Origin of the sequence: Streptomyces sp. NPDC059875 (assembly GCF_042731085.1) — a bacterium.
In the GTDB taxonomy this organism is placed as follows: domain Bacteria; phylum Actinomycetota; class Actinomycetes; order Streptomycetales; family Streptomycetaceae; genus Streptomyces.
The window spans coordinates 1-57671 of the sequence record NZ_JBHWJZ010000044.1 but is presented as its reverse complement, the minus strand read 5'-3'; the positions used below and the strand labels follow the sequence as shown (position 1 = coordinate 57671).

The 57671-nt window shown below is 72.6% G+C and carries 41 protein-coding genes, 1 tRNA gene and 1 pseudogene (1 of these 43 running past the window's edge); 28 read left to right on the top strand and 15 right to left on the bottom strand.

Features of this window, described 5'->3' with window-relative positions; translation table 11 throughout:
- A protein-coding gene (gene malQ, locus ACFV9D_RS34595) for a 4-alpha-glucanotransferase (RefSeq protein WP_385155444.1) crosses the window boundary here: on the bottom strand, window positions 1–973 show its 5' end (the start). It extends 1139 nt beyond the left edge of the window; only the first 973 of its 2112 coding nucleotides appear in the window; it begins with the start codon at window positions 971–973; its stop codon lies beyond the left edge, outside the window.
- Window position 974: 1 nt separating this feature from the next.
- Window positions 975–1211 carry a hypothetical protein gene (locus ACFV9D_RS34590; RefSeq protein WP_385155441.1) on the bottom strand — a complete coding sequence of 79 codons (237 nt, stop codon included), beginning with the start codon at window positions 1209–1211 and terminating at the stop codon, window positions 975–977.
- A 166-nt stretch (window positions 1212–1377) separates the two neighbouring features.
- Here ACFV9D_RS34590 and ACFV9D_RS34585 point away from each other — a divergent pair, with 166 nt between their 5' ends.
- Complete coding sequence (locus ACFV9D_RS34585) at window positions 1378–4365, top strand: beta-N-acetylglucosaminidase domain-containing protein (RefSeq protein WP_385155438.1); 2988 nt, start codon at window positions 1378–1380, stop codon at window positions 4363–4365.
- A gap of 51 nt (window positions 4366–4416) precedes the next feature.
- On the opposite strand, the gene ACFV9D_RS34580 is transcribed toward ACFV9D_RS34585, so the two are convergent.
- The gene (locus ACFV9D_RS34580) at window positions 4417–4980 is read right to left on the bottom strand and encodes an HNH endonuclease (RefSeq protein ID WP_361851884.1); all 564 of its coding nucleotides are present in this window, start codon (window positions 4978–4980) and stop codon (window positions 4417–4419) included.
- A gap of 245 nt (window positions 4981–5225) precedes the next feature.
- Between ACFV9D_RS34580 and ACFV9D_RS34575 the strand changes: the two genes are divergently transcribed.
- The 14 genes from ACFV9D_RS34575 to ACFV9D_RS34510 all read left to right on the top strand — a co-directional run bounded on the left by ACFV9D_RS34575 (window position 5226) and on the right by ACFV9D_RS34510 (window position 24250).
- Window positions 5226–6287 (top strand): mechanosensitive ion channel family protein, encoded by a 1062-nt coding sequence (locus ACFV9D_RS34575; protein WP_385155434.1) that lies wholly within the window; start codon window positions 5226–5228, stop codon window positions 6285–6287.
- A 215-nt stretch (window positions 6288–6502) separates the two neighbouring features.
- Window positions 6503–7717 carry an ROK family protein gene (locus tag ACFV9D_RS34570; RefSeq protein WP_385155432.1) on the top strand — a complete coding sequence of 405 codons (1215 nt, stop codon included), beginning with the start codon at window positions 6503–6505 and terminating at the stop codon, window positions 7715–7717.
- Between the two features lie 69 nt (window positions 7718–7786).
- Entirely contained in the window at window positions 7787–9124 is a 1338-nt protein-coding gene (locus ACFV9D_RS34565; protein WP_385155429.1) for an ABC transporter substrate-binding protein, read from the top strand.
- A gap of 18 nt (window positions 9125–9142) precedes the next feature.
- A complete protein-coding gene (locus ACFV9D_RS34560; RefSeq protein WP_385155426.1) occupies window positions 9143–10105 on the top strand; it encodes a carbohydrate ABC transporter permease in 963 nt (320 codons plus the stop codon).
- A gap of 2 nt (window positions 10106–10107) precedes the next feature.
- Entirely contained in the window at window positions 10108–11007 is a 900-nt protein-coding gene (locus ACFV9D_RS34555) for a carbohydrate ABC transporter permease (RefSeq protein ID WP_385155423.1), read from the top strand.
- Between the two features lie 6 nt (window positions 11008–11013).
- The gene (locus ACFV9D_RS34550; RefSeq protein ID WP_385155420.1) at window positions 11014–12321 is read left to right on the top strand and encodes a 6-phospho-beta-glucosidase; all 1308 of its coding nucleotides are present in this window, start codon (window positions 11014–11016) and stop codon (window positions 12319–12321) included.
- Window positions 12312–13286 (top strand): N-acetylglucosamine kinase, encoded by a 975-nt coding sequence (locus tag ACFV9D_RS34545; RefSeq protein ID WP_385155417.1) that lies wholly within the window; start codon window positions 12312–12314, stop codon window positions 13284–13286. The genes ACFV9D_RS34550 and ACFV9D_RS34545 overlap by 10 nt, the downstream gene beginning before the upstream one ends.
- 242 nt (window positions 13287–13528) lie before the next feature.
- The gene (locus tag ACFV9D_RS34540; RefSeq protein WP_385155415.1) at window positions 13529–14965 is read left to right on the top strand and encodes a hypothetical protein; all 1437 of its coding nucleotides are present in this window, start codon (window positions 13529–13531) and stop codon (window positions 14963–14965) included.
- A gap of 11 nt (window positions 14966–14976) precedes the next feature.
- Window positions 14977–16032, top strand: a complete 1056-nt coding sequence (locus ACFV9D_RS34535) for a glutamate ABC transporter substrate-binding protein (RefSeq protein ID WP_385155412.1) — start codon at window positions 14977–14979, stop codon at window positions 16030–16032.
- A gap of 15 nt (window positions 16033–16047) precedes the next feature.
- Complete coding sequence (locus tag ACFV9D_RS34530) at window positions 16048–17325, top strand: hypothetical protein (protein WP_385155409.1); 1278 nt, start codon at window positions 16048–16050, stop codon at window positions 17323–17325.
- Between the two features lie 41 nt (window positions 17326–17366).
- Window positions 17367–19838 carry a tetratricopeptide repeat protein gene (locus ACFV9D_RS34525; RefSeq protein WP_385155453.1) on the top strand — a complete coding sequence of 824 codons (2472 nt, stop codon included), beginning with the start codon at window positions 17367–17369 and terminating at the stop codon, window positions 19836–19838.
- 2 nt (window positions 19839–19840) lie between these two features.
- Window positions 19841–21523 (top strand): protein phosphatase 2C domain-containing protein, encoded by a 1683-nt coding sequence (locus tag ACFV9D_RS34520; protein WP_385155406.1) that lies wholly within the window; start codon window positions 19841–19843, stop codon window positions 21521–21523.
- Window positions 21524–21583: 60 nt separating this feature from the next.
- Window positions 21584–22918, top strand: a complete 1335-nt coding sequence (locus ACFV9D_RS34515; protein ID WP_385155403.1) for a VWA domain-containing protein — start codon at window positions 21584–21586, stop codon at window positions 22916–22918.
- A gap of 42 nt (window positions 22919–22960) precedes the next feature.
- Window positions 22961–24250 carry an FHA domain-containing protein gene (locus tag ACFV9D_RS34510; RefSeq protein ID WP_385155400.1) on the top strand — a complete coding sequence of 430 codons (1290 nt, stop codon included), beginning with the start codon at window positions 22961–22963 and terminating at the stop codon, window positions 24248–24250.
- 27 nt (window positions 24251–24277) lie between these two features.
- Here the strand turns inward: ACFV9D_RS34510 and ACFV9D_RS34505 are convergent, their stop codons facing one another.
- Entirely contained in the window at window positions 24278–25252 is a 975-nt protein-coding gene (locus ACFV9D_RS34505; RefSeq protein WP_385155397.1) for a methyltransferase domain-containing protein, read from the bottom strand.
- A gap of 85 nt (window positions 25253–25337) precedes the next feature.
- Here ACFV9D_RS34505 and ACFV9D_RS34500 point away from each other — a divergent pair, with 85 nt between their 5' ends.
- The 4 genes from ACFV9D_RS34500 to ACFV9D_RS34485 all read left to right on the top strand — a co-directional run bounded on the left by ACFV9D_RS34500 (window position 25338) and on the right by ACFV9D_RS34485 (window position 33126).
- The gene (locus ACFV9D_RS34500; protein ID WP_385155394.1) at window positions 25338–25742 is read left to right on the top strand and encodes a globin; all 405 of its coding nucleotides are present in this window, start codon (window positions 25338–25340) and stop codon (window positions 25740–25742) included.
- 174 nt (window positions 25743–25916) lie between these two features.
- Window positions 25917–29249 (top strand): FtsX-like permease family protein, encoded by a 3333-nt coding sequence (locus ACFV9D_RS34495; protein WP_385155391.1) that lies wholly within the window; start codon window positions 25917–25919, stop codon window positions 29247–29249.
- Between the two features lie 152 nt (window positions 29250–29401).
- On the top strand, window positions 29402–32182 hold the full coding sequence (locus tag ACFV9D_RS34490; protein ID WP_385155450.1) for an FtsX-like permease family protein: 2781 nt from the start codon (window positions 29402–29404) through the stop codon (window positions 32180–32182).
- Window positions 32179–33126: an ABC transporter ATP-binding protein gene (locus tag ACFV9D_RS34485; RefSeq protein WP_385155388.1), complete on the top strand. Its 948-nt coding sequence runs from the start codon at window positions 32179–32181 to the stop codon at window positions 33124–33126. Before ACFV9D_RS34490 ends, ACFV9D_RS34485 begins: the two co-directional genes overlap by 4 nt.
- Before the next feature lie 49 nt (window positions 33127–33175).
- Here the strand turns inward: ACFV9D_RS34485 and ACFV9D_RS34480 are convergent, their stop codons facing one another.
- The 7 genes from ACFV9D_RS34480 to ACFV9D_RS34450 form a co-directional block, all read right to left on the bottom strand.
- Complete coding sequence (locus ACFV9D_RS34480) at window positions 33176–33829, bottom strand: hypothetical protein (protein WP_385155385.1); 654 nt, start codon at window positions 33827–33829, stop codon at window positions 33176–33178.
- Complete coding sequence (locus tag ACFV9D_RS34475) at window positions 33826–34248, bottom strand: acyl-CoA thioesterase (RefSeq protein ID WP_385155383.1); 423 nt, start codon at window positions 34246–34248, stop codon at window positions 33826–33828. The genes ACFV9D_RS34480 and ACFV9D_RS34475 overlap by 4 nt, the downstream gene beginning before the upstream one ends.
- A 2-nt stretch (window positions 34249–34250) precedes the next feature.
- On the bottom strand, window positions 34251–35915 hold the full coding sequence (gene ettA / locus ACFV9D_RS34470; RefSeq protein ID WP_385155380.1) for an energy-dependent translational throttle protein EttA: 1665 nt from the start codon (window positions 35913–35915) through the stop codon (window positions 34251–34253).
- A gap of 244 nt (window positions 35916–36159) precedes the next feature.
- Window positions 36160–37563 carry a Cys-Gln thioester bond-forming surface protein gene (locus ACFV9D_RS34465; RefSeq protein WP_385155377.1) on the bottom strand — a complete coding sequence of 468 codons (1404 nt, stop codon included), beginning with the start codon at window positions 37561–37563 and terminating at the stop codon, window positions 36160–36162.
- Window positions 37564–37830: 267 nt separating this feature from the next.
- On the bottom strand, window positions 37831–38301 hold the full coding sequence (locus tag ACFV9D_RS34460; protein ID WP_385155374.1) for a single-stranded DNA-binding protein: 471 nt from the start codon (window positions 38299–38301) through the stop codon (window positions 37831–37833).
- Window positions 38302–38411: 110 nt separating this feature from the next.
- Complete coding sequence (locus ACFV9D_RS34455) at window positions 38412–40247, bottom strand: GTPase (protein WP_385155447.1); 1836 nt, start codon at window positions 40245–40247, stop codon at window positions 38412–38414.
- Between the two features lie 81 nt (window positions 40248–40328).
- Window positions 40329–41936 (bottom strand): dynamin family protein, encoded by a 1608-nt coding sequence (locus ACFV9D_RS34450; RefSeq protein WP_385155370.1) that lies wholly within the window; start codon window positions 41934–41936, stop codon window positions 40329–40331.
- Window positions 41937–42239: 303 nt separating this feature from the next.
- Here ACFV9D_RS34450 and ACFV9D_RS34445 point away from each other — a divergent pair.
- Window positions 42240–42312, top strand: a tRNA-Arg gene (locus ACFV9D_RS34445).
- A 278-nt stretch (window positions 42313–42590) separates the two neighbouring features.
- On the opposite strand, the gene ACFV9D_RS34440 is transcribed toward ACFV9D_RS34445, so the two are convergent.
- Genes ACFV9D_RS34440 through ACFV9D_RS34430 form a run of 3 tightly spaced genes read right to left on the bottom strand, consistent with a single transcriptional unit; the run spans window position 42591 to window position 44859 of the window.
- A complete protein-coding gene (locus tag ACFV9D_RS34440) occupies window positions 42591–43466 on the bottom strand; it encodes a macro domain-containing protein (protein WP_385155367.1) in 876 nt (291 codons plus the stop codon).
- Window positions 43463–44596 carry a hypothetical protein gene (locus ACFV9D_RS34435; RefSeq protein ID WP_385155364.1) on the bottom strand — a complete coding sequence of 378 codons (1134 nt, stop codon included), beginning with the start codon at window positions 44594–44596 and terminating at the stop codon, window positions 43463–43465. The genes ACFV9D_RS34440 and ACFV9D_RS34435 overlap by 4 nt, the downstream gene beginning before the upstream one ends.
- Window positions 44593–44859 (bottom strand): CU044_2847 family protein, encoded by a 267-nt coding sequence (locus tag ACFV9D_RS34430; RefSeq protein WP_385155361.1) that lies wholly within the window; start codon window positions 44857–44859, stop codon window positions 44593–44595. Before ACFV9D_RS34430 ends, ACFV9D_RS34435 begins: the two co-directional genes overlap by 4 nt.
- A gap of 396 nt (window positions 44860–45255) precedes the next feature.
- Between ACFV9D_RS34430 and ACFV9D_RS34425 the strand changes: the two genes are divergently transcribed.
- Both ACFV9D_RS34425 and ACFV9D_RS34420 read left to right on the top strand, forming a co-directional pair.
- Window positions 45256–45675 (top strand): molybdopterin-binding protein, encoded by a 420-nt coding sequence (locus tag ACFV9D_RS34425; RefSeq protein ID WP_385155358.1) that lies wholly within the window; start codon window positions 45256–45258, stop codon window positions 45673–45675.
- A 100-nt stretch (window positions 45676–45775) separates the two neighbouring features.
- On the top strand, window positions 45776–46174 hold the full coding sequence (locus ACFV9D_RS34420) for a molybdopterin-binding protein (protein ID WP_385155355.1): 399 nt from the start codon (window positions 45776–45778) through the stop codon (window positions 46172–46174).
- Between the two features lie 27 nt (window positions 46175–46201).
- Here the strand turns inward: ACFV9D_RS34420 and ACFV9D_RS34415 are convergent, their stop codons facing one another.
- On the bottom strand, window positions 46202–47758 hold the full coding sequence (locus tag ACFV9D_RS34415) for a helix-turn-helix domain-containing protein (protein WP_385155352.1): 1557 nt from the start codon (window positions 47756–47758) through the stop codon (window positions 46202–46204).
- Between the two features lie 258 nt (window positions 47759–48016).
- Here ACFV9D_RS34415 and ACFV9D_RS34410 point away from each other — a divergent pair, with 258 nt between their 5' ends.
- From ACFV9D_RS34410 to ACFV9D_RS34385, 6 genes and pseudogenes are all read left to right on the top strand, one after another.
- Complete coding sequence (locus tag ACFV9D_RS34410; RefSeq protein ID WP_385155349.1) at window positions 48017–48862, top strand: FAD binding domain-containing protein; 846 nt, start codon at window positions 48017–48019, stop codon at window positions 48860–48862.
- Window positions 48859–51671 (top strand): annotated as a pseudogene (locus ACFV9D_RS34405) (molybdopterin-dependent oxidoreductase). The gene ACFV9D_RS34410 and the pseudogene ACFV9D_RS34405 overlap by 4 nt, the downstream one beginning before the upstream one ends.
- Window positions 51672–51780: 109 nt before the next feature.
- Window positions 51781–52176 carry a molybdopterin-binding protein gene (locus tag ACFV9D_RS34400; protein ID WP_385155346.1) on the top strand — a complete coding sequence of 132 codons (396 nt, stop codon included), beginning with the start codon at window positions 51781–51783 and terminating at the stop codon, window positions 52174–52176.
- Window positions 52177–52265: 89 nt separating this feature from the next.
- Window positions 52266–53078 carry a molybdate ABC transporter substrate-binding protein gene (gene modA / locus ACFV9D_RS34395; protein WP_385155343.1) on the top strand — a complete coding sequence of 271 codons (813 nt, stop codon included), beginning with the start codon at window positions 52266–52268 and terminating at the stop codon, window positions 53076–53078.
- A gap of 95 nt (window positions 53079–53173) precedes the next feature.
- On the top strand, window positions 53174–55123 hold the full coding sequence (locus ACFV9D_RS34390; protein WP_385155340.1) for an ABC transporter permease: 1950 nt from the start codon (window positions 53174–53176) through the stop codon (window positions 55121–55123).
- A gap of 113 nt (window positions 55124–55236) precedes the next feature.
- Window positions 55237–57630 carry an ATP-binding cassette domain-containing protein gene (locus tag ACFV9D_RS34385; protein ID WP_385155337.1) on the top strand — a complete coding sequence of 798 codons (2394 nt, stop codon included), beginning with the start codon at window positions 55237–55239 and terminating at the stop codon, window positions 57628–57630.
- Window positions 57631–57671 lie beyond the last annotated feature (41 nt).

The following is a 57671-nucleotide window of genomic DNA, read 5'->3' as shown; positions in this document are numbered from 1 at the left end:
CCTCGGGCCAGGAGCGCCAGTGGTGCCCGTACCGCTCGGCGAGGGCGCAGTAGGTGGCGTGGTCCTCCAGGGCGCGGCCGCGCTCGGCGAGGAAGTCGCGGTACTCCGCACGTCTCCCGGGGCCGAGCTCCACCGTCCGTACGAGCTCCAGGGCGCGCCGCTTGACTTCCCACACGGCGTCCCGGTCGATCAACGCGCCCTTGCGCAGGACCCGTTCGCGCAGCTCGGCGGCGTCGCCGAGGACCGCGTCCAGTGCGTCGCGGTACGCGGGGCCCACGGAGCCGTACTCGGGGACGTCCTCGATCCGCAGATGGATGGGGTCGGGGAAGCGGCGCGAGGAGGGGCGGTACGGAGAGGGGTCGGTGGGCGCTCCGGGCACGGCCGCGTGCAGCGGGTTGACCTGGACGAAGCCGGCGCCGTGCGTCCGGCCCGCCCAGGCCGCGAGCTCGCGCAGGTCGCCGAGGTCGCCCATGCCCCAGGAGCGGCTGGAGAGCACCGAGTACAACTGGGCGAGCAGGCCGAACACCCGTCCCTCGGGCCGGGGCACGCGCGCGGGGGCGACGATCAGCGTGCTGTCGCCGGCGCGCCCCTCGGGGGCCAGGGCCTCGACGCGGTGGATGCCGAGCGGGAGCCGGTCCCAGCCCGTGCCCTCCACCACCTCGCCCGACTCGGTCGTGACGCGCAGCCGGGTGCCCGGCGGCAGGCCCTGGGGCGGGCGCACCGGGCCATCGCCGTCGCCTGCACCGTTGCCGTCGTCCTGCCAGCGCACCAGCGTGGGCGGCAGCAACCGCTCGTCGTCGGCCCGTCGCGCCGCCAGGAGGGCGGCGTCCACCGCCTCGGGCGTGGTGGCGTCCACGTCGAGGGCGCCGAGCACGGCCACGACCGTCGCGTCGGGCACGTGGACGGTGACGCCCTCGGACGGCTCGTACGCGGTGGCGACGCCGTGGAGTTCGGCGAGACGGGCGAGGGTCACTTCACACTCCGGGGGACTCCGTGCCGCCCGCGGTGCCGGGGGCGGTGGGTTCGCTGGTGAGGGGGGCCGCCTGGGTCAGGGGCGGCTCGCTGGTGAGCGGTGCGGCGTCGGCGAGGGGCGGCTCGCTCGTGAGCGGGCCCTGTTTCGGCACGCGTATGGCTGTGATGAGGGGGGTGGTCGCGGTCACGGGGGTCTCCCGGTTCGTCTCGACAGGTGGGGCTTCGAGAGCCCTACCCACCGCACCCCGTTTTACCGGCGGAACTTGGCGAAGCGACGCCACCTCGCCGAAAGACCGCCCGGCAAACCAGACACATCGACCACCTGCATTGACACCCCAGCCGGGCGGGTGGTGGGCTCGTAACCGACTCGTGACCACAGGAGTCGCACAGGAGAGAGGAGTCCCCATGCACCTCGGACGCAGACGGCGGACCGCGTCGGCCGTCGCAGCCGCGGTGATCGGCGGACTTCTCGGCGGTGGCATGCCCGGCCTCGCCCAGGCCGCTCCCGTCTCCCCCGTCACGACGCCCGAGGCCACACCGGACGCGCGGCTGTCGGCCGGGACGTCGGTCTGGCCGCGCCCGCAGTCCCAGCGGGCCACCGGCCCGTCGGTGCCGCTCGGCGACGAGGTGACGCTGCTCACGGACGCCGACGCCGATCCGTACGCCGTGGCCGCGCTGCGCGAGGTGCTGCGGGCGGCGGGGGTACGGACCGTCCACACCTCCCTGCCGGGTGGCGGGACCGTGATCCGCGCGGGCGCCGCCGCCTCCGGCGAGGCCCTGCGGGCGCTGCGCGTGCCCGAGCGGGCCGACCTGCCGCGCGGCGGGTACCGACTGGCCACCGGCCGGGTCCAGGGCCGTGACACGGTCGCCCTGGACGGCGTCGGCGAGGACGGTCTGTTCCACGGCGTACAGACCCTGCGCCAGCTGATCGGCGGCCCCGAGAACGAGCGGACGATCCCCGGTGTCGTCGTCCGCGACTGGCCCGGCACCGCCGTGCGCGGCCTGACCGAAGGCTTCTACGGCCGCCCCTGGAGCCGGGAACAGCGCCTGGCCCAGCTCGACTTCATGGGCCGCACCAAGCAGAACCGCTACCTCTACGCGCCCGGTGACGACCCGTACCGCCAGACCCAGTGGCGCGACCCCTACCCCGCCGAGCAGCGTGCCGACTTCCGCGCGCTCGCCGAGCGGGCGCGCGCCAACCATGTGACCCTCGCCTGGGCCGTGGCACCCGCACAGTCCATGTGCCTGGCGTCGGACGACGACGTGAAGGCGCTCACCCGCAAGCTCGACGCCATGTGGGCGCTGGGGGTGCGCTCCTTCCAGCTCCAGTTCCAGGACGTCAGCTACAGCGAGTGGCACTGTTCGAAGGACGCGGACACCTTCGGCCGCGGGCCCGAGGCGGCCGCCGCCGCCCACGCGCGCGTGGCGAGCGAGGTGGCCCGGCACCTGGCCGCCCGGTACCCGGACGCGGAACCGCTGACCCTGATGCCGACGGAGTACTACCAGGACGGCGCGACGACCTACCGCACCGCGCTCGCCGCCGCGCTCGACGACCGGGTGCAGATCGCCTGGACGGGCGTCGGGGCCGTCCCCCGCACCATCACCGGACGGGAGCTGGCCGGCGCGCGGGACGCGCTGCGCCACCCGCTGGTCACCATGGACAACTACCCGGTCAACGACTACGCCCAGGACCGGCTCTTCCTCGGCCCGTCCACGGGCCGCGAGCCGGCGGTGGCGGCCGGTTCGGCCGCGTTCCTCGCCAACGCCATGGAGCAGGCGGCGATCTCCCGCATACCGCTCTTCACCGCCGCGGACTACGCCTGGAACCCGAAGGGTTACCGGCCCCAGGAGTCCTGGCGGGCCGCCGTGGACGAGCTGGCCGGGCCGGACCCGGCGGCCCGCGAGGCGCTGCGGGCCCTGGCCGGCAACGACGCCTCGTCGATCCTCGACCCGGCGGGCGAGTCGGCCTACCTCAAGCCGCTGATGACCGCGTTCTGGCGCAGCCGCACGGCCACGGACCCGGCGGGGCGGGAGAAGGCGGCACGCGAACTGCGGGCCGCGTTCACCGTGATGCGCGAGGCACCCGAGCGCCTGGCGGCGACCGCCGAGGGCACCCTGGACGACGAGGTACGGCCGTGGCTGGAGCAGCTGTCCCGCTACGGGCTCGCCGGCGAGACGGCCGTCGACATGCTGCTGGCCCAAGCCCGCGGCGACGGCGCGGCGGCCTGGCAGGCCCAGTTGCGTCTCGAGCCGCTGCGGCAGGCGCTGAAGGCGAGCGAGGTGACCGTCGGCACGGGCGTCCTCGATCCCTTCCTCACACGCGCGGTGACCGAGTCGGCGGCCTGGACCGGCGCGGACCGTGAGCAGCCCGCGGGGCGGCGGGCGGACCGCGAGCCGTCGGCGTACACCGTCCGGCTGGAGCGTTCGCGGCCCGTCGAGACGGTGACGGTGATGACGGAGCCGGGCGCGGGAGACTCCGCGCGCGTGGAGGCGTACGTCCCCGGCGAGGGCTGGCGGTCGCTGGGCCCGGTGTCCCCATCCGGCTGGACGCAGGCGGACGTGAAGGGCCTGCGCGCGGACGCGCTGCGCATCGTGTGGGACGGCACGGACCCTCAGGTGCGCTCCCTGGTGCCGTGGTTCGCCGACGAGCCGCACGCCGAGCTGGAGCTCGCCCGGGGCGAGACGGACGCCGAGATCGGCGGCCCCGCGCAGCGGGTGGACGTCCGGCTGGCGGGCCGGCGCGCCGACGAGGTGCGCGGGGAGCTGGCGGCGCGGGCGCCGAAGGGGATCACGGTGCGGCTCCCCAAGGAGATCGGGGTGCCGCGCGGCACGCGCGCGACCGTCCCGCTCGAGGTGTCGGTGGCGCCGGACGCGCCGGCGGGCTCGTACCGGGTGCCGGTGTCGTTCGCGGGCGAGGAGCGCGTCCTGACGGTGCGGGCCTTCCCCCGCACGGCGGGGCCCGACCTGGCGCGCGCAGCGACGGCCTCCTCCTCGGGCGACGAGACGCCCGACTTCCCCGCCGTCGCGGCGCTCGACGGCGATCCCGCCACCCGCTGGTCCTCGGTCCTCGAGGACGGCGCCTGGTGGCAGCTGGAGCTCCCGCAGCCGGCCCGGATAGGTCAGGTGGTCCTCCACTGGCAGGACGCGTACGCCTCCCGCTACCGCATCCAGGTCTCCGCCGACGGCCGGACCTGGCGGACCGCGGCGACGGTCGCCGAGGGGCGCGGCGGCCGCGAGAGCATCCGCATGGACGCGGCGGACACCCGCTTCCTGCGGGTCCAGGGCGACGCGCGGGCGACGGAGTACGGCTACTCGCTCTGGTCGGTGGAAACATACGCCGTTGCCCCGCCGGCCCGGTCCGAGCAGCCGGAACAGCCCGAGCAGCCGGAGTAGGGACGCCTCCACGAGGCGCCCCTACGGAGGCGGGTACGACAAAGGCCCGGCTCAGCCCGTCTTCACGGCCCCCGCAGGGGTGGTGGAGACGGCGTCGATCCGGGCCATCACATCGTCCGCGCCGTACGGCTGCAGATAGGGCAGCCACCGTGGGTCCCGGTGTCCGGTCCCGATGATCCGCCAGGCCAGGCCGGTGGGCGGGGCGGGCTGGTGCCGCAGCCGCCAGCCCAGCTCGCGCAGGTGCCGGTCGGCCTTGACGTGGTTGCAGCGGCGGCAGGCCGCCACGACGTTCTCCCAGGCATGCGTACCCCCGCGGCTGCGCGGAATGACGTGGTCGACGCTGGTTGCGACGCCACCGCAGTACATGCAACGCCCGCCGTCGCGGGCGAAGAGGGCTCTGCGGGTCAGAGGAACGGGCCCCCGGTAGGGGACCCGCACGAACCGCTTCAGCCGGACCACACTGGGTGCGGGGATGACGCGGGTCTCGCTGTGCAGGAAGGCGCCGGACTCCTCGAGGCAGAGTGCCTTGTTCTCGAGGACGAGGACGAGCGCGCGGCGGAGCGGTACGACGCCGAGGGGCTCGTACGACGCGTTGAGGACCAGGACATGCGGCACGGATGCCTCCTAATACGCCGGCGGCGCGTGGCTCGCGCCGGGACGAACTGCTCTCAGTCTCTCCTCATGCCTGGTCGGAGCGCCACCACGTACCGGTAACGGGCTTGAGGTGTTCTCGACCACAGGCATCGTCACCCGGATCATCCCCGCGTGAGGTCGGTCTCTCCCTCGAACGGGGCAACGGGAGCACACCCGATGCCCCGTTAGTGTGGATGTTCTGCGTACACCACGCCTGGAGGTTCTACGTGTCCTGGTCAGCCCTGCCGACCGCCGACGATCCGCAGAAGGTGCCCGTCACCCTCGACGAGGCCGCGGAGAAGGCGACGAACGCCGCGGGCTGGGTGGAGGAGAACTGGTCCACCTGGCTGAACACAGGTCTACGGATCCTCCTCATCCTGATCGTCGCCCTGCTGCTGCGGATGGCCATCCGCCGGGCCCTGACGAAGCTGATAGAGCGGATGAACCGCTCCGCCTCGGCGGTGGAGGGGACGGCGCTCGGCGGTCTCCTCGTCAACGCCGAGCGGCGGCGGCAGCGCTCGGAGGCGATCGGCTCGGTGCTCCGCTCGGTCGCGTCGTTCCTGATCCTGGGCACGGCGGGGCTGATGATCCTCGGCGCCTTCAAGATCGACCTGGCGCCGCTGCTCGCCTCCGCGGGTGTCGCGGGTGTGGCGATCGGTTTCGGCGCCCGGAACCTGGTCACGGACTTCCTGTCCGGTGTCTTCATGATCCTCGAGGACCAGTACGGCGTCGGTGACTCGGTCGACGCGGGCGTGGCCTCCGGCGAGGTCATAGAGGTCGGACTGCGGGTGACGAAGCTGCGCGGCGACAACGGCGAGATCTGGTACGTCCGCAACGGCGAGATCAAGCGGATCGGCAACCTCAGCCAGGGCTGGGCGACGGCGGCGGTGGACGTCACGGTGCGCCCGACGGAGGACCTGGACCGGGTGCAGTCGGTGATCAACGAGGCCACGGCGTCGATGGCGAAGGACGAGCCCTGGAACGAGCGGCTGTGGGGTCCGGTGGAGATCCTCGGCCTCACCGAGGTGCTCCTCGACTCCATGACCGTCCGGGTCTCGGCGAAGACGATGCCGGGCAAGGCCCTCGGCGTCGAGCGCGAGCTGCGGTGGCGGATCAAGCGCGCGCTGGACGCGGCCGGCATCCGTATCGTCGGCGGGATCCCGGCGCAGACGGAGGAGTCCGCGGCTGACCCGACGGCGGCCATGTCGGCTCCCTCGGCCTTCGCCTCGCCGACGTCCCCGCAGGGCGCGGCGGCGTCCCCGCTGCCGAAACCGGACCTCAGCAAGTAACGCCCCGAACAAGAAGCGCCGCACGGTCGACGCCCCCGCAGGTAACGCTTTGGTTGCCTTCGGGGGCGTCGTGCGTGCTCGGGTATTGACGCCCAGGTGACGCCCGTCCTACGGTCCTCCCACCGAATAGGAAACTTTCCTAACAGTGATGTTGGGGGAGCGGGCGACGGGGCAGCAGAATGGCCCCATCAGAACCGAAGGGCAGGTGCGGCGCCATGGCCGGTACGACCCCGGGTACCCCCGGCACCCCGCGCGTGCTGCGGGCCATGAACGACCGTGCCGCCCTCGACCTGCTCCTGGAGCACGGGACCCTCTCGCGGACCCGGATCGGCAAGCTCACCGGCCTCTCCAAGCCGACCGCCTCCCAGCTCCTCGCCCGCCTCGAAGCCGCCGGGCTCGTCGTCGCCACCGGCACCACCGCGGGCCGGCCCGGACCCAGCGCCCAGCTGTACGCGGTCAACGCCCGGGCCGCCTTCGCCGCCGGACTCGATGTGACCCCGCACCGGATCCGCGCCGCCGTCGCCGACATCACCGGCGAGGTCGTCGGCGAGTTCGAGCTCCGCACCCCGGGCCGCGCGGCCGACGGTGTCGTACGGCAGGTCACCACCGCCCTCGACGGCGCCGTCAAGGACGCCGGGATCACCCGGGCCGAGGTGCACCGGCTCGTCATCGGCACCCCCGGCGCCTTCGACCCGGCCACCGGGCGACTGCGGTACGCCTCCCACCTGCCCGGCTGGCACTCCCCCACGCTCCTGGAGGAGCTCGCGGCGGTGCTCCCGATGCCGTTCGAGTACGAGAACGACGTCAACCTGGCCGCCGTCGCCGAGCAGCGCCTGGGCGCCGCCCGCGGCCACGAGGACTTCGTCCTGCTGTGGAACGAGGAGGGCCTCGGCGCCGCCCTCGTCCTCGGCGGCCGGCTCCACCGCGGCTTCACCGGCGGCGCCGGCGAGGTCGGCTTCCTGCCCGTGCCCGGCACCCCGCTCGTACGGCAGGTCACCAAGGCCAACTCCGGCGGCTTCCAGGAGCTCGCCGGAGTCCAGTCCGTGCCCCGGATCGCCCGGGCGCTCGGCATCGAGACCCCCGAGCAGCCCTATGTGGCCACCGCGACCCGGCTGCTCACCCACGCCGCCGCCCACCACGGCGACGACCCCCGGTACGCGGCGCTCCTCGACCAGTACGCCGAGCGCCTCGCCACCGGTCTCGCCTCCCTCGTCGCCGTACTCGACCCCGAACTCCTCGTCCTGTCCGGCGATGTGACCGTCGCCGGCGGGGAACCCCTGCGCGAGCGCGTCCAGTCCGAACTGGCCGAACTCGCCGCCTCCCGGCCCCGGCTCGTCCTCGGGGACGTGGACCGGCACCCCGTCCTGCGCGGGGCTCTGGAAAGCGCCCTCGCCACCACCCGCGACGAGGTCTTCGACACGTCCCGGTAGGCCACGCACTCCGTACCGACCAGCAGTTCCCCTTCCCCCGAACCTCGCCCGCCACAGGGAGACTTCGTCATGCCCGTACGCCCGCGCAGAGCCGCCGTCGCGCTCGCCGCCACCGCCTCGATCGCCCTTCTCGCCTCCGCCTGTACCGGCTCCACCGAGAACAAGGCGTCCGACGACCCGAACGCCAAGACGACGATCACCTTCTGGCACGGCTGGTCGGCGCCCTCCGAGGCCAAGGCGATCCAGGACAACGTCGCCCGCTTCGAGAAGGCCCACCCGAACATCAAGGTGAAGGTCATCGGCAACATCAACGACGACAAGCTGAGCCAGGCGCTGCGCGCGGGCGGTTCGAACGGCCCGGACGTGGCCGCCTCCTTCACCACGTCCAACGTCGGCAAGTTCTGCCACTCCGGCGCGTTCGCGGACCTCAAGCCCTTCCTGGAGAAGGACAAGGTGGACCTGGACAAGACCTTCTCGAAGGTCCTGCAGGACTACACCCAGTTCGAGGGCAAGCGCTGCTCGCTGCCGCTGCTCTCCGACGCGTACGGGCTCTACTACAACAAGGACGCCTTCAAGGCGGCCGGCATCACCGGACCGCCGAAGACCTGGTCGGAGTTCTCGCAGGTGGCGAAGAAGCTGACCAAGGAGAAGGGCGACAGCTACGAGCAGCTCGGCTTCATGCCGAACTACCTCGGCTACGAGACCGTCCCCAGCCACTACATGTCGCAGTGGGACCACACGTACTTCGACCAGAACGGCAAGTCGAACCTCGCCAAGGACCCGGGCTTCGCCGAGATGCTGACCTACCAGAAGTCGCTGGTCGACGGCCTGGGCGGATTCGCGAAGCTGGACAAGTACCGCACCACCTTCGGTGACGAGTGGGGCGCCAAGCACCCCTTCCACACCGGCCAGGTCGCCATGCAGCTGGACGGCGAATGGCGGCTGAACTTCATCAAGGACGCCAAGGTCGGCTTCGAGGTCGGCGTCGCGCCGCTGCCGGTCGCCGACGACGAGGTGGCCGAGTACGGCAAGGGCTACCTCTCCGGCACGATCATCGGCATCGCGCCGCAGAGCAAGAAGCAGAACGCGGCCTGGGAGCTGGTCAAGTACATGACCATGGACACCGACGCGGTGGTGGAGTTCGCCAACGGCATCGGCAACGTCCCCTCCACGCTGGAGGCGCTGAAGTCCCCGAAGCTGAAGGTCGACGAGCGCTTCAAGGTCTTCCTGGACATCGCCCAGCACCCCGAGTCCTCCACCTCCGACGGCGCGGTGAACGGCTCCACGTACCAGGACACCTTCCAGGACTTCGCCCAGAAGTACGAGAAGGGCCAGGTCCCGGACCTGAAGAAGGGTCTCGAGGACACGGCCGCCCAGATCGACCGCGACATCGCCCAGGCGAAGTAAGACCAGGACCGGTACCTCATGTCCACCGACACCCTCGAAGGGCGTCAGGCGGCCCTGCGGTCGAAGCGCGTGCGCAGCGCGCTTCGCACCGCGGCGTTCATGTCGCCCTGGCTGATCGGCTTCAGCGTCTTCTTCGCGTACCCGCTCGTCTCGACCGTCTACTTCTCGCTGATGAAGTACGACGGGCTCAACCCGCCGACCTGGCGGGGCCTGGACAACTGGACGTACGTCTTCTCCGACCTGCCGAAGTTCTGGCCGGCGATGCAGAACACCCTCTGGCTTGCGGTCGTCATGGTCGCCTGCCGGGTGGTGTTCGGCCTCGGCATCGGCCTCCTCATCACCAAGATCAAGACGGGTGCCGGAGTCTTCCGTACCCTCTTCTACCTGCCGTACCTGGCCCCGCCGGTCGCCGCGACGCTGGCCTTCGTCTTCCTGCTCAACCCGGGCACAGGACCGGTCAACTCGCTCCTGGAGGCCGTCGGGATCCCCGCGCCCTCCTGGTTCAACGACACCGCGTGGGCCAAACCGGCCCTGACCGTCCTCGCCGTGTGGGGCGTCGGGGACCTCATGGTCATCTTCATGGCCGCGCTGCTCGACGTACCGAAGGAGCAGTACGAGGCGGCGGAGCTGGACGGCGCCTCGGCCTGGCAGCGGTTCCGCTACGTCACCCTGCCGAACATCGCGCCGATCGTGCTCTTCGCGGTCGTCACCGGGATCATCGGCGCGATGCAGTACTACACCCAGCCGATCGTGGCGGCGAAGGTCGCCTCGGGTGTGATGGGCGGCTCCGGCCAGACCTTCGAGCCGGGCTATCCGGACGACTCCACGCTGACCCTGCCGCAGCTGGTCTACAACCTCGGCTTCGGCCGCTTCGACTACGGCGCGGCCTGCGTCGTGGCCCTCGTCCTGTTCGCCCTCTCCATGGCCTTCACCGCGCTGCTGATGCGCCGGCGGGGCGGCCTGATCGGCTCGGGTGACTGATCATGACCTCCTCCGTATCCACGCTCGACCGCCCCGTGGGCAAGACGCCCGCCGGGGCCGCCGAGAGGACCGCCCGGCGGAAGGCCCTGCTGCACTGGATCGCCGTGCACTCCCTCGGGATCGCCGCGGCCCTGTTCTTCGTGCTGCCGTTCGTCTTCGTCTTCCTGACCTCGCTGATGAGCGACCAGCAGGCGCTGACCCGCGACCTCACGCCGAACACCTGGCACTGGGACAACTACATCCGGGTCTTCAACACCCCGGGCTTCCTGGACTGGTGGAAGAACTCCCTGCTGTACGCCGGGCTCGGCACCGCGCTCGTGGTGGTGTCCTCGATCCCGGTGGCGTACGCGCTCGCCAAGTTCCGCTTCCGGGGCCGACATCTGTCGCTGCTGCTCGTCATCTCGATGATGATGCTGCCGCCGCAGGTGATCATCATTCCGATGTACCTGTTCTGGGCGAAGCAGATGGACCTCTCCGGCACCCTGTGGCCGCTGATCGTCCCGATGGCGTTCGGTGACGCCTTCGCGATCTTCCTGCTGCGCCAGTTCCTGCTGACGATCCCGAACGAGTACATCGAGGCCGCGAAGATCGACGGGTGCGGCGAATTCCGCACCCTCCTCAGGATCGTGCTCCCGATGGCCAAGCCAGGCATCGCCGCCGTGGCACTGTTCCAGTTCTTCTACTGCTGGAACGACTACTTCGGACCGCAGATCTACACCTCGGAGAACCCGGCGGCGTACACGCTGAGTTACGGCCTGGAGTCCTTCAAGGGCGCGCACCACACCGACTGGAACCTGACCATGGCCGCGACCGTACTGGTCATGGCCCCTGTGATCCTCGTCTTCTTCTTCGCCCAGAAGGCGTTCGTCGAGGGAGTCACACTGACCGGAGTGAAGGGCTGAAACGACATGCTGCAATCAATCGGGGGACAACCCCCGCACCCCCGGGCGTCAAAGATTGCTGTCGTGGGGGGCGGCTCCACCTACACCCCCGAACTGATCGACGGATTCGCGCGGTTGCGCGACACCCTGCCCATCACCGAACTCGTCCTCGTCGACCCGGCCGCCGACCGCCTGGAGCTGGTCGGCGGGCTCGCCCGGCGGATCTTCGCCAAGCAGGGCCACGAAGGGAAGATCGTCACCACCTCCGACGTCGACGCCGGGGTGGAGGGCGCCGACGCCGTCCTGCTCCAGCTGCGGGTCGGCGGCCAGGCCGCCCGGAACCAGGACGAGACATGGCCGCTGGAGTGCGGCTGCGTCGGCCAGGAGACCACCGGCGCCGGCGGTCTCGCCAAGGCGCTGCGGACCGTCCCGGTGGTCCTGGACATCGCCGAGCGGGTCCGGCGGGCCAACCCGGACGCCTGGATCATCGACTTCACCAACCCCGTCGGCATCGTCACGCGCGCGCTGCTCCAGGCCGGGCACAAGGCCGTCGGTCTGTGCAACGTGGCCATCGGCTTCCAGCGCAAGTTCGCGAAGCTGCTCGACGTGACCCCGGCCGAGGTCCACCTGGACCACGTCGGGCTCAACCACCTCACCTGGGAGACGGCCGTCCGCCTCGGCGGGCCGGAGGGCGAGAACGTCCTGCCCCGGCTGCTCGCCGAGCACGGCGAGACCATCGCGGACGACCTGCGCATGCCGCCCGAGATCGTGGACCGGCTCGGCGTCGTCCCCTCGTACTACCTGCGCTACTTCTACGCGCACGACGAGGTCGTGCGGGAGCTCGGCACCAAGCCCTCACGGGCCGCCGAGGTCGCCGCGATGGAGAAGGAGCTCCTGGAGATGTACGGGGACCCGGCGCTCGACGAGAAGCCCGCGCTGCTCGCCAAGCGCGGCGGCGCCTTCTACTCGGAGGCCGCCGTGGACCTCGCTGCCTCGCTGCTCGGCGGCGGGGGATCGCCGTACCAGGTGGTGAACACGTACAACAACGGCACGCTGCCCTTCCTGCCGGACGACGCCGTGATCGAGGTGCAGGCGGCGGTGGGGTCTCAGGGAGCCTCGCCCCTGCCGGTCGCCCCGCTCGACCCGCTGTACGCCGGGCTCATCGCCCACGTGACCGCGTACGAGGACCTGGCCCTGGAGGCGGCGCTGCGCGGCGGCCGCGAGCAGGTGTTCAGGGCGCTGCTCGCGCACCCCCTGGTGGGGCAGTACGCGTACGCCGACGGGCTCACCGACCGGCTGATCGCCCACAACCGGGAGCACCTCGCGTGGGCGTGAACGACGTGCTCCTCGCGATCGACGCGGGCAACAGCAAGACCGACGTGGCGGTGGTCGGGACGGACGGACGGGTGCTCGGCGCGGCGCGCGGCGGTGGCTTCCAGCCGCCCGTGGTGGGGGTCGAGGCGGCCCTGGACGGTCTGGCGGAGGCGGTGGGACGTGCGGTCTCCCAGGCCGGTCTCCCGCCGGAGTTCGCCCATGTCTCCGCCTGTCTCGCCAATGCCGATCTCCCGGTGGAGGAGGCGGAGCTGACGTCCGCGCTGGCGGACCGGGGCTGGAGCCGGAGCGTCCGGGTCTACAACGACACCTTCGCCATCCTGCGCGCCGGGCTCGACGAGCCGCGCGGCGTCGCCGTGGTGTGCGGCGCCGGCATCAACTGCGTCGGGATGCTGCCGGACGGCCGTACCGCCCGCTTCCCCGCCATCGGGAAGATCTCCGGCGACTGGGGCGGCGGCAGCGGACTCGCCGAGGAGGCGCTGTGGTTCGCGGCCCGTGCGGAGGACGGCCGCGGCGAGCCGACCGAGCTCGCGCACACCCTGCCCGGGCACTTCGGGCTGCCGACCATGTACGCGCTGATCGAGGCGCTGCACCTGGGCCGTATCCCGTTCGAGCGGCGGCACGAGCTGACGCCCGTGCTGTTCCGTACGAGCGCGGAGGGCGACGCCGTCGCGCGGTCGCTGGTGCACCGGCTCGCGGCGGAGGTCGTCGCCATGTCGACGGTCGCCCTCGCGCGGCTCGGCCTGCTCGACGAGGAGGCGCCGGTGATGCTGGGCGGCAGCGTGCTCGCCGCGCGCCATCCCGAACTGGACGCCAGGATCACGGAACTGCTGGCCGTGAAGGCGCCGAAGGCCGTGGTCGGCGTCGTGACCTCGCCGCCGGTCCTGGGTGCGGCGCTGCTCGCGCTCGACGAGGTGGCCGCGGGGCCCGAGGCCGCCGCCCGGCTGCGCGAGCACTACGGCGCCTGAGGCGCACACGACGGCGGGGCGTCCCCCAGGGACGCCCCGTCGTCGTGTTCACCCGTACGTGGCAGTCGATCGTGGAACCGATTCCGGCCGAGCGGCGTATTCATAGCAGGGGGTTCGCCTACGGGGGTGGCGCGAGCATGGGGCACGATAGGAACAAGATCGAGTCATTTCTGGTGTGCGGGTGGGGCCCCTGAGGCCATACTGCCCTCCGGGCACTACGTCGGACCGAGGGGGAGGCCACGTTGACATACCCGCCGAATGCGCCCGCCGCCTCGGCGTCGGGCACCGCGCCGACCCAGCCGGGGGGCGGCGTACCCGCGCAGCCGTCGTCGCCGCCCGCGGCGACACCGCCCTCCGCGACACCGCCCGCCGGCCGCGGGGCCTGGGACGAGGCACGGGTACGGCTGCGCCGCGCCGCCACGACCGAGCCCGGACGGCTGCAGATCCTCGGTGCCGTACTGGCCCTGCTGGTCGTCGCGTTCGGGGGCGTCACCGCCTTCGAGGTCGCCGACCGGGCCTCCTCCGCCGACGACGTGGTGAGCCGCAGCCAGCCGCTGAGCGCCGACGCCGCGAACATCTACCGCTCGCTCGCCGACGCCGACACCGCCGCGGCGAGCGCCTTCCTGGCCGGTGCGCAGGAGCCCCCGGACGTCCAGAAGCGGTACGCCGACGACATCAGGACCGCCTCCCGTCTCCTGGTCAAGGCCGCGGCGAGCACGGAGGGTTCGACCGAGTCGGCCCGCGAGATCGCCACGCTCAACGAACAGCTCCCCCGCTACACCGGCCTGATCGAGCGGGCCCGCGCCGCCAACCGGCAGGGCCTGCCGCTCGGCGGCGCCTATCTGCGGTACGCCAACCGGCAGATGACCAGCGAGCTGCTGCCCGCCGCCGAGCGCCTGTACGAGGCGGAGACCGCACGGCTCCAGCAGGACGACGAGGACGCCCGCGGCTGGCCGTACCTCTCCCTCGGCCTGGGGATCCTCGCCCTCGCCGTCCTGGTCTGGGCCCAGCGGCGCAACTACGCCCTGACGAACCGGGTGTTCAACCACGGGCTGCTGGCCGCCACCGCCGCCTCCGTGGTCGTGCTGCTCTGGCTCGCCGCCGCGCACACGCTCGCGCGTACCGAGCTGAACAACGCCCGTGAGCACGGGCAGAGTTCGCTCCAGGTGCTCACCACCGCCCGGATCAGCTCCCTCAAGGCCCGGGCGAACGAGAACCTGGCGGTGGTCTCGCGCGGCGCGGTCCTCACCGACGACGGCAAGAACGACAAGTACGAGACGGACTACGCCGGCAGCATGGAGGCGCTGACGACCGCGCTCGCCGAGGCGCGGGAGCTGGCGGACGACGACGCCGGGCGCGACCCGTTGAGCACGGCGGCGGAGCGCACGGCCGAGTGGAAGCAGCGTCACAAGGTCGCGCGGGCCGCGGACGACTCGGGCGACTACGAAGGCGCGCTGACCCGGATCATCGGCTCGAAGGAGTCCACCGGACAGTCCTTCGACCAGGTCGACGCGGCCCTGAAGCGGGCCCTGGACCACGAGCAGGCCGAGTTCACCCGCGCCGCCGAGGACGGCAGGGGCGCGCTGAGCGCCCTCCCGCTGGGCGCGGCCGTCCTCGGGATACTGGGCGCCGCGGGCGCCGTCATGGGCATCAACCGCAGGCTGTCGGAGTACCGGTGAGAGGGGGCGGGATGCGGAACGGCGTCGACGGCGCGAGGACGAGCGGCCCGGCCCGGCTCCTCGGCCGGCGTCCCCTGGCGCGACTGCGCGGCTGGGGCGGTGTCGGGGCGATGGCCGTGGCCTGCGGGCTGACGGCGTCGCTGACCCTGCTGCCGCTGGCCCACGGTGGGACCGGCGCGCCCGCCGCCCCCCTCGTGACCGGGCCCGGAGTCGGTACGGGAGTGCAGGTCAAGGCGGACAGCTGCCGTGACCCCGAGGCCTCGCTCACCCCGTCCACCGCCGACGGCCCGGCGGTGGCGGCGATCAAGGCCCGCGGCAAGCTCGTCGTCGGTGTCGACCAGAACAGCTTCAACTGGGGGTACTACAACCCCGAGCGCAGGGAGCTGGAAGGCTTCGACATCACGCTGGCCAAGGCGATCGCCAAGGATCTGCTGGGCAGCGAGGACGCGATCATCTTCCGCACGATCCCCACCAACCAGCGGATCGCGGCCCTGGACAGCGGCAAGGTCGACCTCGTCGTCCGCACGATGACGATCAACTGCAAGCGGATCCAGCAGGTCGCCTTCTCCACGGCCTACTTCCAGGCCGGCCAGCAGGTCCTCGCGCCCGAGGGCTCCACGATCACCGGGTACGACTCCTCGCTCAGCGGCAAGCGGGTCTGCACGGCGGAGGGTTCCACGGCCTACGAGGCCCTGGAGAACAACTCCTTCGGGGCCACGTTCAAGGACGAGGCCGACGGCACCAAGAACGACAAGGACCTGTTGACCGTCCCGAACCAGCTGGACTGTCTGGCGCGGCTCCAGCTGGGCGAGGTCGACGCCGTCGTCACGGACAACGCGCTGGCGGCCGGCCAGGCCGCCCAGGACCCGGCGGTCGAGCTCAAGGGCAAGCCGTTCACCACCGAGTACTACGGAGTCGCCGCCAAGCTCGGCAACGACGACCTGGTCCGCCGGGTCAACCAGGTCCTCGTGCAGTACAGGCAGCACGCCTGGAAGGCGGCGTACGACGAGTGGCTGAAGGCGGACCTGCCCGGGATATCCGGGCCGCCCGCACCCAAGTACAAGTAGAGCGAGAGGTGATCGATGGGCGTCGCGGGCACCCCCGGGCCGGTGATGGACCGGGACGAGGTGGACCGTGCGCTGGCGCGGCTCGGCGCGGAGCACAAGGCGATCGAGGACTCGCTCCTCGCTCTCCAGGACCACGCGGGCCGCAGGCTGCTGGAAGGCGCCGAGCTGACCGGCACGACCCGGGACCGCTGGCAGTCCACCGAGCGGACGATCACCCTGCTCTGGACGTACTTCGACGCCTACGCCGGCGCGCTGAGCGAAGCCCGTGAGCTGCGGGCGCGGCGGCGCTGGTCCAGTCGGGAGGACCTGGAGGAGCTGACCGAGCGGCTGCGCGGCGAGAGCGTCCTCGTCTCGGGCGGGGCGCAGGAGCAGGCCCGGCTCTCCGAGCGGTTCACGCTGGAGCGGCTGGTGGACCGGATGAACGAGCTGTACGCGTCCTCGCTCGACATGGTCGTGACCGCCGACGCCGTCTGGTCCGCGCTGCCCGCCCGGATAGATCTGCTCGCCGCCGAACTGGGGCGTACGCGCTCGCTCGCGCACTCGGTCGGCGTGCGGCCCGGGGAGCACCCGGCCGGCGACGAACTGGAGTCGATCACGGCCGAGCTGACGGCGCTGCGCTCGCAGGTCGTCACCGATCCGCTGTCCTTCTGGCGTCCCGCGGCGGGCAGTTCGGCGCCCGGCGGCGGGCGCCCCGACACCGAGCGGTACGACCGGGCGGCGCGCGCCCTGGAGGACATCCGGCGGGAGATCGAGGCGGTCCTCGCGGTCCGGCAGGACTCCGAGGAGCGGCTGCTGCGGCTGCGGGACGTGCTCTCGCGGGCCGACCGGACGCTCTCCGAGGCCCGGGCGGCGCGCGGCGAGGTCCTCGCCAAGATCGCCGCCTCCGAGGTACCGGCCGTCAGCGGCCCGCCGACGGTCCTGCAGGAGCGGCTCTCGATGGCCGCCGAGTACCGCAGGCACGCCCAGTGGCACCGGCTCTCCCCGCTCCTGGAGTCCCTGGAGCGGGAGGCCGAGGACGAGCTGATGCGGGCCCGCGAGTCCCTGACCGCCGTCACCGCGCCGCTCGCCGTCCGCGCCGAACTGCGCGGCCGGCTCGACGCGTACAAGGCGAAAGTCGCCCGTCTCGGCGCGGCCGAGGACCCGCTGCTGATCGAGCGGTACGACGCGGCGCGCCGGATGCTGTGGAGCGCGCCGTGCGACCTGCGGGTGGCGGAGCAGGCCGTGCTGCGGTACCAGCAGGCCGCGGCAGAGGTTCTGTCCGGTCCGAGAGATGCCAGAGGGAGTCAGTGGTGAGCACCTGTCAGCGTCCCTCGTGTGAGGGCTCGTACGAGGACATGGGCGGCGGCGAGCTGTACTGCGACACGTGCGGGCTCGCTCCCGTCGTCGCGCCCGGCGGTCAGCTCCAGTCCAACCCGACGGGGATGGCCGTGCCCGGCAAGGGCGGCTCGGGGTCCGGCTCGTCCCGGTCGAGCTCGCGCGCCTCGGCCCGCAGCTCCTCGCGCTCCTCCCGTTCCTCGACGTCGCGCCGCTCGGTCTCCGGCCGGCTCTCGCGCTCGCTGTCGGGCAGGAGCACCAGCCGTTCGGTCTCGGTGCGCAGCTCCGGCTCCTCGACCGCGCAGTCCGGACGGAACCGGCTGGGCGCCGGCCTGGTGGCCATTCCGGAGGTGCCGCGCCCGGACCCGCGGGCCGCGGTGATGGAGAACCCCGAGGTCCCCGAGCGGAAGCGATTCTGCTCGCGCTCGGACTGCGGCGCCCCGGTGGGCCGTTCGCGTGGTGACCGGCCGGGCCGCACGGAGGGCTTCTGCACCAAGTGCGGCCACCCGTACTCCTTCGTGCCCAAGCTGCGCGGCGGCGACATCGTGCACGGGCAGTACGAGGTCGCGGGCTGTCTCGCGCACGGCGGGCTCGGCTGGATCTACCTCGCCGTCGACCGGGCGGTCTCCGACCGCTGGGTGGTGCTCAAGGGCCTGCTGGACACGGGCGACCAGGACGCGATGGCGGCGGCGATCTCCGAGCGCCGCTTCCTCGCCGAGATCGAGCACTCCAACATCGTCCGGATCTACAACTTCGTCGAGCACCTCGACCAGCGCACCGGCTCCCTGGACGGCTACATCGTCATGGAGTACGTCGGCGGCAAGTCGCTCAAGGAGATCGCCAACGACCGCCGGACGGCGGACGGCCGGCGCGATCCGCTGCCGGTGGAGCAGGCCTGCGCCTACGGGATCGAGGCGCTTGAGGCGCTCGGGCACCTGCACAGCCGGAACCTGCTGTACTGCGACTTCAAGGTCGACAACGCGATCCAGACCGAGGACCAGCTCAAGCTGATCGACATGGGCGCGGTCCGGAGGATGGACGACGACGAGTCGGCGATCTACGGGACCGTCGGCTACCAGGCCCCGGAGGTGGCCGAGGTCGGTCCGTCCGTGGCGAGCGACCTGTACACGGTGGCGCGCACGCTGGCCGTGCTGACCTTCGACTTCCAGGGCTACACCAACGTCTTCGTGGACTCGCTGCCCGACCCGGACCACATCGAGGTCTTCCGGACGTACGAGTCGTTCTACCGGCTCCTGGTGCGCGCCACGGACCCCGACCCGGCCCGCCGGTTCGCCTCCGCGCAGGAGATGGCGGACCAGCTGACCGGGGTGCTGCGGGAGGTCGTCGCCCTCCAGTCCGGCCGGCCGCGCCCGGCGCTCTCGACGCTGTTCGGCACGGAACTGCGGGTCACGGACACGGAGTTGTTCGCGGAGCTGACGGAGGACGTGTCGACTCTGGGGGCCCGGGAGACCCGCCGTGGCCGCAAGGCCCTGCCGCCGGGTGGGGGCGCGGGCGCCGCGGTGCCCGCAGGGGCGCCAGGCGGCGTCGTGCCCGCCCAGGGTCCCTTCCTCACTCCCCTCGACGGGCGGGCCACCTCGCTCGCACTGCCCGTGCCGCGGGTGGATCCGAGGGACCCCAACGCCGGGTTCCTCGCCGGACTGATGGCCTCCGCGCCCGCCGAGCTGATCAGCGCCCTGCACCACGCGCCCGCGCCCTCCCTGGAGCTGCGGCTGCGCGAGCTGCGGGCCCGGCTGGAGATGGGCGACCTGGGCTCCGCCGGGCGCGCGCTCACCACGCTGGAGGAGCAGGTCCCGGACGACTGGCGGGTGGTCTGGTACCGCGGCCTCACCTCCCTGGTGACCGGCGACCACGAGAACGCGGCGCTGTCCTTCGACGCGATCTACGACGCGTTCCCCGGGGAGCCCGCGCCCAAGCTGGCCCTCGGCATCTGCGCCGAGGTCCTCGGCCAGCTGGACAACGCCGCGGAGTACTACCGCCTGGTGTGGGCGACCGACCCGAGTTACGTGAGCGCCGCGTTCGGGCTCGCCCGGGTGCAGCTCGCGGCCGGCGACCGCACCGGAGCCGTACGCACCCTGGAGTCCGTACCGGAGGCGTCGATCCACTACACGGCGGCCCGGGTCGCCGCCGTACGGGCCCGGCTGCGGCGGCGGCCGCCGCACGAGCCGCTCGGCGCGGACCTCACGGCGGCGGCGGCGCAGGTCTCCGCGCTCCAGGGCTTCGGTCTGGACGCGGTGCGCCGGGAACAGTTGTCGACCGAGGTCTTCGGCACGGCGCTCGACTGGGTACTCTCCGGAAGTCCCGGAGCGGGACCGGGCGGCGCCCTGCTGCTCGGCAGCGAACTGGACGAGCGCGGACTGCGCTTCGGCCTCGAACGCTCGTACCGGGTGCTCGCCCGGCTCGCTCAGCGGGGCGAGGAGAGGATCGAACTGGTGGAGCGGGCCAACCGTTTCCGCCCCCGGACGTGGGTGTGAGTATGTCCCAGAAGCCCCAGCACGATCTCTCGGCCTGCCCCGGCTGCGCGGAGCCGCTGGAGTCGGGTGACCGGTTCTGCGGGGCGTGCGGATACGACCTGTCGGCCGTACCGGCGACGGCGCCGGACCGTCCGACGGTGGCGATCGGCACGCCCGTGAACTGGCCCGAGGCTCCGGCCCGTGAACCCGGCTCCCTCTCGACGGTGACCCAGCACCCGGGCGACCTCCCGGGCACGGACTCGGGCGGCCACGACCTCCCGACCGCCACGCCTCCGCAGGGGACGCCGGGGGCCGGGACGCCCACGACGCCTGCGCACGGGACGCCCGGCGCGGGGACGTCCGCTCCCGGCGGCTACGGAGCCCCGGTGGCCGGCGGCGCACCGGGGCCCGCAGGCCCCGCCCCCCGGGCCGAGGGCCCGGGCCCGCTGCCCCAGGGACCCGCGGGTCCCGCCGCGCAAGCACACGGCGTGCCGGGCGCCGGGACGCCGACACCGGACACCTCGCCGGACGCGGGTGCCGCGCCCGGCGCCGTCGCGCACGCGCCGGAGGGCTCCGTGCCGCGGCCCGCCCGGGACCTGCCGACCGTGCCCGTCCGTACGGACGGGCCGCACGCGGCCGCGACCTCCGGCAGCGGTCTCGCGGCGCTCGCCGCCGGCACCCCGTCGCCGCACGCCGCCCCCGCCCCCGCCCCTGACGGGGACTTCGCGCTCGCCGCGCCCGACCCCCGTACCGCCCCGCCGACGGCGACCCCGCCCGCCGGGACGAAGCTGTGCGTCGCGTGCCGCGCCGGGCACGTGGACCCCGACGGGTACTGCGAGAACTGCGGCCACGCCCAGCCCCGCGAGCGCGACCACATGGAGGAGGAGCTCTCCACGGTCGCCGCCGTCAGCGACCGCGGCCTGCGCCACCACCGCAACGAGGACTCGTTCGCCGTCTCCGCCACCGCGCTCCCCGACGGCTCCCCCGCCACGATCGCGATCGTCTGCGACGGCGTCTCCTCGGCGACCCGTCCCGACGAGGCTTCGGCCGCCGCCGCGAGCGCCGCCGGTCAGTCGCTGCTCGCCGCCCTGCCCCGCGGCGCCCACCCGCAGCAGGCCATGCACGAGGCGATCGTCGCCGCCGCGGACGCGGTCAACTCCCTGGCCGAGGAGCCCGGCCGGGACGGCATGGAGCACGATCCGCACCGCCACCAGAACGCGCCCGCCTGCACCATCGTCGGCGCGGTCGTCGCCGACGGACTGCTGATCGTCGGCTGGGTCGGCGACAGCCGGGCCTACTGGGTCCCGGACGACCGCACCTCCCCGCCGGCCCGGCTCACCCAGGACGACTCCTGGGCGGCCCAGATGGTCGCCGCGGGCCTGATGAACGAGGCGGAGGCGTACGCCGACGAGCGCGCCCACGCCATCACCGGCTGGCTGGGCGCCGACGCGTACGAACTGGAGCCGCACACCGCCGCGTTCAAGCCCGACCGGCCCGGCGTGGTCGTGGTCTGCACCGACGGCCTCTGGAACTACGCGGAGGCGGCCGAGGACATGGCCCGCGTCGTGCCGGCGGACGCCGCCGGACGGCTGCTGCACGGCGCCCAGGTGCTGGTCGGACACGCCCTGGACGGCGGGGGCCACGACAACGTAACAGTGGCGCTGCTGCCGTTCACCCTCTTCCCGCAAGGGGCAGGATCGGCCTGAGCTTGCCCGACGCCTGTCCCACGCCCTGTCTTCACGCTTGTTGTCGAGGAGCCTCAACCCATGGCGAACTTCTCCAAGTCGAACGTGCCCCAGTTCTCGGTGGACGTGTACCAGAACGAGTTCCTGCCGGAGGGCGGCCGTGAGGTCAACGCCATCGTCACGGTCACCTCGACCGGCGGCGGCACCAGTGGCGGGGCGGCGCTCGGCGGAAGCGGGACCGACGCCGACGCCGCCGTGGTGATCATGGTCGACTGCTCCGGTTCGATGGACTATCCGCCGACCAAGATGCGCGGCGCGCGGGACGCGACGGCCGCCGCCATCGACGCCCTGCGCGACGGCACCTCCTTCGCCGTGATCGCCGGTACGCACGTGGCGAACGAGGTCTACCCCGGCAACGGCGGCCTCGCCGTCGCCGGCCCGGCCACCCGTGGCCAGGCCAAGGACGCGCTGCGCCGGCTGAGCGCGGGCGGCGGTACGGCGATCGGCACCTGGCTGCGCCTCGCGGACCGGCTGCTCGCCTCCGCCGACGTGTCGATCCGGCACGGCATCCTGCTCACCGACGGCCGCAACGAGCACGAGTCGCCGGAGGACCTGCGGACCGCGCTGGACGCCTGCGCGGGCCGGTTCACCTGTGACGCGCGGGGTGTCGGTACGGACTGGGAGGTCAAGGAGGTCACCGGCATCGCCTCCGCCCTGCTCGGCACGGCCGACATCGTGGCCGACCCGAAGGGTCTGTCGGCGGACTTCACGACCATGATGGAGAACACCATGGGCAAGGAGGTCGCGGATGTCGCGCTGCGCCTGTGGACCCCGGTCGGGGTGGAGATCCGCTTCGTGAAGCAGGTCGCGCCGACGGTCGAGGAGCTGACCGGCCGGCGCACCGAGGCGGGCCCGCGGGCCGGCGACTACCCGACCGGTTCCTGGGGCGACGAGTCCCGGGACTACCACGTCTGCGTCCAGGTCCCCCAGGCCCAGATCGGCCAGGAGATGCTCGCCGCCCGGGTCTCGCTGATCATCCCGGACCCGGCGGGCGGCACGCCGCGGGCGCTGGGCCAGGGCCTGGTACGGGCGGTGTGGACGGACGACATGGCGATGTCCACGTCGATCAATCCGCAGGTCGCCCACTACACGGGCCAGGCCGAATTGGCGCAGGTCATCCAGCAGGGCCTGGACGCGCGCAAGTCCGGCGACCGCGACGGGGCGACGGCCAAGCTGGGGCGCGCGGTGCAGCTGGCGGCCGCCTCGGGCAACGAGGACACTGCGAAACTGCTTTCGAAGGTGGTGGACGTCGTCGACGCGGCGACAGGTACTGTGCGTTTGAAGGCGAAGGTCGCGGAAGCGGACGAGATGACTCTCGAGACCCGCTCCACCAAGACGGTTCGCGTCAAGAAGTAGCCCGGCCAGGAGGGCCGGACGACGAGAGGGGGAAGCACCGACATGCCGACCTGCCCGAACGGACACCAGTCGGTTTCCGACGACTGGTGCGAGGTCTGCGGCCACCGCATGGCCGGGGCGGGTGCGCCGGCGGGTGCCGTACCGCCGCCTCCCCCGCCGCCGCCTCCCGCGTACGGCTACCCCGGCCCGGGCCCCGCCGGCCCCGGGGGCTACGACCCGAACGCGACCGCCCAGGCGGAGCTCTGCCCCCAGTGCCGCACCCCGCGCGAGGCCATGGCCCCGTTCTGCGAGGAGTGCCGCTGGAACTTCCTGACCAACACGGCGACCTCGTACACGCCGGTGGCGCCGCCCTCCTCGCAGCAGAGCCCGCCGCCGGGCCTCAATCTGCCGCCGGGCTTCCAGTCGCCGCCGCAGCGTCCGCCGCAGCAGCAGCCGGATCCGTACGAGTACCAGGGCTCGCGGCCCTCGCAGATGAACCGGCCGGCGGAGCCGCTGTCCGCCGACCCCACGCACCACCAGGCGCCGCCGCAGCGTCCGCCGATGCAGCAGCAGCCGCCCCAGGCTCCCCAGCAGCACCAGGGACCGCCGCCACATCAGGGACCCCCGCAGCATCAGGGGCCCGGACAGCCGCAGCAGCCGCAGGCACCGCAGGGGTTCCAGCAGGGACCGCCGCAGGGACCGCCGCCGTCCTTCTTCCAGGGCCCGCCGCCCTCGCAGCAGGCACCTCAGCCGCCCGCTCCGCAGCCGCCCGCCCCGCCGCAGCACCCGACCGGTGGCGCCGGGTCCGGTGACGACTGGATGCTGCCGCCGCCCGTGCAGCCCCAGACGCCGCAGGCCCCGCCGATGCAGCAGCACGCCCCGCAGCCGCACGCCCCACAGCAGCAGCCTCGGCAGCCGCAGCAGCAGTACCAGCCGCCGCGGCCCGCCGCGGGCTGGTCGGCGTACATCGGGCCGGACCGCGACTACTTCATGGCGATGATGCATCGCAGCGGTCCGGAGGCCACCGGCCTGAACCTGCCCGCGTACTCCCCCGAGCAGCATCTGCCGCTCCAGGGCAACCAGGTCAGCATCGGCCGCCGCCGGCACTCCACCGGCGAGTCCCCCGACATCGACCTCTCCGTGCCGCCGGAGGACCCGGGAGTCTCGCACCAGCACGCGGTGCTGGTGCAGCAGCCGGACGGCTCGTGGGCGGTGGTGGACCAGAACTCCACCAACGGCACCACGATCAACGGCGGCGAGGAGCCGATCCAGCCCTACGTGCCGGTCCAGCTCCAGGACGGCGACCGGGTGCACGTCGGCGCGTGGACGACGATCACGGTCCGCCGCGGATAGCGGACAACGGACAACGGCACAGGCTGCTCAGCCGCTCGGCAGTGGCCAGGCGTACGGTCCTTCGGGGTCGTCCAGCCAGGCCCACTGCCGGCCCCCGCTCACCGTCACCCCGAAGCGCTCCCGCTCCGGCCGCCGTTCGCGCTGCCAGAGCGAGAGCGCTTCGCGCGTGTCGAGGGTCTCCTCCGCCAGGGTGCGCAGGAAACGGAACCCCTCGTCCTCGTACACCTGCCGCGGCAGGCCCATCGGACGCCGGCGGGAGAAGCGGGCGTTGCCGCCGCGCAGGGCGACGAAGTACGCGGAGGTGGACAGGAAGCGCCCCTCGGCGTGGGACTCGTCGCGCACCCGCAGCGGGATCAGCCCGGTGGAGAGCGGGGCGAGGACGAGCGCGCCGGGGCGGCACTGGGTGAGCCAGGCGTACGGGATCGACGGCACCGTGCAGGTCGCGATGATCCGGTCGAAGGGGGCGCGTTCGGGGCAGCCCCGGGCGCCGTCGCCGGTGATCACGGCGGGCCGGTGGCCCGCCGCGGCGAGATGGACGCGGGCGGACTCGGTGATCTCCTCGTCGATGTCGACGGTGGTGACGTGCTCCGCGCCGAGCCGCTGACTGAGCAGGGCGGCGTTGTAGCCGGTGCCGGCACCGATCTCCAGGACGTCCTGCCCGTCCCGTACCTCCAGCGCCTCCAGCATCTCGGCCATCAGAGAGGGCTGGCTGGAGGAGGTGACCAGCTCTCCGTCCCGTACGCGGGTGGCTAGCGGTATGTCACGGTAGGCGCCGTCCAGCCAGCGGTCGCGCCGGGCGGGGTCGGGGTCGCCGGACCAGAGCCGCTCGTAGCCGCCGACGCCGGAGACGTAGTAGGAGGGGACGAACAGATGGCGGGGCACCTCCGAGAAGGCCGCGCGCCAGGCGGGGTCGTGCAGCGCTCCGTACGCCTCGATCTCCCTTACGAGGGCCTGCCGCGCCCGCGCGCCGTCCTCGGCGAACCCATCCGGCCGATCGCCCATGCCTCCACTGTCCTGCGCGAGGGGTGGGGAGGCGAGTGGTCCTAGACCTCCGGTCCTCGGCCGGAGCATCTGAGACGATGGAACGGTGATGGAGATTCCGCGCGGCACACTTCAGGAGCAGACCTTCTACGAGCAGGTGGGTGGCGAGGAGACCTTCCGGCGTCTCGTCCGCCGCTTCTACCAGGGAGTCGCGGAGGACCCGCTGCTGCGCCCGATGTACCCCGAGGAGGACCTCGGCCCGGCCGAGGAGCGCCTCGTGCTCTTCCTCATCCAGTACTGGGGCGGCCCCCGCACCTACAGTGACCACCGCGGCCACCCCCGGCTGCGGATGCGCCACGCCCCGTTCACGGTGGACAAGGCGGCCCACGACGCCTGGCTGCGGCACATGCGGGACGCCGTGGACGAGCTGGGCCTGGCGCCCGAGCACGAGAGCCAGCTGTGGAAGTACCTGACGTACGCGGCGGCCTCGATGGTGAACGCCGCGGAATGATCCACTCGCGGACTGACGCGCCCGCGGACTGATCCACCCGCGGACTGACGCATTCCGGAGCGGGAGCGCCGGATAACGGTCACGATCCAGTCAAGGTCGCCGTGCAAGCGGTTTCCAGGGGCACGTGCCCTCTGAAAGCATCGGATGAACGTTCGGTGGGGTTCAGGGGGATGAGTGACCGGGTTCGTACTTCTGCGCGTCAGAGCACACCGGTTGCTGCTCGCCGCGGCGCTCCTCGCGGTGCTGCTGACCACCTCCGTGCTGGCGGCGCTGGCCGCCTTCTCCGGCTCCATCGGCGACGCGGCGCTCCAGGGCACCCTGCGGGGCCGGGCCGCGCCCGCCGCCGCGCTGGTCGTCACCGGCCAGGTGCCGCCTGCCAAGCGGGAGAGCGCCGACGCGGCCACGCGCGAGGCGGCCGGCCGGACCTTCGACGGGCTGCCGGTGGACATCCGGAAGCTGGAGCGCTCCGGGCCGTACGCACTGCCCCGCACGCTTCAGGATCCGGCCGCGCGGCTCGGCGAACCCGACCTCACCCACATCGCCGCCCTCGACCGTTCGCGCCTCACGCTCGTCAAGGGCGCCTGGCCCGGCAGGGCGTCGGGTGCCACGGTCGACGTGGCGGTGCCCGAGGAGGCCGCCAAGCGGCTGCGGATCGGGCCGGGCACCGTGCTCGACCTCACCGACCGGCTCGGCGGCAGGCCGGTCACGGCGCGGATCACCGGGCTCTACCGGCCCGCGGACCTCACCGACCTCTACTGGCAGCTGGACCGCGCGGGCGGGCGCGGGGTGAAGACCGTCGTGTTCACGACGTACGGTCCGCTGGTCGCCGATCCCGCCGTCCTCGGCTCCGGGCGGGTCACCACGGGCGAGACCTCCTGGCTGGCCACCGCCGACTACGCCGGCGTCACCACCGGCCGGATCGACGCGCTGCGCGCCTCCGCCACGGCGGGGCCGAAGGCGCTCACCGCCGACACCTCCCCCTTCGGCAGCACCGTCACCGCGCACACCTCGCTGCCGACCGTCCTCGCACAGACCGACCGGGCGCTGCTCGTCTCCCGGTCCACGCTGATGATCGTCGCCGTGCAGCTGGTGCTGCTCGCCGCGTACGCCCTGCTGCTGGTAGCCCGGCTGCTCAGCTCCGAGCGCTCGGGAGAGACCGCGCTGCTGCGGGCCCGTGGCGGTTCGCGGCGCCGGATCGCCTGGCTCGCCGCCGTCGAGGCCCTGCTGCTCGCGCTGCCGGCCGCTGTCATCGCCCCGCTGCTCGCGGGGCCACTGACCCGGCTGCTCGCCGACCGCTCCTCGCTCGGGGCGCTGGGCGTGCGGCTCGGCGACGCGCCGCTGGGCCAGGTGTCGCTGGTCGCGGCGCTCGTCGCCGTGTGCTGCGCGGCCGCCGTCGTGGCGCCCGCGCTGGCCACCGGGGACGGAGGGGTGGTCACGCTCCGCAAGGGGCGTACGGCCGCGCTGCCCGCGCCCGTACGGGCCGGCGCCGACATCGGCCTGCTCGTCGTCGCGGCCGTCGCCTACTGGCAGCTCGACCGGCAGACCGGCGCCTCCGGCGACACCGGCGGCGGCGCGCTCAGCGGCGACCGCGGGGGCTCCCTCGGCATCGACCCCCTGCTCGTGGCCGCCCCGGCGCTCGCGCTGCTCGCCGGCACCGTCCTGACCCTGCGGCTGCTGCCGCCCACGGCCCGGCTCGCCGAGCGGCGCGCCGCGGGCGGGCGCGGACTGCCGGCCGCGCTCGCCGGCTGGCAGTTCAGCCGCCGGCCGCTGCGCGGCGCGGGTCCGGTGCTGCTGATCGTCCTCGCCGTCGCGATGGGGATGCTCGCCATCGGGCAGAGCGCCTCCTGGGACCGCTCGCAGGAGGACCGGGCCGACTTCCGTACGGGAACGGCGCTGCGGGTGCTGACCAGCGGCGCCGCCGACCCGGCCCAGGCCGGGCAGTTCACGTTGCCCGGGGTCCGCTCGGTCGCCCCCGCGCACCGCTCCACGACGACCCTCGCGGGCAATCGCACCGCGACCGTCCTCGCCCTCGGCACCCGGCAGGCCGCCGACGGCTTCCGGCTCCGCGACGACCTCGCGGACGCCCCGGCCCCCGAGCTGCTCACGTCGCTGGCCCCGCAGGCAGGTCCGCGCCACGGGATCGCGCTGCCGGCCGGCAGCCGGGGCCTGACGTTCGACCTGCGGCGCACGGCACCGCGCGACACCGCCCCGGTCCAGGTGACGGTCGTCGTGGAGGACCCCTACGGCATTCCGTACCGTCAGCTCCTCGGGCCGCTGCCCTCCGACGGTGCGCTGCACCGGCTCACGCTCGACCTGACCGCTCAGGGCGGGAAGAGCGTGCCCCCGGGCCCGCTGAGGCTGACCGGGGTGGAGCTGGACGGGGTGGTCGAACACGGGCTCGGCGGGCGGCAGACCTTCGCCGTCGAGCGGCTCGCCTCCCGTCACGAGGGCGGCGCCGAGCGCCCGGTCGACGCCGCACGCTCCCTCACCTCCTGGAAGACCGGCTACCGCGAGAGCGACGACGGCGAGCCCGGGGACGCTGTCACCGTGCCCCCGCGCTCCGTCGGTCCGGCGCCGTACGCGGTCGCGTTCACGGCCGGTACGACGGGGCCGGCGCCCCTGCCGGGGACGATGGACTACGGTCTGCGGATCGCCGCCCCGCGCCCCGCGCCGCCCGCGACGCTGAGCGGGATGGCCACCGATGCCTTCCTCGCGGCCGCCGGGGCGAAGAAGGGCGACAAGGTCGAGGTGTCCCTCGCGGGCCTGCGGCTGAACGTGACGATCGTGGACACGATCCGGGAGCTGCCGACCACCGGCGCCGGAGCCGGGACCGTGTCCGCGGGCGCCACGGCCGCCACGCCCGACGACGGGGGCGCGCTCCTCGTCGACCTGCACGCGGCCAACCAGTTCCTCGCCACCTACCCCACCGCGCCCCTGCCGCCCACCGAGTGGTGGCTGACCACCGCGCCCGGCCGCACCGACGAGGTCGCCCGGACGCTGCGCGCCCGGCCCGACGCCGATCCGGCGCAGGTGCTCGTACGGGACGAGGCCGCCGCCGAGCTGCTCGGCGACCCGCTCGGGGCGGGCCCCAACGCGGCGCTGATGGCGGTCGCGGCAGCGGCGGCGGCGCTCGCGGCGGTCGGTTTCGCGGTGAGCGCGGCCGGCTCGACCCGCGAACGGTCGGCGGAGTTCGCGGTGTTGCGGGCGCTCGGCGCCCCACGCCGCCAACTGGCCCGGCTGATCGCCGCCGAGCAGGGCCTGCTGGTCGGCATCGGCCTGCTGTTGGGCGTGGCGCTCGGCACGGTGTTGACCCGGGCGGTCGTCCCGCTGATCGTGCTGACCGGGCAGGCGGCCCAGCCCGTCCCCCACGTCCTGGTCGAACTCCCGCCCGGGCACGTGGCCCTGCTGCTCGCCGGAGTCGCCGCGCTGCCGCTGCTGATCGTCGCCGCGATCGCCCTGCGCCGCACCGACCCGGCCGTGTCCCTGCGCCACCAGGGGGACCAGTGATGCGCCCCACGGACGACTCGGCCGACCCGGGTGGCACGGGCGGCAAAGGCCCCTCGGGCGACCCGGCCGACTCAGGCCCCTCGGACGGCACGGCCACGACCGACGACACGGCTTCCCCGGCCCGTACCGCACCCGCCAGAAAGGCAGCCACCATGCCCCGCAAGGACGGCAGACCCGCGCGCGCCGTGGCGCCCTGGGTGCGGACGCGGCTGCGGACCGCACCGGGGACGGCGTGGGCCTTCGCGCTCCTCGTCCTGGTCACCGCGTTCCTCGCCGCCGCCCTCCCCCGGACCGTCGACGCGTACGAGACCGAGGGTCTGCGGCACGACATCGCCTCGGCGGCCCCCCGCACCACGGTCCTCGACATCACCAGCCAGCCGCCCGCCGATCTCGACGCGGCGGCCCGCGCGGCGGAGGTGGCACCGGAGCGTCTGGCGGAGAAGAGCACGGCCCTGGTGGAGCTGCTGCCGGCGCCGCTGCGCGTCGACCCGGCGGAGTCGGTGCACGGCGTACGGACCACCAAGCGCGTCACCGGGCTCGATCCCTGGCTCCCGCGCCCGTCCGCGCTGCCCCCGGAGTTCGTCCTCTCCACGGTCTCCGGTCTCGACGCGCACGCGACCGTACGGGAGGGCCGGCTGCCCACACGGGTGGATCCCGGCAAGGGGAGCGAGGTCGCCGTCACCGCGGAGACGGCGAAGTCGCTGCGCCTGAAGGTCGGTTCGGTCGTCCATGTACCGGATCTGTTCGCCAACCAGCCGCTCGCCCTGACCGTCGTCGGGATCGTCGAGCCGCTGCGCCCGCAGCGCTCCTACTGGTCCGTCGAACCGCTCCTGCGCACCCCGGCGTACGCGTCGAAGACCACCCCCAACGGCACGTTCTACTACTGGCAGGCCGCCCTGCTGCTGCCCCCGGCCGGCGCCGTCACCATCCTGGCGAGCAACGGCGAACCGGAGGTCTACTGGCGGTTCGACCCCACCTCCGCCCATCTCACCGCCCAGGACGAACCGCGCCTGACCACCGCCCTCGCCTCGCTCTCGGGCGGTCCCGACCTGGTGCGGATCCGGGAGGAGGTCGGCCGGACCGGCGCGGCCGACACTGGCCTCGACGAGATCGTCGAGGCGTACCGCGGGATGCGGTCGGCGATCGCGCCCGTCGTCGCCGTCGCCATGTTCGGCATCGGCGCGGTCGCGGCGGTCGTCCTCGCCATGACCGGCGGCCTGTTCGCGGCCCGGCGCACCGCCGAACTGGCGCTGCTGCGCTCGCGCGGCGGCTCGCTCGCGGGCATCGGCGTCCGGCTGCTCGGCGAGACGGCCGTACTGGCCCTGCCCGCCGCCGGTCTCGGCCTGCTGCTGGCGACGTTCGCCTTCCCCGAAGCCCGCTTCCCGCCCGCCCTCGCGGCCGCCGGGGCGGTCGGGCTCCTCGCCACTCTGGCGCTGCCGCTGCGCGCGCTGTTCCTGCACCGCAAGCCGCTCACCCACGGCGGGCGCGAGGACCTGGTCGACGCCCGCCCCTCCCGGGGCCGTACGGTCGCCGAACTCACCGTCCTCGCCCTGGCCGTGGGCGCGGTCGTGGCGCTGCGCCGCCGCGGCACGGACGATTCCGGGGACTATCTGGTCAGCTCGGCGCCGGTGCTGGTCGCGCTGATCGCCGCGCTGGTGCTCGTACGGCTGTATCCGCTGCCGCTGCGGTGGGCGGCCCGGCCGGCGCGCAGGCTGCGCGGGGCGGTCGGCTATCTGTCGCTCGCCCGGGCCGGGCGTTCCTCCGCGACCGGCGCGCTGCCGCTGCTGGCGCTGCTCGTGGCGCTGACGACGGCCGCGTTCGGCGGCTCGGTGCTCGCCGGGGTCGCCGACGCGCGGGACCGGGCCGCGCTCCTGGAGACGGGCGCGGATGCGCGGGTGGCGGGGGACGCCGACGCGGCGCCCCTGCCGGACGGGCTCGTGAAGGCGGTGCGCGGGACGGCGGGGGTGACGGACGTGGCGACGGTCCAGGTCGAGTACGGCGTGGAGCTGCCGGCCGGGACGGGCCGGAGGGCGGACCTGCGGACCACGCCGCTGGTGGGCGTGGAGCCGGAGTCGTACACCCGGCTCGCCGGGCGGACCGGCTTCGGTCCCTTCCCCGCCCGGCTGCTGAAGTCCACCGGGTCGGGTGGGGACACGGCCGACCCGAAGCGGGTCCTGCCGGCGATCGCCTCGCCCGCGGTCGCGGAGCGGCTCGGCACGCAGCCCCAGGACATGGCGGCGGCGGGCGGCAGGTTCAAGGTGCGGATCGTCGGGGTACGGGCCGCCACCCCCGCCCTGCCCGACGAGGACTTCCTGCTGGTCAACGCCGCCGATCTGACCCAGCGGGCGGACACCGTCCTACTTGCCTCCGGCCCGTCGATGAACGGGAAGGCGATGCGGGCCGCAGTCGCGAAGACGGCCCCGAACTTCTCGGTGGCGCTGCGATCCGAGCTGCGCGCCACCTATGTGGACTCGCCGATGCAGTCGGGCGCCGAGCGGATCTACCTGGCGGCGATCGGCGCGGGCGCAGGCTACGCGGTGCTCGCCGTCCTGCTGTCGCTGATGCAGTCCGCGCCGGAACGGGCCACGCTCCTCGCCCGGCTGCGGACCATGGGTCTGACCCGGCGCCAGGGCCGGCGGCTGATCGGTCTCGAGGCGCTGCCGCAGGCGCTGCTCGCCGCGGTCGGTGGAACGCTCGTCGGCTGGGCGACGATCCTGCTGCTCGAGCCGGGCGTCGATCTGGTCCGGCTCTCCCTGGCGACGGCGCCGGGGCTCGCCGCCTTCGACGACGCGCCGCTGCGGGCGGACCCGTGGTCGCTGGGGCTGCCCGCACTGGGCGTGGTGGTCCTGACAGGAGTGGCGGCCGCGCTTCAGGCATGGTGGTCGGCGCGCACAGGCTCGATCAAGGAACTCAGGGCAGGAGACGCACGATGACCGACATCAGCCTTGCGGAGCTGGAACAGCGGGCGACCGCACACCGCGACCGGCCCTCGTACGGGCACGACGCGCTGATCGCCTGCGACCGGCTGGTACGGATCTTCACCACGGACGGGGTGGAGGTGCAGGCGCTCCAAGGGCTCGATCTCCTGGTGAAGGAGGGCGAGTTGATGGCGCTGGTCGGGGCGTCCGGCAGCGGCAAGTCGACCCTGATGAACATCCTGGCGGGCCTGGACGTGCCGACGGCCGGCGCGGCGACGGTCGCGGGCTGCGATCTGCTGGCCATGGACGCGAAGGCGCGGCTGCGGTACCGGCGGGACGTGGTGGGCTTCGTCTGGCAGCAGACGGCGCGCAACCTGCTCCCGTATCTGACGGCAGCTCAGAACGTGGCGCTGCCGATGCAGTTGCGGGGCGGCGGCCGCTCGTCGAAGCGGAAGGGCGAGCGGGCGGAGGAGCTGCTCGCGATGCTGGACGTCGCGGACTGCCGGGACCGGCGACCGCACCAGATGTCCGGCGGCCAGCAGCAGCGGGTCGCGATCGCGGTCGCGCTGGCCAACTCCCCCTCGGTCCTGCTCGCGGACGAGCCGACCGGTGAACTGGACTCGGCGACGGGCGAACAGGTCTTCGCGGCCTTCCGCCGCGCCAACGAGGAGCTGGGCACGACGATCGTGATCGTCACCCACGACCAGGCGGTCGCCTCCGAGGTCCGCCGCACGGTCGCCATCCGCGACGGCCGCACCTCCTCGGAGGTCCTGCGCCGGACGGAGGTGGACGCGGAGGGCCAGGAGTCGGTGGTGGCCCGGGAGTACGCGATGCTCGACCGCGCGGGCCGACTGCAACTCCCGGCGGAGTACACGGCGTCCTTGGGCATGGAGCACCGCGTGCTGCTGGAACTGGAGCAGGACCACATCGGGGTGTGGCCGGACGACGCGGACGCGTGAACGCGCGACCGGGGATCGCGAGGGAGGGCTCCTCCGCGCGCGGAGGCGGTCAGGCCGGGGTGACGGTCAGGGACGACGGCACGGAACGGAGGGCTATCGACCCGTACGGGGTGCGCAGCCGCAGCCACGGCCCCGAGGAGAAGAGCGCCACCGGCACTCCCTCCCCCGGCAGGAAGCCCAGCGACTGCGCCGCGTGCACGGCCCGCAGCGGGAGCCCCGTCTCCGTCACCGTCCGCGACCAGATCTCGCGGCCGATCCGGTCCCGCTCCGCCCGCGTCCGCCGCTCCTGCGGCAACTCCTCGTCCCGCGCGCGGAATTCGGCGACCGCCGCCGCGACGGCTCCGCGCAGCTGCGCCGCGCCCGGCAGTCCGGCGACCGGTTCCCATCCGCCGCGCGGCGGCAGGACGCCGGCCCACGGCGGCCCGGTGACGGCGTCGGGGACGACGGCCTTGCCGGCCGACTCCTCGATGCCTTCGAGGAGTTCACCGGCGGAGACCGTGACGTCCAGATCCACCGCGTCGACCAGCCGCGCCGTGCGGATGGCGAGCACCTCGAACGACGGCGGCCGGCCGAACACCGCGAGCGCCCCGCCCCCGGCCTGGAGGCGGACGGCGGCGGCGCGGTCGTAGTGGATCAGCCGGGCCAGGAAGGCGGCGAGGTCCGCCGCCTCCCTGGCATCGGCGAAGTGCAGCGGCGCGATCATGCGGCGGCCGTCATCCCGTCGTCCATGTACTCCTCGAGGTACGAACGCTCCTCGGCGGAGATACGACGCGGGCGCTGCGCCTCGAGGTCGAAGGGCACGACGACCGTGGAGGCCCGTACGTAGGTCACGTCCGGGTCCTTGATCTCGTACGCGATCGTCAGCGACGCCGCGCCTATCTTCGTGACCCACGACTCGATGGTCACCGGCTGGTGCCGGTGGACCAACGGCCGTACGTAGTCGATCTCGTGCCGGGCCACGACGGACCCGCCGGAGAACGACGGCGAACCGTCGCCCGGCGCCAGCCGGAACATGAAGTCGATCCGCGCCTCTTCCAGGTACCGCAGGAAGACGACGTTGTTGACGTGCCCGAAGGCGTCCATGTCCGACCAGCGCAGGGGACAGCTGTAGATGTGGCGCACGCTCAGCCTCGGGTCAGCTTCTTGTACGTGGCACGGTGCGGACGGGCCGCGTCCGGGCCGAGCCGCTCGATCTTGTTCTTCTCGTAGGACTCGAAGTTGCCCTCGAACCAGAACCACTTCGAGTCGCCCTCGTACGCCAGGATGTGCGTGGCGACTCGGTCGAGGAACCAGCGGTCGTGGGAGACGACCACGGCCGCACCGGGGAACTCCAGGAGCGCGTTCTCGAGCGAGGACAGGGTCTCGACGTCCAGGTCGTTGGTCGGCTCGTCGAGGAGCAGCAGGTTGCCGCCCTGCTTGAGGGTGAGCGCGAGGTTGAGGCGGTTGCGCTCACCGCCGGAGAGCACGCCGGCCGGCTTCTGCTGGTCCGGACCCTTGAACCCGAAGGCCGACACGTACGCGCGGGACGGCATCTCGACGTGGCCGACGTTGATGTAGTCCAGCTCGTCGGAGACGACGGCCCACAGCGTCTTCTTGGGGTCGATGTTGGCGCGGCTCTGGTCGACGTACGAGATCTTGACGGTCTCGCCGACCTTGATGTCGCCGGAGTCCGGGGTCTCGAGGCCCTGGATCATCTTGAAGAGCGTGGTCTTGCCGGCGCCGTTGGGGCCGATGACACCGACGATGCCGTTGCGCGGCAGGGTGAAGCTGAGGTCGTCGATCAGGACCTTCTCGCCGAAGGCCTTGGAGAGGTTGTTGACCTCGACGACGATCGAGCCCAGGCGCGGGCCCGGCGGGATCTGGATCTCCTCGAAGTCCAGCTTCCGCATCTTGTCGGCCTCGGCGGCCATCTCCTCGTAGCGAGCGAGACGGGCCTTGGACTTGGCCTGACGCCCCTTGGCGTTCGACCGCACCCACTCGAGCTCTTCCTTCAGACGCTTCGCGCGCTTGGCGTCCTTCTGGCCCTCGACCTTGAGGCGGGTCGCCTTGGTGTCGAGGTAGGTGGAGTAGTTGCCCTCGTAGGGGTGGGCGCGACCGCGGTCGAGCTCGAGGATCCACTCGGCCACGTTGTCGAGGAAGTACCGGTCGTGGGTGACGGCGACGACGGTGCCGGGGTACTTGGCGAGGTGCTGCTCCAGCCACTGCACGGACTCGGCGTCCAGGTGGTTGGTGGGCTCGTCGAGGAGGAGCAGGTCGGGCGCCTCGAGGAGGAGCTTGCAGAGCGCGACGCGGCGCTTCTCGCCACCGGAGAGGTTGGTGACGGCCCAGTCGCCGGGCGGGCAGCCCAGCGCGTCCATGGCCTGCTCCAGCTGCGCGTCCAGGTCCCACGCGTTGGCGTGGTCCAGGTCCTCCTGGAGCTTGCCCATCTCCTCCATGAGCGCGTCCGAGTAGTCGGTCGCCATGAGCTCGGCGACCTCGTTGAAGCGGTGCAGCTTCCCCATGATCTCGGCGGCGCCGTCCTGGACGTTCTGCAGGACGGTCTTGGACTCGTCGAGCGGGGGCTCCTGGAGGAGCATGCCGACGGTGTAGCCGGGCGACAGGAAGGCGTCACCGTTGGACGGCTGCTCGAGACCGGCCATGATCTTGAGGACGGTGGACTTACCGGCACCGTTCGGGCCGACCACACCGATCTTCGCACCGGGCAGGAAGCTCAGCGTCACGTCATCGAGGATGACCTTGTCGCCGTGCGCCTTGCGCGTCTTGCGCATCGTGTAGATGTACTCAGCCAAGAGAAACCGTCCGGCAAAGAGTGAGTGGGCAGATACACCCCATCTTGCCTGACCGCCACCCTCAGGCGGAAACCAGTACCTCGCGGAGCCCCTGATCTGCGGGTTCCCCCGGACATCCGGGTAGTCGATCTGTCACGGTCGGTGGCCAATGGCCGTATTCGTGCGCCCCGCGGCCGCCCGGGAACGTGCGACGGCCCCGGTGCGCGGGTGCGCACCGGGGCCGTCGGGGGCCGTTCCGCGGGGGCTACTGGCCGGCGGTCTTCTTCTTGCGGAGGAAGAACACCGCGCCGCCGCCGAGGACCACGAGGAGCGCGGCGATGCCGGCGATCATCGGGGTGGCGTTGGAGCTACCGGTCTCGGCGAGGTCGCCGCCACCGGTGGTGGAGCCGGTGGTGGAGCCGCCGGCCGTGGCCGGGGCCGGCTCGTTCGACGGGCTCGTGGAGGGGGTCTCCGACGGGAGCGGGCCCGGGGTGGCCGTCTTGCAGTCGAGGACACCCTTGAAGGTCTTCTCGAAGCCGTTCGGGCCGGTGATGGTGAAGTCGTACGCCTGGTCCTCGGCGAGCGGGATCGTCACCGTCTTCGACTGACCGCCGGCGATGGTGACCTTCTGGCCCTTCAGCTCGAAGGTGAAGTCCTCGTCGCCCTCGTTGGAGGCCGTGACGTCCAGGCCGCCCTTGGCGCAGTTCTTCTCCGCCGTGACGGCCGGGATCGCGCCCTTCTTGGCCCACGTGACGGTGGCCTTGGCGTTGACGCTGGAGGTGCTGGTGCCGGCCAGGATCAGGGTCTGGCTCTTGACCTTGGTGGAGACGAACGCGCGGCCGATCGGGACCGTCGTGTCGGCCTGGACCTTCAGCTCGGCGGAGCCGTCGGCAGCGCCGGCCGGGACGTCGAAGTAGACCTTGCCGCCGTTGGCGACGTTGGAGACGACCTTGCCGTCCTTGTCGACCAGCTTGACGCCCTCGGGGGCGCCCGGGGCGAGGGAGACCGCGGCCGAGGCGGCGTTGGTGTCCACCGTGACCGGGCCGATGCGCTCGCCGGACTTACCGGCGAGGGAGGCCGGGGAGACGCTGAGGGAGGCCTTGGGCTCCTCCAGGCTCTGCGCTTCCTTCTCCAGGTACTCCGTCAGCTTCTGGGCGTCCTCGTTGACCGGCGTGGCCTCGACGCTGTCCGAGAAGTGCCAGATCGCGGCCTGCGTCGCGGCGGCAGCGGTCTTCTCGGTGAGGTTCGTCGCGCCGACCTTCTTGGCCAGGGCGTCGAGGTCGTTCACCTGCGGGTAGGAGTTCTGCAGGATCCAGCGGATCTTGCCGGCGTTCTTGTTGTTGTGCAGGGAGGACTGGTCCCAGCCGACCTCCTTGTACTCCTGGCCGGTCTTGGCGCCGGTGTAGAGGTCGATGCAGTAGGTCTGCAGCGAACCGCCGGGCGTCACCTGCATCTCGAACAGGCCGGCGGAGTACTCGCCCTGGCCCTCGATCTTGACCTTGTCGAAGACGGTGAGCTTGCCCAGCGTGGCGGTCGCGCCGCCGGTGCCCTCGAGCCCCTCATCAGCCGCGGCCGGTCCAGCCACGGCTATCGCACCCGCAGCGACGAGGCCGGAGACCACGGTCGCGGCGGCAAGGCGGGCAACGCCGCGCCTCCGAACAGAAAACATGAATTTCCCCTCCGGGCGAGCTGCTCCGCGTCGTCGGTCGTGACACGTGGGGGGAGCGCTCGCCAGCAGATTCACAGACCCAGTTGACCCAGGAGACTCAAGTACCGACTCAAGTCCCGTATGAGTACCCGGGAATCCTAGGGACGGGGAAGACCCGAGTGCCCCTCCATACGGTCTGATAACCATTCCGACTCGGAATCGTTATCACCGGAGCCCTTCCGCGAGGAAGCGCTGGTCACGGTATCGACAAATCCCCACAACTCCAGGTCAGAGCACGGGCTCCAGGGCCTTCGGGGCCTCCGCCGCCTCCCACGGGTCCCGCTCCCCGGTCCCGTTCTCCTGGCGTTCCGCCGGGCGTGGCTCGGCCTTCACCGCCCGGCGGAACGCCGCCGTACCGCGCGTCAGATCGTGGCCCACCGCCAGTGCGTCGATGTCCACGAACGTCCTGCGTCGGCCGTCGGGCCGGCCTTCCTCCACGTCCTCCTCGCGCACCCGCAACCGGCCGTGCACCACCAGCGGTTCGCCCACCGAGACCGAGGCGGCCAGGTTCGCGCCGAGCGCCCGCCAGGCGAACACCGTGTAGAAGCTGGTGTGTCCGTCCGACCAGGCACCGCGCTCCCGGTCCCAGCGGCGCGCGGTCACCGCGAAGCGGAACCGGGCCACCCCGCCCGTCGCGGTATCCCGGTACTCCACGCTCGTCGCCACGTTCCCGACCAGCGTCACCATCGTGTCGTTCATGACCCTCCCCTTTCGCTGGATCCATGTTGGACCGGTCCGCGAGCCCCCGCCCGGACCTGTGGAGGAACGACGCCCTGGGGAAAACTCCGTCACCCGCCAGGGGGCGACGCTCATCTCAACCGCGCCCCCGGCCTCGCACCGCCCCACCGCGAACCGCCCGCGCCGTAGCTCCCGCCCAGCCGCGCCACCCGCGCGCCCGACCGGGTCCCCGACACCGTCACGTACTGCTCGCGCACCTCCCGGTACCGCATCAACTCCGCCGAGATCGGGTCCAGTACCCGCGCCCGCCCGCATGCGGCGGCCGCCTCCCGCAACTTCCGCTCGGCCTCCTGCCCGTACCGCCGGGCCGGTCCCTTCACGGCGGCGGCGCACGCCCACTCCACCAACGGCCCGCCGACGATGCCGCCGATCATGACGAGGACCGGCGGCAGCAGCCCCGGCTCGACGACGCCGACGATCTGGGCGACCAGCCACAGCGCACCGAAGATCTGCAGGAACGTCATGAGGACCTGGGCCAGGACGGCGGCCGGCCACCAGGCGGGCCGCGGCGGCCGGGCGGCCGGGTCCCCGATCGTCACCGTGAGTTCGTCGAGCGCCTCGGGCAGCCCGTCGGCGCCTCGTGCCGCCGCCTCGCGCACCGCCTGCGCCCAGGGCGCGGGCAGCCCGCGCGTGGCTTCGTCGGCGACGGTCCGTACGGCCTGTTCCACCCGTTGACGGGCGGTCAGTTCGTCCTCCACCGGTGTCTGGAGCCCCGGATCGGTGGAGCCGTGCGCGCGGACCCTCTCGTACCAGCGGTAGAGCCGCAGCCAGGGGGTGCCGCAGGCGCGGATGGCGCCCCGGCGCCAGACGCGTTCGGCGGCCTCGCCGGCGGCGGTGGCGCCGACGGCGACCGCGAGGCGGCCCGCGAAGTCCTCCCGCGCCCGCTCGCCGAGGCCGGTCTGCCCGTCGGAGACGTACACCGGCCGGAGCCGGGCGGCCGCCGCGTCGACGTCGGCCGAGAGGCGACGCGCGGGCGCGGTCCGCTCCTGGACGAACCGGCCGAGCAGCTCGCGCAGTTCGCCCACGCCCTCCCCGGTGAGGGCGGAGAGCGCGAGGACGGTGGCGCCGGGCTCGCCGTGTTCGCCGAGGGCCATGCCGTCCTCGTCGAGGAGGCGGCGCAGGTCGTCCAGGACGAGATCGGCGGCCTCGCCGCCCAGCCGGTCGATCTGGTTGAGGACGACGAAGGTGACCTCGGCATGGCCCGCGAGGGGGCGCAGATAGCGCTCGTGGAGAGCGGCGTCGGCGTACTTCTCGGGGTCGGCGACCCAGATCACGGCGTCGACCAGGCCGAGGACCCGGTCGACCTGGTCGCGGTGGGCGGTGACGGCCGAGTCGTGGTCGGGCAGGTCGATCAGTACGAGCCCCTGCAGGTCCTCGTCGGCGGCGCCGCCCGCGAGGGGGCGGCGGCGGAGCCGGCCGGGGACGGCGAGCCGGTCGAGGAGACCCGCCGAGCCCTCGGACCAGCTGAGCGCGATGGGCGCGGAGGTGGTGGGGCGGCGCAGGCCGGTCTCGGAGACGGGGACGCCGGCCAGGGCGTTGAAGAGGGTGGACTTGCCGCTGCCGGTGGGTCCGGCGATGGCCACGACGGTGTGGCGCGCGGAGAGCCGTTGGCGGGCGGAGGCCTCGTCCAGGACGCGGCCGGCCTCGGCGAGTCCGGCCTCGGCGAGGGTGTCGGTCTCCAGGCGCGTACGGGAGAGGCCGACGAGTTCGTGGAGGGCGTCGAGGCGGGTGCGCAGGGAGCCTCCGTAGGGCCCGACGAGGGGCGGAAGGCCGTCCTCCGCGCCGGCGGGCCCTCCGTCCGTCGCGGGCTTCTCACCCTCTCGCTCGCCCTCTCGCTCGCCTGCCCGCTCCGCCGCCCGGCGCGCGATCAGGCCGTCGTCCCAGCGGTCGTCCACCGTGGCGCCCATGCCGCCCGTGGTGCCTGCGCTGCTCGTGCCGCTCGTCGTGTCCGTGGTGCCCGTGGTGCCCGTGGTGCTGCTCACCGGTCGTCACTTCTCCTTCTGCAGTACGGAGAGCGCGGCGATGAGCTCCGCCTGCGGCTCGGGGGTCACATCGAGGGCGTCGAGGGGCGCGAGGCGCCGGTCGCGCTCGGTGTGCAGGGCTCGGTCGAGGTACGTCATGACCAGCTCGCCGCCCTTGTCGCGCAGGCGCAGGGCGGCCTGGGCGCCGAGGAGTTCGGCGAGCCGTTCACCGGCGCTGCGGGTGCGGCGGCCGCCGAGGAGAGCGGCGGCGAGCAGGGCGGCGACGGTGTCGGGTTCGGGAGCGGCGGTACGGGCGGTGGCGGGTCGCTCCGTGCTGCGGAGCTCCTCCTCGGCCAGCTCTTCGAGGACGCGCCGCCAGCGCCGTACCGTCATCTCGATCCGCTCGCTCGCCTCCCGGTCGGGGGCGGCGACGGAGGCGCCGAGGGCGCCCGCGGCGGGTTCCCGGCGCCAGGCGTCCCGTACCTGCTCGTCGGCGGCGGCGACCGCGCACTGGAGGAGGGCGGCGAGGGATTCGACGAGGGCGTCGAGGAGCTCGTCGGCGGAGCTGTCGCGGGGGTAGCCGCGCCAGCGGGTACGGGCGTCCCCGGCCAGGACGGCGCCGCGGCGCAGCTGTTGCAGGAGGCGCTCGCTCTGCGCCTCGTACGCGGTCTCGACGGCGCCGCCGAGTCGGACGGCGGCGGCGTACTGGGCGGCAACCGCTCCGGCGAGCTCGGGGATCCGGGTGTCGAGGGAGCCGACGGCACCGGAGGCGGTGCGGCCGACGGCCTGCTGGCGGGCGGCGGGGTCCAGGGCGCGGTGGGCGAGCCAGGCGCGCAGCGGGGCGACGGCGGTGTCGGGCAGCAGCCCGCGGCCGCCGCCCGCGGACTCGGGCAGCTCGGGGATGGTGAACCGCGGGACGTCGCCGAGCCCCGCCTTGTCGAGCAGGGCCTCGTACTGGCGGGAGACCTCGCCGATGACCTGGTGGGGGACGCGGTCGAGGACGGTGACGAGCGTGGCGTCGTACTCCTTGGCGGTACGGAGCAGATGCCAGGGGACGGCGTCGGCGTACCGGGAGGCGGTCGTGACCATCACCCAGATGTCGGCGGCGCAGATCAACTCGGCGGCGAGCAAGCGGTTCTCGACGACGAGGGAGTCGATGTCGGGCGCGTCGAGCAGGGCGAGCCCGCGGGTCAGCGTGGAGGACGTCTCCACGCGCAGCGCGTTGTCCTCCGGGGGCTCCTCGGCCGGGTGGTCGTCGTCCTGGTGGGGCAGCCAGACGCGGGTGAGCTGGGGCAGGACGCGCATCCCGGCGAACCAGTGGTGATCGTCGGGGTGGCAGACAAGCACGGGCGTGCGCGTGGTGGGCCGCAGCACCCCGGCCTCGCTGACCCGCCGCCCCACAAGGGAGTTGACGAGGGTGGACTTGCCTGCCCCGGTGGAGCCGCCGACGACGGCGAGGAGCGGGGCGTCGGGGTCCTTCAGCCGGGGCACCAGATAGTCGTCGAGCTGAGCCAGCAGCTCGGAGCGGTTCTGCCGGGCGCGTGGAGCGCCCGGCAGAGGGAGGGGGAGACGCACGGCGGCGACACAGTCGCGCAGGGCGGAGAGTGCGTCGATGAGCTGAGGCCGTTCGTCCAAGGTCACCACATGCGAAGAATGCCCAATTTTGGAGCCTTTTTGAAGCGTATAGGGGTCCTGCGCGCCGACCGAACAGCTGATGAACACGAGCCTCAGGCATAACGAGTGCACAACACCCGGGCCAAGTGGCGCGAAAAGCGCTGCGGGAATCGCACCTGCCTGCGATTATCGTTCCGCTTCACCGAACCTCCACATCGTGCCACGCAGGTGAAGCAACCGGGCCAAGGGGATCGGAGCCCTATCCTTGACCCGGCAGGCCAAGCCCCACCCACCAGGGGCTCCCGGCCACCAGGCCACCACCCGGCCCCCGTAGCTCAGTGGATAGAGCAGGTGCCTTCTAAGCACTTGGCCGCAGGTTCGAGTCCTGCCGGGGGCGCAATACACGAGACCCTCCTCCGGGAGGGTCTTTTTGCTGGTCATGGCCCGATTCGATGGTCGCCGGAGCGGCCGGACGCACCCCTGGGTGGGGTGGGGCACGTCGGGTGCTGTCGGCTGATTCCGGGTTTCTGCGGGTGGCTGCGGAGAATACGCGGGGAAATTCTCAGGCCCCCGGCGCGGCCGGGTCCGGCTCCGGCAGCAGGTCGGCGAAAGCCAGCGCGGCGCCGGCCCTACCCCCCGCCTCCCCCCGCTGACGTCTACCTTGTGAGCAGGCTGTCACTGCGCGCCGAGGAAGGCTGCCAACCTGCGCAGGTCCGTGTGCTCGGCGCTCTGCGGGGAGAGCACGATCCGCAGGTGCTCGGTGATGACCCGCTCGCGGGACGCCGTGAGGAACGAGATCACGATGAGGTGCACCAGGTCGGCCTGGGAAATCTGGCCCGAGAGGCGTGCCAGTCCGAGGCCGATGGTGGGGATGTTGACCGTCTCCAGGTCGCCCTCGGTTCGTATGGCTGCCCAGAGCGACGTGAGGGCCGACCAGAGGCGCGGCACGCTGGACTCAGCGACGCACTCCCCGCTCATCCTGCTGTACGCGAGCCCGAAGTAACTGCGGTGCGCGTCGCGGAGCACGGCGACGGTGCCGAGCGGGTAGCGATCGAGCTTGCCGCGCGGCTTGGCATCTGGGGACTCGCGACTGACGATCGGGGTGGTGCGTAGCGCGTCCGCGAGCTCAGCATCGAGCCTGGCAGTGTCATTCGCGTACACCTGGGCGAGGAACTGGCCTTGGACGCTGGTCGGGTGGATGATGCGCGGCGGCTCGGTGTCGAAGGTGTCGGTCATGCCAATGACCAGGTGGCCGTCCTGGGAGAAAAGATCACCGACGGTGATGGAGACCCTGGTCCTCGGGACGGTGAACTCCCTGCTGTACGAGGAGCGCGGCCACGCCGTCCATAGCCCGTAGCCGAGCGAGACGGACAGAGCTCCGGTCAGGATGAGCAGGCCGAACTCCTTGGCGAGGTCCGGGAAGAGCCCGGAGCCGAGCCCGACGATGCCCGCGACGAGGCCGAGGCCGGTGAGGAAGGAGCGGGCGAAGGACCCGAGGGTTGTGGAGCGCCGCAGGTTGGCCAGTAGCGCTCGGCGGGGCAGAGGGCTCATTCGGCGGCCGAGGCGGAATTGTCCTGGGTCCCGACCACGCCCGGGGACATCGCCCCGGGCCAGGCCCCGGGCCGCCCACCCACGGCCGGAGACGCCGCCCCGGGCCAGGCCCCAGGAGTGGGCCGGGACTGCGCTGCGGGCTCGTCCCAAGGGGGTGCCCCCTCTTGCCCGGCCCTCGGTATGGCACCCGGCGCCGGCGGGTCCGCGGGCGGCAGGACGAGGGTCTCCTTGCCGGGGCCCGCGATGATCTCGAATCCGTCCTTCGACTTGATGGACACGTGCACGCGCCGAGTGGCGACGAAGTCGTTGAGCTGGTCCCTGATTTGCTCCGCACTGCGGGCCGAGATCGCCCCCGCTTCGTACACCACCTGGTACTCCTCTGGGGTTCGCTCGGTGACAACGCGGTAGCTGAGCGCGCTGTCATGCGGGATGCCCAGGCTGGCGATCAGCATGTCAATGACTGCCCGATGAGTCTTGCGTTCGTTCTCGCTGTCTGGGCCCTGCTTCACCTTCAGCATGGGCACCGAGGAGTCCACGCGCTCGAAAAGCGTGCGCAGCACGCCCTCCTGACGTCGCGTAAGTACGAGAACTTCCTCCAAGATCTCCCCTGCAGCACGGACCGGTGTCGAGTTGAGGCGCTCCGTAGGCACGTTTCTGGCCCGCTCCAGGTTCTCCTCAAGTCGTGACCAGAACGCATCGAAGGTCGCCTCCAGGTGCACGTCGTTCAGGTCCTTGAGGTTCGCGTGGTCGCGGATGGCACGGACCATGGCCAGCACGTCCTCCCTGCTGGCGCTGGAGGTCGCCTGGAACTGCGCCAGTGGCCCCGTGAGGTCCTTGACCGGCAGGTCCAGCAGGCAGGGGATTACCCGCGACTCCCCGAGGGCTTTGGAGAGTGCACCCGCCTCGAAGTTGATCCACGGCGCCTGGCTGTTCTCGCGGGTGACGCAGATGATCCCGAACGAGGTTTGCTCCAGCTCGGAAGCGATCACTCTGAGCCCTCGGTCCCCCTTTGCGATGTCCAGCGACGAGACGAACGGGTCGACGGCTTGGATCACGAACTTCAGCCAGGACTTGAGCGATTCGGCCATCAGCTTCGACTGGGGCCCCGACCAGCTGATGAACACCTTCACTGCCGTGGCTCCCCCGACTTCCAGCTCAGAGTGATCTCGAAGTGGGCGTCGGACGAAGCCTTCGCCACCACGACCTCTCCGCTGCCGGTCACCTTGATCCCGAAGTGGATGGTCACCTCGTCCGGCTGCGTCTCCCGCACCGCGCGCAATGCGGCCGCTGCAGCCTCACCCACCGGTCGGAACACACGGTCGAGGTTGGCGACGGGCTGGTCAGGGCGGAGTGGCCGAAAGTCGTTGTCTCTGGCCTCGATCTCGACACTCACGTCGTCACCCGTGGAGGTGTACGTGACGAACTCTTCCTCGGTTGCTCTGCGAATGCCCAACTGCCCCAACTCCTCAGCCCCGTCATCAGGCAGAGCCAGCCTACGGACCCCCGGTCCCCGCGGGGAGGGTTTGGCCGGCCAGAGCGAAGAACCGGCTTGGCTGCACATCCCTGGCCGTCCTCAACGGACCACGACGGACGGGTGAGAAAGGAATCACTGCCCCACCGTCGGTGGGGCACGGGCCGGAATCGCCGATCTGCCGGCGTCGGCGCGCGGGGGGCGTGGCGGATGCGACGTATGTCGCGCGCGGTGCGATTCGCGCCTTTAGCGTGAGGAGTGCGGGGGTATACCGCCCGCTCGTCACCCGCACCGGACTTCTTTGTGAGGCGTTTCCCCATGAGCCTGTCCATCCGCAACCAGATCGCCGGAACCGTCGTCGCCGTCACGTCGGGCGAGGTCATGGCGACCGTCAGGGTGCGCCTCGCCGGCGGCCAGGACGTGACCGCGGCGATCACGCTGGAGGCCGTCAAGGATCTCGGGCTCGTCGAAGGCACCGCGGTCAAGGTCCTCGTGAAGTCCACCGAGGTCTCGCTCGCCACCGGTCCCGTCGAGGGGCTGTCCATCCGCAACCGGATCCCCGGCACCGTCACGGAGGTCGCCACCGGGGGCGCCATGGCCTCCGTCAAGGTCGACGTCGAGGGCGGCGAGCTGACCGCCGCGATCACCAAGGACGCCGTCGCCGACCTGGGTCTCGCCGCCGGGGCCTCCGTCGTCGCGTTGATCAAGTCGACCGAGATCTCCCTCTCCGCCGCCTGATCCGCTTCCGGCGGGCCGGCTCGTGGTCCGGTTGTCGGTCCGGTTGTCGGTCCGGCTCGTGGTCCCGCTCGTGGTCCCGCTCGTGGCCTAGAGTGCGGTGGTGCCGTCGTACAGCATTGGGCAGGCAGCGCGGCTGCTCGGAGTGAGTTCGGAGACCGTCCGCCGGTGGGCGGACGGCGGTCGGCTGCGCATGGACCGGGACGGCTCGGGCAACCGGGTGATCGACGGAGTGAGCCTGGCCGTCTTCGCCAAGGAGCGCGGGGCCGGTCTGCACGCCGTGCCGGAGGACGATGCGCCGACCTCCGTGCGCAACGCGTTCGTGGGGATCGTGACGGCCGTGCGCGTCGACGACGTGGCCGCGCAGGTGGAGGTCCAGTCGGGTCCGCACCGGCTGGTCTCGCTCGTGACGCGGGAGGCCGTCGAGGAGCTCGGGCTCGATGTCGGGGTCACCGTCACCGCGCGGGTGAAGTCCACCAACGTCCACATCGACCTGCCCTGACCGCCCGAGCGTCGACCGTCCGGGCGATCAGCGGCAGAGCAGCGCGGCGCGCAGGTCCAGCTTGTGGTCGAGGCGGGACAGGTCCCGGCCGGTGAGGCTCTCGATGCGCTGGACGCGGTAGTGGACCGTGTTCACGTGGAGGTGCAGGGCCTCCGCGGTCCTGGCCCAGGAACAGTTGTGCGCCAGGAACACCTCGAGCGTCTCCAGGAGCATGCCGTTCGAGCTCCGCGCCTCGTCGAGGAGCGGGCCCAGGACCGTGTCGCGGAACACGGCCCGCACGTCGGCAGGGACGCCGGCGAGCAGGGACCGCAGGCCGGCGAGGTCGCCGACGGCCGTGATGTGAGCGCTCCCCGGGCCTGCCGTACGGGCGGCGGCGGCCAGTGCGTAGCGCGCCTGGCCGACGGCCGCCGGCAGCTCGGCCGGGGCGGCGACGGGCTCGCTCACTCCGGCGTACAGGGCACTGTCCGGCCGACAGGCGTGGATCAGCGGCCACACCTCCCCCAACCGCGCCCGAACGCCGTCGTCCCCGTCCTGGGCGACCACCGCGATCGCCCGGCCGCAGGGGCGCTCGCCGACGGCGAAGGAGGCCGAAGGGAGATGGTTCAACGCCTCGGCGAGGGCGGCACGACTGCCCGCGCCTTCCTCCACCGGCGCCGATGACGCGATGACGACGGTGTAGGGACCCTTGTCGGCCAGTCCGCACGAACTCAGCGCGTGTTCCAGGCCGTTGACGTCGCCGGGCGATAGGTCGCCCTGCGGTACGTCCCCGTGCGGGACGTCGACGAGGTCGACGAGCTCCTGCTGCGCCCGGCCGCGTGCGGACCGGCGGCGGTCGTCGCGTCGGCGCTGCCGGCCGAGGAGTTCGGCGATCTCGTGCAGGACCCGGGGCGGGACCTGCCCCTCGTCCGGCAGGTGGAGGTGCCAGGCGTCGAAGACGGTGTCGTCGGACTCGATGCGCAGCGTGGTGCCGTGGGCGCCGCGCAGGCGCTCCGAGGCCCGCTGGGCGGGGAGGTCGGCAGCGCCGCCGGTACGTGCGACCGTACGGCCGCTGCTGGTGAGCAGGTAACAGGGCGGCGCACCGAGATGGGCGAAGGCGCTGTCCAGCAGGGCGCCCGCGGTCGCTCCGCCGTCGAGTTCGCGGCGGAGTTCGCCCCGTACGTTCTCCGGCAGCGCGTAGAGGTCCGAGGGCCGGCGGCTGAGCTCTCCCCACTGGCGGAGGTAGACCGCTTCGGTGATCGCCCGGAAGCTCGTGTGCGCCGGTACGGCCAGCAGGGCGATCCGGTGCGTGCGGCAGGCGTCGGCCAGTGCCTTCGGGACCTCGCCGTGCGTCTCCTCGCCCGCCAGGAGCGCCACGGCCCCGGCGGCCCGCAGCGCGGAGACGAAGCGGTCCGTCTTCGCCGGTCCGTCGTCGGGGCTCCACCACACGAGTCCGCTGAGGACGATCTCCCCCGGCTGGAGAAACCTGGTCGGGTCCTCCAGATCGGTGGCGGTCACTCCGCCTATCTCCTGGCCGAGCAACGCCTCGTCGCCCCAGACGAGGGCGAGATCGAGACTGTCGAGCCGGAGGAGATGGTCGACGTGCATGCGGGGCTCCTTGCGCGGTCGCGGGGCGGGCCCGCATCTCACATTCGAGAGGCGAATACGAGTCAGCACATCGTAGATGCCCGGCTGTCCGCAGAAAATGCCTCTTGGTTGATCGTCCAGCACAGCACGCCGCGGGGTGGAGGTTTTCCAGGTTCCGAACCAGTCGTTTCCGCCACCTCCCTCGGGCTTCACTGGCGGGAAAGCAGCGGGCGAGGCAGCAGTGGCCGTGAAGGCAGCGGGCGGGAGGCGTGGGGAGACATGGACCTGAACACGGTGACGGACGTACGCGACGCGCGGCGGCGCGGGCCGTGGCGGCCGGGGGACGCGTGGCTCGGCGGGGGTACGTATCTGTTCTCCGAACCCCAGCCGCAGCTGCGCCGGTTGATCGACCTGAGCCGGATGGGATGGGAGCCGCTCACCCGCGCCCCTGACGGGTCACTGGAGATCGCCGCGACCTGCACCATCGCCCAGCTGTCCCGCTACGGACGGGCGCTGGACGCCCCGGCGGCGCCGCTCTTCGAGCAGTGCTGCCGGGCGTTCCTCGCCTCGTTCAAGATCTGGAACATGGCGACCGTCGGCGGCAACCTGTGCAACGGCCTTCCGGCCGGGCCGATGATCTCGCTGACCGCCGCGCTCGACGGCACGTGCCTCCTCCAGGCCCAGGACGGCGCCGTGCGGCGGGTGAAGGTCGTGGACTTCATCACCGGCGCCGGCCGCAAGGACCTCGCGGAGGGCGAGTTGCTGCGCTCGGTGACCCTGCCGGCGCGCGCCCTGGGCCACCGCACCGCTTTCCGGCAGGCATCGCTCTACGGACTCGGACGCTCGGGCGCGCTGGTGATCGGGACGCTCGATCCGGTGGACGGCTCGCTGGCGGTGACGATCAGCGCGGCGGCCGTACGGCCGTTCCGGCTCTGGTTCCCGCTCCCCCCGGACCAGGACGAACTCCGGCGGGCGGTCGAGGCGGCCGTCGGGGAGGACGACTGGTTCGACGACATCCACGGACTGCCCGAGTGGCGGCGGCACATGGGCTTCCGCCTCGCCGAGGAGGTCCGCGGCGAACTGACCCGCTGCGGGCCGATGCCCGGACAGGAGAGTGCCCGATGAGCTTCCACATCCGCATCAACGACCGGTCCTTCGACGACGAGCCGCGCGCCGGCCAGTGTCTGCGCACCTATCTGCGCGAACGCGGCTGGTTCGGGGTGAAGAAGGGCTGCGACTCCGGCGACTGCGGCGCCTGCACCGTCCATGTGGACGGCGAGCCGGTCCACAGCTGTCTGTATCCGGCCGTCCGCGCGGAGAGCCGAGCCGTCACGACCGTCGAGGGCCTCGCCTCCCCTGACGGCGAACTCCACCCCGTCCAGCAGCGGTTCCTCGACGCGCAGGGGTACCAGTGCGGCATGTGCACGGCCGGGTTCCTCATGACGACGGCGGCGCTCGAGGCCGAGCGGGGGACGGCGCACGACGACGGCAAGCTCGACGACCTGCCCCGGGCGTTCAAGGGCAACCTCTGCCGCTGCACCGGCTACCGGGCGATCGAGGACGCCGTACGCGGTGTACGGCACACCGAACGGCCGTGCGCGGGCCGGGCCGTGGGCAAGAACGTCGGCGCGCCCGCCGGCCCGCGGATCGTCACCGGCACCGCCCGCTACACCTTCGACATCGAGGTCCCGGGCCTCCTCCACATGAAGCTGCTGCGCTCCCCGCACCCGCACGCCCGGATCGTCTCCGTCGACACCGCGGCCGCTCTGCGGGTCCCGGGCGTCCACGCCGTCCTGACCCACGAGGACGCCCCGCCGACCCTGTACTCCACCGCCCGCCACGAGCACCCCACGGAGGACCCCGACGACACCCGTGTCCTCGACAGCGTCGTCCGGTACGTCGGACAGCGGGTGGCCGCGGTCGTCGCCGACAGCGAGCAGGCCGCCGAGGAGGGCTGCCGTCGGATCGAGGTGACGTACGAGGAACTGCCGTACGTCACCGACCCCGAGGCCGCGATGCTCCCGGGCGCGCCGGCGCTGCACGGCGACAAGGGGCCGGACGCGCGGATCGCCCGCGCGCAGAACAACGTGGCGGGTGAGGTGCACGGCGAGATCGGCGACGTCGAGCGGGGCTTCGCCGAGGCCGACGTCGTCCACGAGGAGACCTTCCGCACCCAGCGCGTGCAGCACGCCAGCCTCGAGACGCACGGCTGCGTCGCGTATTTCGAACCGAAGGAGGACGGCAGCGGAGAGCGGCTGACGGTACGGTCGTCGACCCAGGTGCCGTTCCTGACCCGGCGCGCCCTGTGCGCCCTCTTCGGTCTGCCGGAGGACGAGGTCCGGGTGGTCGCGGGCCGCGTCGGCGGCGGGTTCGGCGGCAAGCAGGAGATGCTCACCGAGGACGTCGTGACGCTCGCCGCGCTGAAGCTGCGCCGTCCGGTGAAGCTGGAGTACACCCGCGCCGAGCAGTTCTACGGGGCCACCACCCGGCACCCCTTCACCATCGGGATCAAGGTCGGCGCCCGCGCCGACGGCACCCTCACGGCCGTACGGATGCGCGTGGTGGCCGACACGGGCGCGTACGGCAATCACGGCCCCGCCGTCATGTTCCACAGCGTCGGCGAGTCCTTCGCCGTCTACCGCGCCCCGCACAAGAAGGTCGACGCCTACTCCGTCTACACCAACGTCGTCCCTTCCGGCGCCTTCCGCGGCTACGGCCTCGGCCAGGTCACCTTCGCCGTCGAGTCCGTGATGGACGAGCTGGCCCGCCGCCTCGGCATGGACCCGCTCGCCTTCCGCGAGAAGAACGTCATCGGCCCCGGCGAGCCGATGCACAGCCCGATCGGCGAGGAGGAGGACCTGCACATCGCCTCCTACGGCCTCGACCAGTGCCTGTCCGTCGTACGCAGGGCCATCGCGGAGGACACCAGTGACCGCGATGTGCCCGAGGGGTGGCTCACCGGACAAGGGACGGGGATGGCGATGATCGCCACCGGACCGCCCGGGGGTCACTACGCCGACGCGCGCGTCTCCCTCCTGTCCGACGGGACGTACGACATCGCCGTCGGCACGGCCGAGTTCGGCAACGGCACCACCACCGTCCACCAGCAGATCACCGCCGGCGCCCTGCACACGACCGAGGACCGCATCGCCGTCCGGCAGTCCGACACCGACGTCGTACGTCACGACACGGGCGCCTTCGGCTCGGCCGGGACCGTGGTCGCCGGCAAGGCGGTCCTGCTGGCCGCGACCTCGCTCGCGGAGCGGCTGCGCACCCTGGCGGCCCGGCACACGGGCGTGGCGCGGCACCGGTGCGTGCTGGGGGCCGAGGCGGTGGACTGCGGCGGCCGGCTCGTGACGCTCAAGGAGCTGTACGAGGCGGGGCACGCCCTCGGCGCGGCGGAGGAGCTCGCGGCCGACGGACACTGGGGCGGCTCCCCCCGCTCGGTCGCGTTCAACGCCCAGTGGTTCCGGATCGCCGTCGATCCGGGCACCGGCGAGATACGCATCCTGCGCAGCGTCCACGCGGCCGACGCCGGCAAGGTCATGAACCCGATGCAGTGCCGCGGTCAGGTCGAGGGCGGGTCGCCCAGGCCCTCGGCGCCACCCTCTTCGAGGACGTCCGGATCGACGAGCGCGGCGAGGTCGGCACGGCCGCCTTCCGCCGCTACCGGCTCCCGCAGCACGCGGACGTTCCCCGTACCGAGGTCCACTTCAGCGAGACCAGCGATGCGATCGGCCCGCTCGGGGCCAAGTCCATGAGCGAGAGCCCGTTCAACCCGGTCGCCCCCGCCTTCGCCAACGCCCTGCGCGACGCCACCGGCATCCGCTTCACCGAACTGCCCCTCACCCGGGACCGCGTCTGGCTCGCGCTCGACCGGCACGCGCGGACGGTTGGCGAGTGGGTACCGGCGCCCGGCATGTCCGACCGGTGAGACACCCGGGACCTCGCTTCATCCTTTCCTCCAAGCCCACTCTCATTCGCGATGGACAGTCGCACAGATTTGTTGCAGATGAGAGCTTGAGCGCCCTACGGTGTCGCACATGCAGTCCTACACGATCGGTCAGGCCGCACGTCTCCTCGGTGTCAGTCCCGACACCGCGCGCCGCTGGGCGGACGCGGGCCGGGTCGCCACCCACCGCGACGAGAGCGGTCGGCGACTCATCGACGGCCGGGCCCTAGCCGCGTTCTCCGTGGAGATCGCGCAGGGCGGCAGCGGCGACGACGACGCGTCGTACACCTCGGCCCGCAATGCCTTCCCGGGCATCGTCACCGCGATCAAGCTCGGCGACATCGCGGCCCAGGTCGAGATCCAGGCCGGGCCGCACCGCCTCGTCTCCCTCCTCACCCGGGAGGCCGTGGAGGAGCTGGGACTGGAAGTCGGCATGCAGGCCACCGCCCGCGTGAAGTCGACCAGCGTGCACATCGACCGCACCTGAGCCTCACGCAGGACGGGGGACAACGGCCGCCGCCGCGGCCGGCACTCCCGCCATGCATCGTCCGTTCGTCCCCAAGGAGTCCCACCCCCATGTCTTCCACCCGCACCCTCACCAGACGGCGCGCCGCCGCTGCCGCCCTCACCGCGGCCCTCCTCGTTCCGCTCGCCGCCTGCGGCAACGACGAGGGGACGCAGAAGGCCGGCGCCGCGGGCTCCGGGACCTCGACCGCGGCCCCGAAGGCACACCTGACCGTGCTCGCCGCGGCCTCCCTGACCGACGTGTTCAAGACCGCCGGTGCCGCGTACGAGAAGTCCCACCCCGGCACGAAGATCACCTTCTCCTTCGCCGGCTCCCAGGAACTCGTCGCGCAGGTCGCCCAGGGCTCCCCCGCCGACGCGCTCGTCACCGCCGACACCAAGAGCATGGACAAGGTGAAGGCCGACACCGGCACGCCGACCGTCATCGCGAAGAACCGGCTCGTCATCGCCACCGGTGAGGGCAACCCGCACAAGGTCGACGAGCTGAAGGACCTCGCGGACACCGGGCTCAAGGTCGTCCTCGCCGCCCCCGAGGTCCCGGCCGGCAAGTACAGCAAGAAGGTCCTCGACGCCCAGAAGATCACGGTGAAGCCGGTCTCCCAGGAGCCCAACGTGCGCGCCGTGCTCAGCAAGGTCGAGCTCGGCGAGGCCGACGCCGGCCTCGTCTACAAGACCGACGCCGAGAGCGCCAAGGACAAGGTCGACGCCGTCGAGATCCCCGACGCGCAGAACGCGATCGCCGAGTACCCGGCCGCCACGCTCAAGCAGTCCGAGAACGCCGAGGCCGCCGCCGCGTTCGTGGCGTGGCTGACCTCGCCGGAGGCCCAGAAGATCCTCCAGGACGCGGGCTTCCAGCAGCCGTAGTCGACGGCCCGTACGAGGGGCTGCCCGTCCCGGGGGAACGGGCAGCCCCTTCTCCTCTCCTTCTTCTTTCCTCTGCCGAACCTCCGGGAACACCGATGAAACGAGCAGGCGTTCGGACACCCGGCGCACGCACTCCAGGCACGCGCCCGCCGCTCACCCTGGCCGTCCCCGCCCTCCTCGCCGTGGCGTTCCTGACGCTCCCGCTGATCGGCATCCTCGTACGGACCGAGTGGGCCGAGCTGGCCGACCACCTCGGCTCACCGGGAACGGTCGAGGCGCTCAAGCTGTCCTTGCTCGTGTCGTTCTGGGCGCTCGGCCTGTCCCTGCTCCTCGGGGTGCCGCTGGCCTGGCTGCTGGCCCGTGTGGAGTTCCGGGGCAAGGCGTTCGTACGCTCCCTCGTGCTGCTGCCGATGGTGCTGCCGCCGACCGTCGGCGGTGTGGCGCTGCTCCTCGCGTTCGGCCGCCGCGGACTGCTCGGCCCCTGGCTGGAGTCCGCCTTCGGCATCACGCTCCCCTTCCACACCTCGGGCGCCGTCCTCGCCGCGACCTTCGTCGCCATGCCCTTTCTCGTCATCAGCCTGGAAGGGGCGCTCGGCGGACTGCGACCGCGCTACGAGGAGACGGCGGCCTCGCTCGGCGCCTCACCGGTACGGGTCTTCTTCACCGTCACCCTGCCGATGGTCGCGCCCGGGCTGATCGCCGGAGCCGCCCTCACCTGGGCCCGGGCGCTCGGCGAGTTCGGCGCCACCATCACCTTCGCCGGAAACCTGCCCGGCACCACCCAGACCCTGCCGCTCCAGGTGTACCTCCTGCTCCAGGACGAGCCGGAGGCGGCGACCTCGGTCTCGCTGCTGCTCCTCGCCATCGCCATGGGCGTGCTCGTCGCGCTGCGCGGCCGCTGGACGGGAGCCCCCGTGGAACGGATACGCAGGCCCGCGCCCTCGGCGGACGCGAGCCCCGCCGAAGCGGCGCCGGTGGCCGCCGACACCCTGCCCGTACCGCCCCTGGAGCGCTGGTCCCTGCACGCCGACGTCACCGGCTTCACCCGGCTCACCCTGGACGCCGAGCCGGGCACGACCATCGCCGTCGTCGGCCCCAACGGCGCCGGCAAGACCACCCTGCTGCGCGCCCTCCTCGGCCTCACCCCGCGGGCCCACGCCACGCTCCGGCTGGGAGACACCGAGGTCACCGACCTCCCCGCGCACCGCCGGCACGTCGCCTGGGTCCCGCAGGACGGGGCCCTGTTCCCCCACATGACGGCGCTGGCCAACACCGCGTACGGGCTCCGCGTCCAGGGCGTTCCCCGGGCCGAGGCCCGCCGTGCCGCGCAGGAATGGCTCGACCGGCTCGGGGTCGGCCACCTCGCCCAGCGCCGCCCGGCCCAGCTCTCGGGCGGTCAGGCCCAGCGGGTCGCCCTGGCCCGGGCCCTGGCCGCCCGGCCCCGGCTCCTCGTCCTGGACGAGCCGCTCGCCGCGCTCGACCAGACCACCCGCGCCCACGTCCGCCACACCCTGCGCAACCACCTCGCCGGCTTCGGAGGGGTCTGTCTGATCGTCACGCACGATCCCGTCGAGGCCATCTCCCTCGCGGACCGTGTCCTCGTCCTCGACGAGGGGCGTGCGATCCAGTACTCCGCGCCCGCCGAGGTCACCCGTCACCCTCGCTCCCCGTGGGTCGCCCGTATGCTCGGCCGCAACGCCTGGCCGGGTATCGCCACCGCCGAGGGCCTCGCCCTGCCCGAGGGCGGCACGCTGATCACCGCCGACCCTCTTCCGCCGGGTACGGAGGCCCTCGCCGTGATCGCCCCCGAGGCCGTCTCCGTCCACCGGCAACGGCCCACCGGCAGCCCGCGCAACGTCTGGCCCGGCACCGTACGGGAGATCACCGCGAGCGGCAGCCGCCTGCGTGTCCTCGTCGCCTCCGCGCAGACCCCCGACCTCGTCGCGGAGATCACCCCGCAGGCCGCCGCCGAACTGGACCTCGCGGACGGGGAGTCCGTCTGGACGAGCGTCAAGGCGACCGAGACGACGGTCGTGACTCTCTGACGGCCGCCCCGAGTTGCGGCCGGAGCCGCGAGCTCGGGCCGACAGTTCAACGGGCCTCTCTGGATGCACACTTGGCGGGTCGGACTGCTGCAGGACCACTGAGTGGAGACACGTTGAACCAGGACAGCACGACGGACGCATACGCGTCCGAGCCGCACGTCGCCGACGGGCACGATCTGATCCGGGTGCACGGCGCGCGCGTGAACAACCTCAAGGACGTCGGCGTCGAGCTCCCGAAGCGCCGTTTGACCGTGTTCACCGGGGTCTCCGGCTCGGGCAAGAGCTCGCTGGTGTTCGGCACGATCGCCGCGGAGTCCCAGCGGATGATCAACGAGACCTACAGCGCCTTCGTCCAGGGCTTCATGCCGACGATCGCGCGGCCCGAGGTCGACGTGCTCGAAGGGCTGACGACCGCGATCGTCGTCGACCAGCAGCGGCTGGGCACCGACCCCCGCTCCACGGTCGGCACCGCCACCGACGCCAACGCGATGCTGCGCATCCTCTTCAGCCGGCTCGGACAGCCGTACGTCGGCCCGCCCAGCGCGTTCGCCTTCAACGTTCCCAAGCGGACGGCGAGCGGCGCCATGAGCGTCGACAAGGGCAAGGGCGAGCGGGTCGTGGTGCGCAAGGCCGTCTACCACGGCGGCATGTGCGCGCGCTGCGAAGGACGCGGCACGGTCTCCGACATCGACCTCACCCAGCTCTACGACGACTCCAAGGCGATCGGCGACGGCGCGTTCACGATCCCCGGCTGGAAGCAGGACAGCTTCTGGACCACCCGGGTCTACGCCGAGTCGGGCGTCCTCGACCCGAAGAAGCCGATCCGCGACTTCACCGCGAAGGAGATGCGGGAGTTCCTTCACGGCGAGCCGAGGAAGGTGAAGGTCGACGGGGTCAACGTGACCTACGAGGGCCTGATCCCGAAGATCCAGAAGTCGATGCTCTCCAAGGACAAGGATGCGCTCCAGCCGCACATCCGGGCGTTCGTGGAGCGGGCGGTGGCCTTCGCCTCCTGTCCCGACTGCGGCGGCTCCCGGCTCAGCGAGGAGGCCAGGTCGTCGAAGATCGGCGGGATCGGCATCGCCGACGCCTGCGCGATGGAGATCAGGGACCTGGCCACCTGGGTGCGCGGAATCGACGAGCCCTCGGTGGCCCCGCTGGTCGGCAAGCTGCTGCACACCCTGGACTCGATCGTGGGGATCGGTCTCGGCTACCTCTCCCTCGAGCGCCCCGCGGGCACCCTGTCGGGCGGTGAGGGCCAGCGCGTCAAGATGGTCCGCCACCTCGGCTCCTCGCTCACCGACACCACCTACGTCTTCGACGAGCCCACCACGGGCCTGCACCCCTACGACATCAGCCGGATGAACGACCTGCTGATCCAGCTGCGGAACAAGGGCAACACGGTGCTCGTCGTGGAGCACAAGCCGGAGGTCATCGCGATCGCCGACCACATCGTCGACCTCGGCCCGCGCGCCGGCTCCGGCGGTGGCGAGGTGGTGTTCGAGGGCTCCCTCGAAGGGCTCCGGGCCAGCGGCACGATCACCGGCCGTCACCTCGACGACCGCGCCGCCGTCAAGGAGACGGTACGGAAGCCGAACGGGCACCTGGAGATCCGCGGCGCGTCGACGCACAACCTGCGGGACGTCGACGTCGACATTCCCCTCGGCGTGCTGTGCGTCGTCACCGGGGTGGCGGGCTCCGGCAAGAGTTCGCTGATCCACGGCTCGGTGGCGCGCCGGGACGGCGTGGTGTCCGTCGACCAGGCGCCGATCAAGGGTTCGCGCCGGAGCAACCCGGCGACGTACACCGGGCTGCTCGACCCGATCCGCAACGCCTTCGCCAAGGCCAACGGCGTGAAGCCCGCGCTGTTCAGCGCCAACTCCGAGGGCGCCTGCCCCACCTGCAACGGCGCCGGCGTCATCTACACCGACCTGGCGATGATGGCGGGCGCCGCCACCACCTGCGAGGACTGCGAGGGCAAGCGCTTCGAGCTGTCGGTCCTGGACCACCGTTTCGGCGGCCGCGACATCAGCGAGGTCCTCGCGATGCCGGTCGACGAGGCCAAGGACTTCTTCGGCGCCGGAGAGACCCGCGTCCCCGCCGCCCTCCGCGTCCTCGAACGCCTCTCCGACGTGGGCCTCGGCTACCTCGACATCGGCCGGCCCCTCACCACGCTGTCGGGCGGCGAGCGCCAGCGGCTCAAGCTGGCCACGCACATGGCGGAGAAGGGGGGCGTCTACGTCCTGGACGAGCCGACCACCGGCCTCCACCTCGCCGATGTCGAGAACCTCCTCGGACTGCTCGACCGGCTGGTCGACTCGGGCAAGTCGGTGATCGTCATCGAGCACCACCAGGCCGTGATGGCCCACGCCGACTGGATCGTCGACGTCGGCCCCGGCGCCGGCCACGAGGGCGGCCGGATCGTGTTCGAGGGCACACCCGCCGACCTGGTCGAGAGCCGCTCGACGCGCACCGGCGAGCATCTCGCGGCGTACGTCCGTCGGTGAGGTCCGGTCGTGGGGGTGGTGGCGGGGCGAGCCCCGCCACC

What these genes read in the sequence shown, in the direction of transcription:
- ACFV9D_RS34585 (WP_385155438.1), top strand. Translation starts at nt 1,378, where the DNA reads ATGCACCTCGGACGCAGACGGCGGACCGCGTCGGCCGTCGCAGCCGCG.
- ACFV9D_RS34570 (WP_385155432.1), top strand. Translation starts at nt 6,503, where the DNA reads ATGGCCGGTACGACCCCGGGTACCCCCGGCACCCCGCGCGTGCTGCGG.
- ACFV9D_RS34565 (WP_385155429.1), top strand. Translation starts at nt 7,787, where the DNA reads ATGCCCGTACGCCCGCGCAGAGCCGCCGTCGCGCTCGCCGCCACCGCC.
- ACFV9D_RS34560 (WP_385155426.1), top strand. Translation starts at nt 9,143, where the DNA reads ATGTCCACCGACACCCTCGAAGGGCGTCAGGCGGCCCTGCGGTCGAAG.
- ACFV9D_RS34555 (WP_385155423.1), top strand. Translation starts at nt 10,108, where the DNA reads ATGACCTCCTCCGTATCCACGCTCGACCGCCCCGTGGGCAAGACGCCC.
- ACFV9D_RS34550 (WP_385155420.1), top strand. Translation starts at nt 11,014, where the DNA reads ATGCTGCAATCAATCGGGGGACAACCCCCGCACCCCCGGGCGTCAAAG.
- ACFV9D_RS34535 (WP_385155412.1), top strand. Translation starts at nt 14,977, where the DNA reads ATGCGGAACGGCGTCGACGGCGCGAGGACGAGCGGCCCGGCCCGGCTC.
- ACFV9D_RS34530 (WP_385155409.1), top strand. Translation starts at nt 16,048, where the DNA reads ATGGGCGTCGCGGGCACCCCCGGGCCGGTGATGGACCGGGACGAGGTG.
- ACFV9D_RS34525 (WP_385155453.1), top strand. Translation starts at nt 17,367, where the DNA reads ATGGGCGGCGGCGAGCTGTACTGCGACACGTGCGGGCTCGCTCCCGTC.
- ACFV9D_RS34520 (WP_385155406.1), top strand. Translation starts at nt 19,841, where the DNA reads ATGTCCCAGAAGCCCCAGCACGATCTCTCGGCCTGCCCCGGCTGCGCG.
- ACFV9D_RS34515 (WP_385155403.1), top strand. Translation starts at nt 21,584, where the DNA reads ATGGCGAACTTCTCCAAGTCGAACGTGCCCCAGTTCTCGGTGGACGTG.
- ACFV9D_RS34510 (WP_385155400.1), top strand. Translation starts at nt 22,961, where the DNA reads ATGCCGACCTGCCCGAACGGACACCAGTCGGTTTCCGACGACTGGTGC.
- ACFV9D_RS34505 (WP_385155397.1), bottom strand. Translation starts at nt 25,252, where the DNA reads ATGGGCGATCGGCCGGATGGGTTCGCCGAGGACGGCGCGCGGGCGCGG.
- ACFV9D_RS34490 (WP_385155450.1), top strand. Translation starts at nt 29,402, where the DNA reads ATGCCCCGCAAGGACGGCAGACCCGCGCGCGCCGTGGCGCCCTGGGTG.
- ACFV9D_RS34485 (WP_385155388.1), top strand. Translation starts at nt 32,179, where the DNA reads ATGACCGACATCAGCCTTGCGGAGCTGGAACAGCGGGCGACCGCACAC.
- ACFV9D_RS34480 (WP_385155385.1), bottom strand. Translation starts at nt 33,829, where the DNA reads ATGATCGCGCCGCTGCACTTCGCCGATGCCAGGGAGGCGGCGGACCTC.
- ACFV9D_RS34465 (WP_385155377.1), bottom strand. Translation starts at nt 37,563, where the DNA reads ATGTTTTCTGTTCGGAGGCGCGGCGTTGCCCGCCTTGCCGCCGCGACC.
- ACFV9D_RS34460 (WP_385155374.1), bottom strand. Translation starts at nt 38,301, where the DNA reads ATGAACGACACGATGGTGACGCTGGTCGGGAACGTGGCGACGAGCGTG.
- ACFV9D_RS34455 (WP_385155447.1), bottom strand. Translation starts at nt 40,247, where the DNA reads ATGGGCGCCACGGTGGACGACCGCTGGGACGACGGCCTGATCGCGCGC.
- ACFV9D_RS34440 (WP_385155367.1), bottom strand. Translation starts at nt 43,466, where the DNA reads ATGAGCCCTCTGCCCCGCCGAGCGCTACTGGCCAACCTGCGGCGCTCC.
- ACFV9D_RS34425 (WP_385155358.1), top strand. Translation starts at nt 45,256, where the DNA reads ATGAGCCTGTCCATCCGCAACCAGATCGCCGGAACCGTCGTCGCCGTC.
- ACFV9D_RS34415 (WP_385155352.1), bottom strand. Translation starts at nt 47,758, where the DNA reads ATGCACGTCGACCATCTCCTCCGGCTCGACAGTCTCGATCTCGCCCTC.
- ACFV9D_RS34410 (WP_385155349.1), top strand. Translation starts at nt 48,017, where the DNA reads ATGGACCTGAACACGGTGACGGACGTACGCGACGCGCGGCGGCGCGGG.
- ACFV9D_RS34400 (WP_385155346.1), top strand. Translation starts at nt 51,781, where the DNA reads ATGCAGTCCTACACGATCGGTCAGGCCGCACGTCTCCTCGGTGTCAGT.
- modA (WP_385155343.1), top strand. Translation starts at nt 52,266, where the DNA reads ATGTCTTCCACCCGCACCCTCACCAGACGGCGCGCCGCCGCTGCCGCC.
- ACFV9D_RS34390 (WP_385155340.1), top strand. Translation starts at nt 53,174, where the DNA reads ATGAAACGAGCAGGCGTTCGGACACCCGGCGCACGCACTCCAGGCACG.